The organism is Xenorhabdus budapestensis, assembly GCF_017743015.1.
GTDB classification, from domain to species: Bacteria; Pseudomonadota; Gammaproteobacteria; order Enterobacterales; family Enterobacteriaceae; genus Xenorhabdus; species Xenorhabdus budapestensis.
Map to the genome: position 1 here is coordinate 3,215,001 of NZ_CP072455.1, position 57,671 is coordinate 3,272,671.

Annotated in this window: 52 protein-coding genes, 5 tRNA genes and 1 other annotated feature (2 of these 58 cut by a window edge); of the genes, 14 read left to right on the forward strand and 43 right to left on the reverse strand. The window is 42.8% G+C overall.

The features are described from left to right. From clpB to rluD, 3 genes are all read right to left on the reverse strand, one after another. Window positions 1–1,033 carry the 5' portion of an ATP-dependent chaperone ClpB gene (gene clpB, locus HGO23_RS13955; protein WP_209027022.1) on the reverse strand. 1,541 nt of this gene lie to the left of the window's left edge, so only the first 1,033 of its 2,574 coding nucleotides appear in the window; its start codon is at window positions 1,031–1,033; its stop codon lies beyond the left edge, outside the window. 129 nt (window positions 1,034–1,162) lie between these two features. Next, entirely contained in the window at window positions 1,163–1,894 is a 732-nt protein-coding gene (gene yfiH, locus HGO23_RS13960) for a purine nucleoside phosphorylase YfiH (RefSeq protein ID WP_209027023.1), read from the reverse strand. 3 nt (window positions 1,895–1,897) lie between these two features. Beyond that, entirely contained in the window at window positions 1,898–2,875 is a 978-nt protein-coding gene (rluD, locus tag HGO23_RS13965) for a 23S rRNA pseudouridine(1911/1915/1917) synthase RluD (protein WP_209027024.1), read from the reverse strand. A 162-nt stretch (window positions 2,876–3,037) separates the two neighbouring features. Between rluD and bamD the strand changes: the two genes are divergently transcribed. Then, a complete protein-coding gene (gene bamD / locus HGO23_RS13970; protein WP_169923016.1) occupies window positions 3,038–3,760 on the forward strand; it encodes an outer membrane protein assembly factor BamD in 723 nt (240 codons plus the stop codon). On the opposite strand, the gene HGO23_RS13975 is transcribed toward bamD, so the two are convergent. Beyond that, window positions 3,757–3,909, reverse strand: a complete 153-nt coding sequence (locus tag HGO23_RS13975; protein WP_209027025.1) for a hypothetical protein — start codon at window positions 3,907–3,909, stop codon at window positions 3,757–3,759. The genes bamD and HGO23_RS13975 overlap by 4 nt on opposite strands. Before the next feature lie 165 nt (window positions 3,910–4,074). Here HGO23_RS13975 and raiA point away from each other — a divergent pair, with 165 nt between their 5' ends. Both raiA and pheA read left to right on the forward strand, forming a co-directional pair. Continuing rightward, a complete protein-coding gene (raiA, locus tag HGO23_RS13980; protein ID WP_099134368.1) occupies window positions 4,075–4,407 on the forward strand; it encodes a ribosome-associated translation inhibitor RaiA in 333 nt (110 codons plus the stop codon). A 195-nt stretch (window positions 4,408–4,602) separates the two neighbouring features. Continuing rightward, window positions 4,603–4,724 (forward strand) — a sequence feature (Phe leader region). Window positions 4,725–4,814: 90 nt separating this feature from the next. Beyond that, window positions 4,815–5,969 (forward strand): bifunctional chorismate mutase/prephenate dehydratase, encoded by a 1,155-nt coding sequence (gene pheA, locus HGO23_RS13985; RefSeq protein WP_099134369.1) that lies wholly within the window; start codon window positions 4,815–4,817, stop codon window positions 5,967–5,969. 51 nt (window positions 5,970–6,020) lie between these two features. Here the strand turns inward: pheA and tyrA are convergent, their stop codons facing one another. Beyond that, a complete protein-coding gene (tyrA, locus tag HGO23_RS13990) occupies window positions 6,021–7,142 on the reverse strand; it encodes a bifunctional chorismate mutase/prephenate dehydrogenase (protein WP_099134370.1) in 1,122 nt (373 codons plus the stop codon). Window positions 7,143–7,147: 5 nt separating this feature from the next. Beyond that, the gene (locus HGO23_RS13995) at window positions 7,148–8,242 is read right to left on the reverse strand and encodes a 3-deoxy-7-phosphoheptulonate synthase (protein ID WP_099134371.1); all 1,095 of its coding nucleotides are present in this window, start codon (window positions 8,240–8,242) and stop codon (window positions 7,148–7,150) included. 499 nt (window positions 8,243–8,741) lie between these two features. Here HGO23_RS13995 and HGO23_RS14000 point away from each other — a divergent pair, with 499 nt between their 5' ends. Continuing rightward, on the forward strand, window positions 8,742–10,085 hold the full coding sequence (locus HGO23_RS14000) for an anaerobic C4-dicarboxylate transporter (protein WP_209027026.1): 1,344 nt from the start codon (window positions 8,742–8,744) through the stop codon (window positions 10,083–10,085). 132 nt (window positions 10,086–10,217) lie between these two features. On the opposite strand, the gene rplS is transcribed toward HGO23_RS14000, so the two are convergent. The 5 genes from rplS to ffh all read right to left on the reverse strand — a co-directional run bounded on the left by rplS (window position 10,218) and on the right by ffh (window position 13,737). Beyond that, window positions 10,218–10,571, reverse strand: a complete 354-nt coding sequence (rplS, locus tag HGO23_RS14005) for a 50S ribosomal protein L19 (RefSeq protein ID WP_010845356.1) — start codon at window positions 10,569–10,571, stop codon at window positions 10,218–10,220. A 64-nt stretch (window positions 10,572–10,635) separates the two neighbouring features. Further along, window positions 10,636–11,388 (reverse strand): tRNA (guanosine(37)-N1)-methyltransferase TrmD, encoded by a 753-nt coding sequence (gene trmD, locus HGO23_RS14010; protein WP_209027027.1) that lies wholly within the window; start codon window positions 11,386–11,388, stop codon window positions 10,636–10,638. A gap of 34 nt (window positions 11,389–11,422) precedes the next feature. Beyond that, window positions 11,423–11,971 carry a ribosome maturation factor RimM gene (rimM, locus tag HGO23_RS14015; protein ID WP_209027028.1) on the reverse strand — a complete coding sequence of 183 codons (549 nt, stop codon included), beginning with the start codon at window positions 11,969–11,971 and terminating at the stop codon, window positions 11,423–11,425. Window positions 11,972–11,989: 18 nt separating this feature from the next. Beyond that, window positions 11,990–12,238: a 30S ribosomal protein S16 gene (rpsP, locus tag HGO23_RS14020; RefSeq protein ID WP_099134605.1), complete on the reverse strand. Its 249-nt coding sequence runs from the start codon at window positions 12,236–12,238 to the stop codon at window positions 11,990–11,992. 137 nt (window positions 12,239–12,375) lie between these two features. Beyond that, window positions 12,376–13,737, reverse strand: coding sequence for a signal recognition particle protein (gene ffh / locus HGO23_RS14025; protein ID WP_099134376.1), 1,362 nt, complete (start codon window positions 13,735–13,737; stop codon window positions 12,376–12,378). A gap of 216 nt (window positions 13,738–13,953) precedes the next feature. On the opposite strand from ffh, the gene HGO23_RS14030 reads away from it, so the two are divergent. Beyond that, a complete protein-coding gene (locus tag HGO23_RS14030) occupies window positions 13,954–14,745 on the forward strand; it encodes a cytochrome C assembly family protein (RefSeq protein ID WP_099134377.1) in 792 nt (263 codons plus the stop codon). Window positions 14,746–14,799: 54 nt separating this feature from the next. Next, window positions 14,800–16,098 carry an HlyC/CorC family transporter gene (locus tag HGO23_RS14035; RefSeq protein ID WP_099134378.1) on the forward strand — a complete coding sequence of 433 codons (1,299 nt, stop codon included), beginning with the start codon at window positions 14,800–14,802 and terminating at the stop codon, window positions 16,096–16,098. Window positions 16,099–16,224: 126 nt separating this feature from the next. Here the strand turns inward: HGO23_RS14035 and luxS are convergent, their stop codons facing one another. From luxS to gpt, 19 genes are all read right to left on the reverse strand, one after another. Beyond that, window positions 16,225–16,740 (reverse strand): S-ribosylhomocysteine lyase, encoded by a 516-nt coding sequence (luxS, locus tag HGO23_RS14040; protein ID WP_099134379.1) that lies wholly within the window; start codon window positions 16,738–16,740, stop codon window positions 16,225–16,227. Between the two features lie 171 nt (window positions 16,741–16,911). After that, window positions 16,912–18,471: a glutamate--cysteine ligase gene (gshA, locus tag HGO23_RS14045; protein ID WP_209027029.1), complete on the reverse strand. Its 1,560-nt coding sequence runs from the start codon at window positions 18,469–18,471 to the stop codon at window positions 16,912–16,914. 199 nt (window positions 18,472–18,670) lie between these two features. Beyond that, window positions 18,671–18,747 (reverse strand) — tRNA-Arg (locus HGO23_RS14050). Window positions 18,748–18,834: 87 nt separating this feature from the next. Then, window positions 18,835–18,911: transfer RNA gene (locus HGO23_RS14055), tRNA-Arg, on the reverse strand. 87 nt (window positions 18,912–18,998) lie between these two features. After that, a tRNA-Arg gene (locus HGO23_RS14060) sits at window positions 18,999–19,075 on the reverse strand. 87 nt (window positions 19,076–19,162) lie between these two features. Next, window positions 19,163–19,239 (reverse strand) — tRNA-Arg (locus HGO23_RS14065). Window positions 19,240–19,248: 9 nt separating this feature from the next. Continuing rightward, window positions 19,249–19,341: transfer RNA gene (locus HGO23_RS14070), tRNA-Ser, on the reverse strand. Between the two features lie 446 nt (window positions 19,342–19,787). Further along, entirely contained in the window at window positions 19,788–19,973 is a 186-nt protein-coding gene (gene csrA, locus HGO23_RS14075) for a carbon storage regulator CsrA (protein WP_010845367.1), read from the reverse strand. A 247-nt stretch (window positions 19,974–20,220) separates the two neighbouring features. After that, window positions 20,221–22,848 carry an alanine--tRNA ligase gene (alaS, locus tag HGO23_RS14080; RefSeq protein WP_209027030.1) on the reverse strand — a complete coding sequence of 876 codons (2,628 nt, stop codon included), beginning with the start codon at window positions 22,846–22,848 and terminating at the stop codon, window positions 20,221–20,223. A 314-nt stretch (window positions 22,849–23,162) separates the two neighbouring features. Continuing rightward, on the reverse strand, window positions 23,163–24,239 hold the full coding sequence (gene recA / locus HGO23_RS14085; protein ID WP_099134382.1) for a recombinase RecA: 1,077 nt from the start codon (window positions 24,237–24,239) through the stop codon (window positions 23,163–23,165). Window positions 24,240–24,363: 124 nt separating this feature from the next. Next, on the reverse strand, window positions 24,364–24,867 hold the full coding sequence (gene pncC, locus HGO23_RS14090) for a nicotinamide-nucleotide amidase (protein WP_209027031.1): 504 nt from the start codon (window positions 24,865–24,867) through the stop codon (window positions 24,364–24,366). A gap of 25 nt (window positions 24,868–24,892) precedes the next feature. Continuing rightward, on the reverse strand, window positions 24,893–26,089 hold the full coding sequence (gene lplT / locus HGO23_RS14095; protein WP_209027032.1) for a lysophospholipid transporter LplT: 1,197 nt from the start codon (window positions 26,087–26,089) through the stop codon (window positions 24,893–24,895). Between the two features lie 4 nt (window positions 26,090–26,093). Continuing rightward, window positions 26,094–28,241: a bifunctional acyl-ACP--phospholipid O-acyltransferase/long-chain-fatty-acid--ACP ligase gene (gene aas / locus HGO23_RS14100; RefSeq protein WP_099134385.1), complete on the reverse strand. Its 2,148-nt coding sequence runs from the start codon at window positions 28,239–28,241 to the stop codon at window positions 26,094–26,096. A gap of 147 nt (window positions 28,242–28,388) precedes the next feature. Then, window positions 28,389–28,904 carry a shikimate kinase AroL gene (gene aroL / locus HGO23_RS14105; RefSeq protein ID WP_099134386.1) on the reverse strand — a complete coding sequence of 172 codons (516 nt, stop codon included), beginning with the start codon at window positions 28,902–28,904 and terminating at the stop codon, window positions 28,389–28,391. Window positions 28,905–29,083: 179 nt separating this feature from the next. Beyond that, window positions 29,084–30,337, reverse strand: coding sequence for a glutamate-5-semialdehyde dehydrogenase (gene proA / locus HGO23_RS14110; RefSeq protein WP_209027033.1), 1,254 nt, complete (start codon window positions 30,335–30,337; stop codon window positions 29,084–29,086). A 10-nt stretch (window positions 30,338–30,347) separates the two neighbouring features. Continuing rightward, the gene (gene proB / locus HGO23_RS14115; RefSeq protein ID WP_099134388.1) at window positions 30,348–31,451 is read right to left on the reverse strand and encodes a glutamate 5-kinase; all 1,104 of its coding nucleotides are present in this window, start codon (window positions 31,449–31,451) and stop codon (window positions 30,348–30,350) included. A gap of 137 nt (window positions 31,452–31,588) precedes the next feature. Next, window positions 31,589–31,978 (reverse strand): sigma factor-binding protein Crl, encoded by a 390-nt coding sequence (crl, locus tag HGO23_RS14120; protein WP_099134389.1) that lies wholly within the window; start codon window positions 31,976–31,978, stop codon window positions 31,589–31,591. 73 nt (window positions 31,979–32,051) lie between these two features. Then, window positions 32,052–33,299: an esterase FrsA gene (gene frsA, locus HGO23_RS14125; RefSeq protein WP_099134390.1), complete on the reverse strand. Its 1,248-nt coding sequence runs from the start codon at window positions 33,297–33,299 to the stop codon at window positions 32,052–32,054. Window positions 33,300–33,474: 175 nt separating this feature from the next. Then, entirely contained in the window at window positions 33,475–33,930 is a 456-nt protein-coding gene (gene gpt / locus HGO23_RS14130; protein WP_099134391.1) for a xanthine phosphoribosyltransferase, read from the reverse strand. 262 nt (window positions 33,931–34,192) lie between these two features. Between gpt and pepD the strand changes: the two genes are divergently transcribed. Continuing rightward, a complete protein-coding gene (gene pepD / locus HGO23_RS14135; protein ID WP_099134392.1) occupies window positions 34,193–35,653 on the forward strand; it encodes a beta-Ala-His dipeptidase in 1,461 nt (486 codons plus the stop codon). Between the two features lie 71 nt (window positions 35,654–35,724). On the opposite strand, the gene dinB is transcribed toward pepD, so the two are convergent. Continuing rightward, window positions 35,725–36,780 (reverse strand): DNA polymerase IV, encoded by a 1,056-nt coding sequence (gene dinB, locus HGO23_RS14140; protein WP_209027034.1) that lies wholly within the window; start codon window positions 36,778–36,780, stop codon window positions 35,725–35,727. 220 nt (window positions 36,781–37,000) lie between these two features. Continuing rightward, on the reverse strand, window positions 37,001–39,043 hold the full coding sequence (locus HGO23_RS14145; RefSeq protein WP_209027035.1) for a choline transporter: 2,043 nt from the start codon (window positions 39,041–39,043) through the stop codon (window positions 37,001–37,003). A 208-nt stretch (window positions 39,044–39,251) separates the two neighbouring features. Here HGO23_RS14145 and betI point away from each other — a divergent pair, with 208 nt between their 5' ends. From betI to betA, 3 genes are read left to right on the forward strand one after another with little or no spacing between them, the layout of a single operon-like run. Further along, a complete protein-coding gene (gene betI, locus HGO23_RS14150; protein ID WP_099134395.1) occupies window positions 39,252–39,833 on the forward strand; it encodes a transcriptional regulator BetI in 582 nt (193 codons plus the stop codon). Between the two features lie 35 nt (window positions 39,834–39,868). Then, the gene (betB, locus tag HGO23_RS14155) at window positions 39,869–41,347 is read left to right on the forward strand and encodes a betaine-aldehyde dehydrogenase (RefSeq protein WP_099134396.1); all 1,479 of its coding nucleotides are present in this window, start codon (window positions 39,869–39,871) and stop codon (window positions 41,345–41,347) included. Window positions 41,348–41,374: 27 nt separating this feature from the next. Then, a complete protein-coding gene (gene betA / locus HGO23_RS14160) occupies window positions 41,375–43,069 on the forward strand; it encodes a choline dehydrogenase (protein WP_099134397.1) in 1,695 nt (564 codons plus the stop codon). Between the two features lie 76 nt (window positions 43,070–43,145). Here betA and HGO23_RS14165 read toward each other — a convergent pair whose 3' ends face one another. Beyond that, window positions 43,146–43,655 (reverse strand): YtxH domain-containing protein, encoded by a 510-nt coding sequence (locus tag HGO23_RS14165; protein ID WP_209027036.1) that lies wholly within the window; start codon window positions 43,653–43,655, stop codon window positions 43,146–43,148. Between the two features lie 37 nt (window positions 43,656–43,692). Here HGO23_RS14165 and HGO23_RS14170 point away from each other — a divergent pair, with 37 nt between their 5' ends. Continuing rightward, window positions 43,693–43,875, forward strand: coding sequence for a hypothetical protein (locus tag HGO23_RS14170; RefSeq protein WP_099134399.1), 183 nt, complete (start codon window positions 43,693–43,695; stop codon window positions 43,873–43,875). Window positions 43,876–43,924: 49 nt separating this feature from the next. Then, window positions 43,925–46,234 (forward strand): TonB-dependent hemoglobin/transferrin/lactoferrin family receptor, encoded by a 2,310-nt coding sequence (locus HGO23_RS14175; RefSeq protein ID WP_244967810.1) that lies wholly within the window; start codon window positions 43,925–43,927, stop codon window positions 46,232–46,234. A 142-nt stretch (window positions 46,235–46,376) separates the two neighbouring features. On the opposite strand, the gene nqrM is transcribed toward HGO23_RS14175, so the two are convergent. The 8 genes from nqrM to HGO23_RS14215 all read right to left on the reverse strand — a co-directional run bounded on the left by nqrM (window position 46,377) and on the right by HGO23_RS14215 (window position 53,615). Continuing rightward, window positions 46,377–46,601, reverse strand: a complete 225-nt coding sequence (nqrM, locus tag HGO23_RS14180) for a (Na+)-NQR maturation NqrM (protein WP_099134401.1) — start codon at window positions 46,599–46,601, stop codon at window positions 46,377–46,379. 12 nt (window positions 46,602–46,613) lie between these two features. Further along, window positions 46,614–47,645, reverse strand: a complete 1,032-nt coding sequence (locus HGO23_RS14185; protein WP_209027038.1) for an FAD:protein FMN transferase — start codon at window positions 47,643–47,645, stop codon at window positions 46,614–46,616. A gap of 128 nt (window positions 47,646–47,773) precedes the next feature. Then, window positions 47,774–49,000, reverse strand: a complete 1,227-nt coding sequence (gene nqrF / locus HGO23_RS14190) for an NADH:ubiquinone reductase (Na(+)-transporting) subunit F (RefSeq protein ID WP_099134403.1) — start codon at window positions 48,998–49,000, stop codon at window positions 47,774–47,776. A gap of 15 nt (window positions 49,001–49,015) precedes the next feature. Further along, window positions 49,016–49,612: an NADH:ubiquinone reductase (Na(+)-transporting) subunit E gene (gene nqrE / locus HGO23_RS14195; RefSeq protein ID WP_038263259.1), complete on the reverse strand. Its 597-nt coding sequence runs from the start codon at window positions 49,610–49,612 to the stop codon at window positions 49,016–49,018. An 8-nt stretch (window positions 49,613–49,620) separates the two neighbouring features. Next, the gene (locus tag HGO23_RS14200) at window positions 49,621–50,250 is read right to left on the reverse strand and encodes an NADH:ubiquinone reductase (Na(+)-transporting) subunit D (RefSeq protein WP_047685294.1); all 630 of its coding nucleotides are present in this window, start codon (window positions 50,248–50,250) and stop codon (window positions 49,621–49,623) included. Beyond that, window positions 50,243–51,037, reverse strand: a complete 795-nt coding sequence (locus HGO23_RS14205) for a Na(+)-translocating NADH-quinone reductase subunit C (protein ID WP_099134404.1) — start codon at window positions 51,035–51,037, stop codon at window positions 50,243–50,245. The genes HGO23_RS14200 and HGO23_RS14205 overlap by 8 nt, the downstream gene beginning before the upstream one ends. Further along, window positions 51,030–52,268 carry an NADH:ubiquinone reductase (Na(+)-transporting) subunit B gene (locus HGO23_RS14210; protein ID WP_209027039.1) on the reverse strand — a complete coding sequence of 413 codons (1,239 nt, stop codon included), beginning with the start codon at window positions 52,266–52,268 and terminating at the stop codon, window positions 51,030–51,032. The genes HGO23_RS14205 and HGO23_RS14210 overlap by 8 nt, the downstream gene beginning before the upstream one ends. Window positions 52,269–52,271: 3 nt before the next feature. Continuing rightward, window positions 52,272–53,615 (reverse strand): Na(+)-translocating NADH-quinone reductase subunit A, encoded by a 1,344-nt coding sequence (locus HGO23_RS14215; RefSeq protein ID WP_209027040.1) that lies wholly within the window; start codon window positions 53,613–53,615, stop codon window positions 52,272–52,274. A gap of 430 nt (window positions 53,616–54,045) precedes the next feature. On the opposite strand from HGO23_RS14215, the gene HGO23_RS14220 reads away from it, so the two are divergent. Beyond that, a complete protein-coding gene (locus HGO23_RS14220) occupies window positions 54,046–54,786 on the forward strand; it encodes a L,D-transpeptidase family protein (RefSeq protein WP_099134407.1) in 741 nt (246 codons plus the stop codon). On the opposite strand, the gene HGO23_RS14225 is transcribed toward HGO23_RS14220, so the two are convergent. Both HGO23_RS14225 and lpcA read right to left on the reverse strand, forming a co-directional pair. Continuing rightward, window positions 54,757–55,524 (reverse strand): class II glutamine amidotransferase, encoded by a 768-nt coding sequence (locus tag HGO23_RS14225; protein ID WP_209027041.1) that lies wholly within the window; start codon window positions 55,522–55,524, stop codon window positions 54,757–54,759. The two genes, HGO23_RS14220 and HGO23_RS14225, sit on opposite strands and share 30 nt — an antisense overlap. A gap of 34 nt (window positions 55,525–55,558) precedes the next feature. After that, entirely contained in the window at window positions 55,559–56,140 is a 582-nt protein-coding gene (lpcA, locus tag HGO23_RS14230) for a D-sedoheptulose 7-phosphate isomerase (RefSeq protein ID WP_099134409.1), read from the reverse strand. 258 nt (window positions 56,141–56,398) lie between these two features. On the opposite strand from lpcA, the gene fadE reads away from it, so the two are divergent. Then, window positions 56,399–57,671: the 5' portion of an acyl-CoA dehydrogenase FadE gene (gene fadE / locus HGO23_RS14235; RefSeq protein WP_209027042.1), read on the forward strand. 1,175 nt of this gene lie beyond the right edge of the window; 1,273 of the gene's 2,448 nt are visible here — the first part of the coding sequence; it begins with the start codon at window positions 56,399–56,401; its stop codon lies beyond the right edge, outside the window.

A 57,671-nucleotide genomic window follows, 5' to 3' on the forward strand; every position in this document is an offset into this window, starting at 1 on the left:
CCTCAACAGTAGGCTCCGCAACATAAACTTTCTGAAAGCGGCGCTCTAAAGCTGCATCTTTTTCAATGTACTGACGATATTCATCTAATGTTGTCGCACCAACACAGTGCAATTCACCACGGGCCAGTGCGGGTTTCAGCATGTTGCCAGCGTCCATAGCGCCATCAGCTTTACCTGCACCTACCATCGTATGTAATTCATCGATGAACAGAATAACCGAACCTTCCTGTTTAGCGAGGTCATTCAAAACACCTTTCAGGCGTTCTTCAAATTCGCCACGGTATTTAGCCCCCGCCAACAATGCTCCCATATCAAGAGACAGCACACGTTTGTTTTTCAGTCCTTCAGGAACTTCACCATTAACAATACGTTGTGCCAGCCCTTCAACGATAGCTGTTTTCCCAACCCCAGGTTCACCGATCAGCACAGGGTTATTCTTGGTTCGACGTTGTAATACCTGAATTGTTCGACGAATCTCTTCGTCACGTCCAATCACGGGGTCTAATTTACCTTGTTCAGCCCGTTCAGTTAGATCAATTGTGTATTTTTTCAGTGCCTGACGTTGATCTTCGGCACCTTGATCATTTACTTTTTCACCACCACGCATCTTTTCTATGGCCTTAGTGATTTTATCTTTAGTTGCTCCCGCAGCTTTCAATATGTCACCTAATGTGCCACGTTCTTCCAGCGCTGCCAGAACAAAGAGTTCAGAAGAAATGAAATTATCACCTGCTTTTTGAGCAAGCTTGTCGCACAGGTTTAAATAACGCCCTAACTCATTGGATACCTGTACATCACCGCCACTACCCTCCACTTTCGGAAATCTATCCAAAGCCAGGTTAAGCCGATCATTCAAGTTACCCGTATCAATCCCTGCGGACATCAATAAAGGACGAATTGAGCCTCCCTCCTGATTAAGCAATGCGCTCATCAAGTGGACAGGTTCGATGAATTGATTATCACGCCCTAATGCGAGAGACTGGGCATCAGCGAGAGCAAGCTGGAATTTATTGGTAAGACGATCCAGACGCATAACACCTCCAATACTGGTCAGAATTTGCTACTGGAGATTAGATAAGGTCATTCCTTAAATATTCAAGGTATTCTGAAAAGTTAATTGGAGACTTTTTGCTATGCACCAAAGATCGTCCTGTGGGATAGGTTATCTCAACCAGATTAAAGTTGCCATACGTCCGGTGATACCATCACGACGATAGGAAAAAAAGTTCTTCTCCTCCGAAACCGTACAAACAGTGCCCCCAAAAACTTTATTTATCCCAATAGACTGCAACTTTAATCTAGCCAGTAAATAGATATTTGCCAAAAATTTAACACCATAAGGTGTAAAGGCTTGTTCCAGATTTGGATCGGTTGCTATAAAGGCGTCCATTACATCGCGCCCGACTTCAAATTTTTCAGGGCCAATAGCTGGCCCCATCCATGCACAGATCATGTCAGGTTTTGCACTGAATTGAGCTACTGTATTTTCCAGCACTCCGGCACATAATCCACGCCAGCCTGCATGAGCTGCCGCAACCTCATCTCCATTACTGGAACAAAAAAGCACAGGCAAACAATCCGCTGTCATTACAGCACAAACCTGCCCAACTCTATTTGTATAAACAGCATCAGCCTGATTATCTTCCACTAATTGATCATTCAATCTGATGACACGCGTTCCATGTACCTGCTCCAACCAAATAGGTTGCTGCGGCAGATGAGCATATTCAACCAAGAGTTCTCTGTTCTTCTCCACACATTCAGGGTCATCCCCAACGTGGCCACCTAAATTCAGACTATCATAAGGAGGCAGGCTGATACCTCCCGGCCGGGTTGTACTACATGCACCAACGCTTTCAGGTTGTGCCCAGTCAGGAAAAATTAGTGGTGTCATTACCTACCAATCCATCTCGTCTTTGAAAGTTTCAGCATCTGCCTTCATTACATCAATAAGTTTAACCATGTCATCCGGTAACGCTGCGTGCCATTCCATTTCAATACCTGTTATCGGATGATAAAGACGTAACATAGTGGCATGCAATGCTTGGCGATCAAAGTTGCGCATCACTTCGCGAAATTCTTCAGAAGCCCCTTTCAAAGGACGAGGCCGACCGCCATATAACGGATCACCAACCAGTGGATGTTTAATATGGGACATATGCACACGGATTTGGTGTGTTCTGCCTGTCTCCAGACGCAAACGCAAACGGGTATGTGCCCGGAAATGCTCCATGATTCGGTAGTGAGTCACTGCTGGTTTTCCCATTGGATGAACAGCCATATGCGTCCGTTTTGTTGGGTGACGGGATATCGGCTCCTCCACTGTTCCCCCCGCAGTCATATGTCCCAAAGCGATAGCTTCGTATTCACGGGTAATTTCACGCAATTGCAGGGATTCCACCAAACGAGTCTGTGCTGGTACTGTTTTTGCGACAACCATCAGACCCGTAGTGTCTTTATCAAGACGATGCACGATGCCTGCACGGGGAACATCTGCAATTTCAGGATAACGATATAGCAGAGCATTCAATATCGTACCATCAGGATTCCCAGCACCAGGATGTACAACCAAGTCACGTGGTTTATTAATGACCAGAATATCGTCATCTTCATAAACAACATTCAATTCAATATTTTGTGGCTCCCAACGAGTATCCTCTTCAATAATAGCATCAATGGAAATTTCTTCGCCGCCCAGTACTTTTTCTTTTGGCTTATTAATCAATTTGCCGTTAACCTGAACTCTTTCATGCAAAATCCACTCTTTTATACGTGATCTTGAATAATCAGGGAACAATTCAGCCAAAGCTTGATCTAAACGTTGACCAAGCTGAGATTCAGCGACTGTTGTATTAAGTCGTATTTGTTGTGCCATATATAATTTCTATATTTTACGTTGAGTTTTGACGGCGAGGCCGTTTCATTTAAAATAGTATGCTATTGTAACTCTATCTTTTGCCGGGAGCTTCACGGGTATTCCTTTCACGGATAGTCTCCCAGAAAACAATCAGAGGGTAATCAACACGTGATGATTCGCATGAAATATCTGGTGGCATCGGCCACATTGAGCCTAATTTTATCTGGGTGCTCCAGCAACAAAGATGCTGTTCCTGATATCCCGCCATCTCAAATTTATTCAAATGGGCAGGAAAAACTACAAAACGGTAACTATAAATTGGCTATTAAGCAATTGGAATCTCTTGATAACCGCTATCCTTTCGGGCCGTATTCTCAACAGGCTCAGCTTGACTTGATCTATTCTTATTATAAATCAGCAGAATTTCCTCTTGCGCTTGCATCTGCTGAACGTTTCATGCGTCTGAATCCAACCCATCCTAATATAGACTACGTACTGTATATGCGGGCTTTGGTGTTACAAGCGATGGATGATAATCTCTTGCAGGATTTTTTAGGGATTGACCGTTCAGACCGTGATCCTGAAAATGCCCGGGCGGCTTTTCGCGATTTCAAACAGTTAGTGCGCTATTATCCTAACAGTCAATATTCTGCAGATGCTTATAAACGTTTAGTTTTCCTCAAAGAGCGTTTAGCCAAACATGAGCTTGCAGTTGTGCAATATTATACTAAACGCGGTGCTTATGTGGCAGTTGTCAATCGTGCAGAACAAATGTTACGTGATTATCCCGATACTCATTCAACCAGAGAATCTCTACCTTATATGGAGAAAGCATATAAGGCATTAGGGCTTAAAGCCGAAGCAGATAAAGTCGCAGCATTAATTGCAGCTAATCCGGTCTAGAGTTTCAAAAAAGCATCAAACACAAAAACAGCAGTTGTATGTATGTCTGCTGTTTTTTGTTTTTTAGTATCATCACCCAATGAAACCAATTTAAATTTTGGAATTGTTAACTGAGTTGATAATACCATAACTGATCGATAATGACGCATAATGCCTCTCTTAGCAACAAGTATTACCCATATCTTCATTGTGAATCACAGTTTCACCAATCCACTTCTAAATCTCCTAATAAAAGTGATTTAGATCATTCTTTTTCCACAAAAGAGCGTTATGCTGAAACCATCGAAGACGGAGTAACATAAAGAGGTAACTATATGTTAGTAAACATTACCAGCAAACAAATGGAAATTACCCCCGCAATTCGTAGCCATGTAGAAGACCGTCTAAACAAGTTGAATAAATGGCAAGTTAATCTAATCAATCCACATATTGTACTTTCAAAAGAACCCCAAGGATTCTTGGTTGATGCCACAATCGGCACACCAAATGGTACATTAGTTGCCAGTGCTAAACATGAAGATATGTATAAAGCTATCAATGAGTTGCTGACAAAATTAGAACGTCAACTCAATAAAGTTCAGCATAAAGGAGAAGCTCGCCGAGCAGATCATAGTGTGAAAGAGTCCAATCTTAATTTAGAGATATAGCTACCACTTTTATTTTCTTAGCGCGCTCAATGAGCGCGTTTTTACTGACTCTAACACCCTTCCATACCCAATAGATTTAAGATATGGCCAATGAAAGCTGCAACTTAAAAAACAACGGTTATGTTGACATACCTCACCAAATAGGTTAATTAAAGAACACTATTCACTCTGCAAAAATAAGATACAAACAGACGATATGATTGCTAACTTGTTTTTCTCCTTTTTCTTTTTTGCCTTCCCATGAGGAGGTTTTTCGTTTTAAAAATAAAAAGAAGACGAACAGAAAAGCCTCCCTACCAATGGGAGGTTTTTTGTTTTATAGGCCACAGCTTATATACCTAATAGACTTAAAACTGTAATTTAAAAGATAAAAGTTATTTCTATAATAAAAATGTCAGGAATACACTATGGAACGAGATTTAATTAACCTTCGTCAAGAAATTAGCGATATTGATGCGGATTTACTGGATCTACTCGCAAAACGCCGACAATTGGCCGGTGACATTGCACAAACCAAACTTCTCGATCATCGCCCGATACGAGATAAAAACCGAGAACGGGAATTACTGGATGCGTTAATTAATAAAGGTAAATCTCGTGGGTTAGACGGGTTTTATATTACCCGCTTGTTCCAAATGATCATTGAAGATTCTGTATTGACACAACAAGCATTGTTACAACAGTATCTGAATCAAACACCTTATGATACCGCCCGGATTACCTTTCTTGGCCCCAAAGGCTCTTATTCTCACCTTGCCGCTCGCCAATTTTCAGCACGCCATTTCAATCAATTAATTGAATGTAGCTGTCACAAATTTGCAGATATCTTTTCATTAGTGGAACTTGGTCAAGCGGATTACGGTATCCTGCCTCTCGAAAATACCAGTTCCGGAGCAATCAATGATGTTTATGACCTATTACAGCACACCCCACTGTCTTTGGTCGGGGAGATCACCCTTCCTATCAACCACTGTTTACTGGTTGCCAAAAAAAGTGATACTTCAAAAATAAAGACGGTATACAGTCATTCCCAGCCTTTCCAACAATGCAGCCAATACCTCAATCAATTTCCACACTGGAATATTGTCTATTGTGAAAGTACAGCTGCTGCCATGCAGAAAGTAACCGAATTGGATTCTCCAGAAGTGGCAGCATTGGGAAGTGAAGCTGGAGGAGCGCTTTATGGGCTACAAGTTTTAAAAAATAATCTGGCAAACCAACAAAATAACAGCACTCGGTTTATTGTTGTCGCCCAAAAATCTATCGAAGTATCAGATCAGGTTCCCGCTAAAACAACTTTTATTATGTACACAGGGCAACAGGCAGGAGCTCTGGTCGATACACTCATTATCTTGAAAAAAAACGATATTATTATGAGTAAATTGGAGTCACGCCCAATAAACGGTAAGCCGTGGGAAGAGATGTTTTATATTGATGTTCAAGCCAATTTGCGCTCGATGAAAATGCAACAAGCACTAAAAGAACTATCTGAAATTACTCGCTTCTTGAAAGTATTGGGATGCTATCCTTCAGAAAATGTGATCCCAATCGATCCATACTAAGATAAAAAACCGGATGGCAACATCCGGTCTCTTTTCTCCATATTCAAGCTATTATACTCGGCTATCATTGGCTTGCCGTAAAAGCGTTCTACTTTCTTTCATAAATCGAATAGCCTCATCACCAAACCATTCACTCACCTGATTAAAACTCGCAATAAATGCTGTTTTGTCCTGATTTTCCAGTAATTCCAAGGCTTGTCCGAAGCTCTGGTGATAACGACGGATCACCTCAATATTTTCAGGACTGGACATAATAATGTCAGCATATAACTGCGGATCTTGTGCAAATAACCGTCCAACCATGGCAAGTTCCAACCGATAAATAGGTGAAGACAGTGATAACAATTGCTGCAAATCGATATTTTCTTGCGTAAGATGTCGGCCATAAGAAAACGTCGTGAAATGACGTAATGCCTGAATAAAACTCATATTTTTGTCGTGCTGTTCCGCACTGATTTTATGTAATCGTGCACCCCACACCAACATTTGTTCCAAAAACCATTGATATGACTCCGGTTGGCTCCCATCACAATAAACAACAACCTGTTTAGCAAAACTTCCCACATCAGGCCCAAACATAGGGTGTAATCCCAAAACTGGCCCTTTATGTACGTCAAGCATAGCCTGAAGCGGCTTCTGCTTAATAGAAGACAAATCTACCAAGATGCATTGTTCTGGCAAAGGTGGTAAACGATGGATAATCGCTTCAGTTAAATGAATAGGTACGCTGACAATGACCATACCAGCATTAGCTAATATGTGTTCAGCCTGATCCCAATCATCTGCCTCAAGGATCCGGACTTCATAACCGGACAAGGTCAGCAAGCGATTAAATAACCTTCCCATCTTCCCAGAACCACCAACAATGACGATAGGCCCCATTTGAGGATTGAGCTTTTTAAACCCCTTATCATTCTCACTGGCATAGGATTCCCGCATAATACGGCGCAGAATATCTTCAATTAAGTCTGGAGAGATCCCTAATGTTTCTGCCTCTTGACGGCGAGAAGCCAACATACAGGCCTCCCGCTCAGGTACATAAATCGGTAAGCCAAGTTGACTCTTAATTTCCCCCACTTCCGCTACCAGAGCTATGCGCTTAGCTAGTAAGCTCAGTAGAGCCTTATCTACCTCATCAATTTGCTCCCGCAATTGCGATAATTCTGCTGCCATATCGATTATCCTGCCTGTTGCATCATTATGTTACGTTTTGACAAGTAAGGTTTGATTTGCCAATGTAATTTTCTTAATAGCTGTTCAGTCGTTTGCCAACTGATACAAGCATCAGTTACTGAAACTCCATATTGCATTTCAGAACGAGGTAATTCTGAAGACTGATTCCCTTCATTAATATGGCTTTCCAACATAATACCAATAATGGATTGATTTCCGGCTATAATCTGTTCAGCAACAGAGTCCACTACGACGCTTTGGCGGCGAAAATCTTTATTAGAATTCCCATGACTACAATCAATCATCAGTGATGGCACCAAACCCGCCTGAATCATTTGATTTTCGCAGTCACACACATGTTCAGGGCTGTAATTAGGCTCTACCCCACCACGCAAGATTACATGACCATTCGGATTCCCCTGAGTTTGCAACAGACAAACTTGACCTGACTGATTTATTCCCATAAAGCGATGTGACATAGCAGCGGCTTTCATGGCATTAATGGCGGTATTTAAATTACCATCAGTGCCATTTTTAAAACCTACTGATACAGATAAGCCCGATGCCATCTCACGATGAGTCTGGGATTCTGTTGTTCTTGCTCCGATTGCTGACCAGCTGAAAAGATCGCCCAAATACTGAGGGTTATTAGGATCAAGCGCTTCATTTGCCAATGGCAATCCCATTTCTACTAAGTTCAATAATAAACGGCGGGCGATATGTAACCCGGCATCCATATCAAATGATCCATCCATATAAGGATCACTAATTAAACCTTTCCAACCAACTGTAGTGCGGGGTTTTTCAAAATAGACACGCATAACAATATACAGACAATCACTTAGTTCGGCAGAAAGTGATTTCAAGCGACGAGCATAATCAAAGGCAGCATCTACATCATGGATGGAACACGGGCCGCATACTACCAACAAACGAGGATCATTGTGATGAATGATATTAGCAATAGTATTACGCGCGTTTGTGACGGCATGCAGATCGCTGCTACTCAATGGATATTTTTGCTTCAGCTCTTCTGGTGTAATAAGAATCTGTTCATCAAGAATATGAATGTTATTAAGCGCATCTTTTTGCATGATCATTTTTCATACCTGTTTTGTTTGTCTGTTTAACGTTGTTTTTAGTGTCTGGCAGATAACATACCATGCTTCGTAAAGATTACAATCCAATTGTTTATATTTTATTACGATAATGTAAACTTATTTTTACACAACATTGATTTCGTGATTAAATTTAATAAATATATTAATAATTTCAATGTATTTTAATTTTCACAATAAATATATTAGACACTATTAATATTAACAATGAGAGCATGTAATTTTACAATACCACTCACAATAGAAATATTTTATTTACCATTCATGATTTATTTATAATAAAGATAAATTACTTTAAAAATAATGTGATAAAAATAAGATCTCAATCCCATTTTTATATTTGGATTTTCATAATATTAATATGTGTTTTTTGTGTTGGATTGAAACTATGAAACAACACTTATAAAGAATAGTTGAATAACACTGCTTAAAGCGGCTGAGTTATCAACTTTTATTTCTTACTCATTTATTAAGGACAGATATGATAACGCTGCAATTTGCCATAATAATTATATGCTTATTGATAGGTACGCGTTATGCGGGCATGGGATTGGGGCTGATCAGTGGTATCGGACTTTTTATACTGACACTTGTTTTTGGATTAGAACCAGGTAAGCCCCCAGTTGATGTAATGCTCACTATTCTTGCAGTTATCGGTTGTGCATCCGTGTTGCAAACTGCCGGCGGGCTAAACGTCATGATGCAATGCGCTGAACGCCTTCTACGCCGCCATCCTCAACATATTACTATCCTGGCTCCATTGACGACATGGATGTTAACTTTCCTCTGTGGTACTGGTCATGTAGTCTATACTATGTTCCCAATCATCGGTGATATCGCCTTAAAAAAAGGGATACGTCCTGAACGCCCAATGGCTGTTGCTTCTGTTGCCTCTCAGATGGCAATCACAGCTTCTCCCGTTTCTGTTGCCGTTGTTTCTTTAGTGTCAATTATTGCTGACAGTCATGGTATTGGACGTGCTTATGGAATTTTAGAAATTCTGGCCGTTTCAATCCCTGCATCACTGGCAGGAGTAATACTTGCTGCATTATGGAGTTTGCATCGTGGCAAAAATTTGGATAAAGATGAAGAATTCCAAGAGAAAATTAAAGATCCCAAGCAACGTGAGTCTATCTATGGCAGTTCAGAAACCTTATTAGATCAGGTACTTCCTAAACAAGCTTACAGAGCAACTTGGATCTTCTTCGCCGCAATTGCAGTGGTAGTATTGTTTGGCGCATTTACAGAATTACGCCCTTCTTTTGAAATCAAAGGAGAATTAAAACCGCTTTCCATGAATCTGGTTATCCAGATGATGATGCTAATTGCTGGTTCCATTATTTTGATGACATGTAAAGTCAAAACCAATGAAATCGCCAATAGTGCCGTGTTTAAAGCAGGAATGGTTGCGATCTTCTCAGTCTTTGGCGTGGCATGGATGAGTGATACGTTTTTCCACTCCCATTTAGGCGAACTGAAGCTGATATTAGAAGAAGTCGTACAAGCAAGACCCTGGACTTATGCGTTAGTATTGTTCCTGGTATCAAAGTTGGTTAACAGCCAAGCCGCAGCTTTAACTGCAATCGCGCCAATGGGATTACAACTTGGTGTTGATCCTAAACTTTTAATCGCATTCTTCCCGGCAGCCTATGGTTATTTTGTTTTACCTACCTACCCAAGTGATCTGGCATGTATTGGGTTTGACCGCACCGGGACAACAAAGATCGGAAAATTTATCATCAACCACAGTTTCCTTGTTCCGGGCCTGATTGGTGTCAGCAGTGCTTGTGCTGTAGGGTATATTTTAGTGAGTACCTTTATGTAAGCTGCTCTGTATGCTCATAACATAAAAAAGCTCGCTGATTGCAGGCTATTTATTTTTCTGCAAAAACCAGATAGTAAAAAGGCCGGAAAATTCCGGCCTTCAACGATAACTTTCGGATGTAGCAAAAGCGTATTATTTAGCGTTCAGACGCTCTTTAATACGAGCCGCCTTACCAGAACGCTCACGCAGGTAGTACAGTTTAGCTCTGCGAACAGCACCACGACGTTTAACGTTAATGCTGTCTACGACTGGGGAGTGAGTCTGGAATACACGCTCAACACCTTCGCCGTTAGAAATCTTACGAACAGTAAATGCAGAGTGCAGACCGCGGTTACGAATCGCGATAACCACGCCCTCGAATGTCTGCAGACGCTTTTTAGAACCTTCAACGACCCATACCTTAACTTCCACGGTGTCACCCGGACGGAATGAAGGTACGTCTTGCTTCATCTGCTCTTGTTCAAGTTGTTTAATAATATTGCTCATAATAACTCTCTTACCCTAGGTAAACTGATATATCAAAGACATTCCTTCATAGGATATGTCTGGATTAATTCGTCGCCTGATCCTGATATTCCTGTTGGAATTCAGTCAGCAACATCCTTTGCTCGTCAGTCAGAGCTAGGCTTTCTAGAAGTTCGGGCCTTCTTAACCAAGTGCGGCCAAGCGATTGTTTCATACGCCAGCGATTAATTTCAGCATGGTTTCCTGATAGCAAAACAGGCGGAACTCCTATCCCATCCAACACTTCAGGGCGGGTATAATGCGGACAATCCAACAGCCCGTCAGCAAATGAGTCTTCCTCTGCCGATGACTGACGACCCAATACTCCGGGAATAAACCGGGATATAGAATCAATCATTACCATAGCCGGGATTTCTCCCCCACTGAGAACGTAATCACCGATAGACCACTCTTCGTCAATTTCGGTTTGGATGACACGCTCATCAATACCTTCATAACGGCCACAAACCAGAATTAATTTCTCGTTTGCCGCCAGTTCACAAACTCCCTGTTGATCAAGTTTGCGCCCTTGAGGTGATAGATAAATCACTTTTGCATCAACACCAGCCGCAGCTTTGGCTGCATGGATGGCTTCCCTTAATGGTTGCACCATCATCAGCATGCCTGGACCACCACCATAGGGGCGATCATCTACAGTACGATGCCTGTCGTAGGTAAAATCCCTAGGACTCCAACAATCGATACTAAGCAGGCCATTTTTCACTGCCCGACCAGTTACCCCGTAATCGGTTATTGCGCGGAACATTTCAGGAAACAGGCTAATCACCCCAATCCACATACAGCGTCCCACTCCTAAACCGTTTTACCGGAGATTAAAAACCAGGATCCCAATCTACTTCAATGGTTTTAGTAGCGAGATCGACTTTCTTGATAACCTGCCCATCAAGAAACGGAACTAACCGCTCCTTGATACCGAATGCATCTTTCAGGTTTGCCTTTATTACCATGACATCGTTAGACCCTGTTTCCATCATATCTTGGACAGTTCCAAGGTTATAACCTGCCGTATTGATTACCTGACATTCCATAAGGTCTTTCCAGTAATAATCACCGACTTCCAGTTCTGGTAATTTAGATGAATCCACCACTAATTCGCAGCTAGTGAGTAAATTCGCAGCATCCCGATCATCAATATCTTTGATTTTGATGATAATATCCTGATTGTGGTATTTCCACGTTTCCAGCTCAATGTGTTGCCATTGACCAGCACGCTGGATAAACCACGGTTGATATTCAAAAATGTCTTCGGCTTGTTCGGTGGAAGAAAAAACTCTGAGCCAACCACGTATGCCATACGCTGATCCCAGTTTCCCCAACACGATTGGATCAACAGGGTGCTCCAGGCCAGATTGTTTGCTCATTGTTACCACCGCGACAGATTAAGCTGCTTTTTTAGCGTTTTTGATCAGTGCAGCAACACGATCAGACACAGATGCACCCAGACCAATCCAGTGTTCGATACGGTCCAGATCTAAACGCAGAGCTTCAGCATTCCCTGATGCGATAGGGTTGAAGAAGCCAACGCGCTCAATAAAGCGACCATCACGCGCATTGCGGCTATCGGTCACTACTACTTGATAAAACGGACGCTTTTTAGCGCCGCCACGAGCTAAACGAATTGTTACCATAACATCCTCATTAGTTAGCAAAACAACCAGACGCCATCGAGGAATGGAGTCCGGCTGTCCATTAAAAAGCCCGAAAATTTTACTCACTTTGGCGCAAAAAGCAATCCAAAGAGCATTTTCTTTCGAAATTTTGTTGATTATCGCCCCATAAATCCAGGAGGCAACATACCTTTCATGCCACGCATCATTTTCGCCAGACCACCTTTCTTCATCTTTTTCATCATGCGCTGCATTTCATCAAACTGTTTCAGTAAACGGTTGACATCCTGTACCTGTGTACCAGAACCCATTGCGATACGACGTTTACGTGAACCTTTGATAATTTCTGGTTTTTCACGCTCTTTACGGGTCATTGAGTTGATGATGGCTTCCATCTTAACCAGAATTTTGTCATCCATTTGGGATTTAACAGCATCAGGGATCTGGGACATGCCTGGCATTTTGCTCAACATGCTTGTCATACCACCCATATTGCGCATTTGCTTAAGCTGTTCGAGAAAATCGTTTAAATCAAAACCATCCCCTTTTTTCAGTTTTGATGCCAACTTTTCCGCTTGAGTGCGGTCAACCTTACTTTCAATCTCTTCAATCAGTGAAAGCACATCCCCCATTCCCAAGATCCGGGATGCGATACGATCGGGATGGAAAGGCTCCAAGGCATCAGTCTTTTCACCGACACCAAGGAATTTAATTGGCTTACCTGTGATATGTCGAATAGAAAGAGCGGCACCACCACGAGCGTCACCATCTACTTTGGTCAGAACAACCCCTGTTAGTGGCAGAGCTTCATTAAATGCTTTTGCCGTATTCGCAGCATCCTGCCCTGTCATTGCATCGACAACAAACAACGTTTCGATAGGATTAACCGCAGCGTGAACTTCTTTAATTTCATCCATCATAGCTTCATCGACATGCAGACGTCCTGCGGTATCGATCAAAAGCACATCGTAAAATTTCAGCTTAGCGTGTTGGATTGCTTTGTTGACAATATCAACCGGTTTTTCTTGTGGGTCTGATGGGAAAAAATCAATTCCAACGGTTTCAGATAACATTTCAAGCTGTTTGATCGCTGCCGGACGGTATACGTCAGCAGAAACCACCAGGACTTTTTTCTTATTTTTTTCTTTTAGCAGTTTACCCAATTTTGCAACGCTAGTTGTTTTACCAGCACCTTGCAAACCTGCCATCAGAACCACTGCGGGAGGTTGTACAGCAAGATTTAGCTCACTGTTTACCTCTCCCATCGCCTTCACCAGTTCATTTTGAACAATTTTGACGAATTCTTGTCCAGGAGTTAGACTTTTGTTAACTTCGTGCCCTACCGCGTTTTCTTTGACTCTTGAAATGAAATCACGCACTACAGGCAATGCAACATCTGCTTCAAGTAAAGCCATGCGAACTTCACGCAGCGTATCTTTAATATTATCCTCAGTCAGCCGTCCACGACCGCTGATATTGCGCAATGTGCGCGATAGTCTGTCAGTTAAATTATCAAACATTGTCTCAGCTCAGATATCTACAAGTGGGTCTACCTGTAAGGCAAATTTAGCGGATTATAACATGATGATGATGTAATCTCTGCAAAGAGATTCCCAAGTATGGCTAACAGCGGTTGGAGGCTATCTCTGCTGACAGTATACTTGAATTTTGAGTTAACTTTAGCACTATTAACTCTAACACTTTTTTCTAACACTATTGCGAAAACGAAAAACTTTATGCAGGTATTTTCAATCATTGCCTTACTTGCTTATCTCATTAGCCTGACGCTTATCGTGCCGGGTTTATTGCGGCAACAAAACAGCTATCAAAAACTGGCTCTATTTTTCGCAGCTGTTGCACTGATCAACCATGCGATAACCTTAAAGTATCAGGTTTTTCATGTCAGCAGTGGCCAAAACCTGACTCTGTTAAATTTAGGCTCTATTGTCAGTTTGCTCGTCTGTATCATTATGACTATTGTTGCCTTTCGTGGTCATGCATGGTTTTTACTGCCCATTATTTACAGTTTTGCCATGATAAATTTGATTCTGACCAGTATGGTGCCCGGTGAATTCATTACACATCTTGAGAAGAGTATCGGGCTATTCATACATATTGGGCTGGCATTACTTGGGTATGCCACTTTACTTATTGCCGCACTTTATGCATTGCAAGTTGGCTGGCTGGATTATCGGCTGAAAAAGAAAAAACTTACTTTTTCTTCTGGCATGCCTCCATTAATGACCATTGAACGCAAAATGTTTCGCATTACCCAAGTTGGCGTAATCTTACTAACATTGACGTTATGTACAGGCATCATGTATATGGATGATATTTTCAATAAGGAAAATATCCATAAATCGGTTTTGTCTATCATTGCATGGTTTATCTACGTCATCCTACTCTGGGGGCATTATCATGAAGGATGGCGCGGCAAACGTGTCATTTGGTTCAATCTGATTGGTGCACTTATCCTGACGCTCTCTTTTTTCGGCAATCGGTTATTACAGGAATTTTTGATTTATTAAGCAGTAAACAATCGCTGTAGCCAGTTTATATAAACATTAGGAAGGAATTCTGCTTTGGAGCATGTCTCAACAGGCACATTAATTATTATTCTTGTCATCATGGTTATCATTTCTGCCTACTTTTCTGCCTCAGAAACTGGCATGATGACAATAAACCGTTATCGCTTACGCCATTTGGCAAAACAAGGTAGCAGTTCCGCGCAGAGAGTCGAATCACTACTCAACCATCCTGACAGGCTAATCAGCCTGATTCTGATCGGTAATAACCTTGTCAATATTTTGGCATCTTCATTGGCTACCATTGTTGGCATGCGCCTTTATGGTGACGCAGGAGTTGCGATTGCAACTGGTATACTGACCTTCGTGATTCTGGTTTTTGCTGAAGTTATGCCCAAGACGATTGCAGCTCTCTACCCGGAAAAAATTGCATTCCCAAGCAGCTTTCTGCTGCGACCTTTACAAAAGATCATGCTGCCTCTTGTTTGGGCATTTAACAAGATCACTTTGCTGTTTATACGTTGTCTGGGGATCAAAGTTTCCGACACTCGCAATGACGCGGTTAGTAAAGATGAGCTTCGGACGATTGTGAACGAATCAAACACCAATCTCTCACGCCGCAATCAGGATATGCTTATCTCAATACTGGATCTTGAAAAAGTCACCGTTGGCGACATCATGGTGCCCCGCAATGAGATTGTTGGTATTGATATTAACGGTGACTGGAAATCCGTTATACGACAGTTGACTCATTCACCACACGGCAGAATAGTGTTGTACCGGAATTTTCTGGATGATGCCATTGGTATGTTACGAGTGCGTGAAGCCTATCGTCTTATGATGGAGAAAAAGGAATTCACGAAAAAGAACCTGATCAGAGCAGCAGATAAAATTTACTTCATTCCCGTCAGTACGCCATTGAACACCCAGTTAGTTAACTTCCAACGTAATAAACAAAAAGCAGGCTTAATCGTTGATGAGTATGGAGATATTCAGGGATTAGTCACTGTAGAAGATATTCTGGAAGAAATTGTCGGAGAGTTTACCACTTCTATGTCTCCTACTCTGTCAGAAGAAGTCTTACCACAAAGTGATGGCACTGTTTTAGTTGATGGCACCGCCAATATCCGTGAGTTAAACAAAGCATTTGGCTGGACATTACCTGCTGACGGGCCAAGAACAATGAATGGTATGATCCTGGAAGAGTTAGGCGAAATCCCCGAGTTGAATGTTCAGGTACAAATTAATGAGTATAATTTTGAAATTCTTTCTGTGAATGACAATGTTATTAAAAAAGTACGTGTAATTCCGATGAAACAGGAAAAGAGAAAAGTATTAAAATCCAGTGAAAAATAACTCAAAATTGCAAATCTGGCCGTAAAAAAGATTTTTACGACCAGTATAGCGTATGCAATATCAGTTATAGTTTCTCAAAAAAATGCTTTTCAAAAAACAACATTACAACAAATTAGCACCATTTTACTACACTTGTAGCTCAACCAGTTTTTCTTCCGGCAAAGCCAGTTCATCATTTTGGTTAATACGAACATCTGCATCAAGAATGTGGCGAGCAATATCCTGTGCTTCTTGCAGAGAGTGCATCTGATACGTACCACATTGATAAATATTCAACTCCGGGATTTGCTTCTGATCTTGAACTTTCAGTACATCAGCCATAGCAGCTTTCCAAGCTTCCGCTACTCTTAGTTCAGCTGGCGCACCAATCAAGCTCATGTAAAAACCAGTACGGCATCCCATTGGAGAGATGTCAATAATTTCAACACTATCACCATTCAGATGGTTACGCATAAAACCGGCAAACAAATGTTCAAGTGTATGAATTCCTCTTTCCGGCATGACCTCTTTGTTAGGAATGCAAAAGCGTAAGTCAAATACCGTGATAGTATCACCATGGGGTGTTTTCATCGTCTTGGCAACTCTAACGGCAGGTGCAGACATACGGGTATGGTCAACTGTAAAACTGTCCAATAAAGGCATGATCCTACCTCCTCAGGCATCAGATTTTTTGCAAAAATTTTTTCAAATAGATGAAACCTTTTTATTTGCGGCTGGTCTTAATATATGAAGACGCGCAAAATTGTTATCATCCTTATTTTTCTAAGAGACTTTATTTAGTTTCGGCCACCAAATGGTGGCCATTTTTCTTTTTTAAAACTCGGCATGTAATTTTAGATAATCTTCAAAACTCATGCTGTCTTGTTGTTCCAGATCATGTTGCCGTTCTACCGAAACTTTACGTTCCGCAGAAAAACGCTCATCATTCAATATACTATACGGCTCTTTAACCAGTTCCAGAAAATACTTGTTCGCCAGTTCTAGTCCAAAGCCAACAATCCCTTGAGTTTTCATTCGATCTAATACACGGGCTGAAAACGTTAATGATGGATCCTCAAACATACCAACCAACTCTCTACAAACTGACTGATACTGCGTTCCAGAGCAGCTATCCAAAACCTCAGCGACACGCTCTAAATTTGCAAATAACTCTTGTCCAACTATCTTCAGTGGCTGCTGTTTCGCTCCACAGCCAATACCAATATCCAAGTTTGGTCTGCGTCCTTCCAAAATCACCTTATTCCAGTTTTTACGACAACAGTCCAATTCTTCATCGCTCATTTCAGGTGAATCCGCTACAGCACACCATATCAAGAATAGATCGAGAAAACGGAGCTGTGTTTCATCAACACCAATCGCTGTGAACGGGTTTATGTCTAGAGAACGAACTTCTATATATTCTACACCACCACGAAGTAAAGCATCGGAAGGTGATTCCCCTTCTCTAGTTACCCGTTTAGGACGTATCGGTGCATATAGTTCATTTTCTATTTGAAGAACATTGGTATTGAGCTGTAGGTATTTACCCTCTTTTTTAAGCCCCAGAGCTGCAAATTCTGCTGATGGCTTATGAATTGCTTTCTTCAAACCCGCAACATACGTATGAAGACTGTTGAAAGTAATATTCAGATCACTCTGTGATTTGTTGGTATACCCTAAATCACTCATCCTCAAAGAAGTCGCATAAGGTAAGTAACAAGTTCCTTTTTCGGTCTGTTCAAAGGATAGCGCAGTATCTCTTCCACGTAAAAATGAGGAGCAAATAGCCGGGGATGCACCAAACAAATAAGGGATTACCCAACCAAATCGGTAATAATTACGGATCAGTTTAAAATACCCGTCCGAAATTTGTTCTCTTCCACTTTCAGCATCTTTTACACCTAACCACGCCTGCCAGAAATTTATCGGCAATGAAAAATTATAGTGCACGCCAGAGATAGTTTGCATTAATGCACCATAACGATTTTTCAAGCCCTCCCTATACAGGGTTTTAAAGCGCCCTATATTGGACTTGCCATATTGCGCCAGAGTGATGTCTTCTTCCTTATCAATGAAGCATGGCATACTCAGAGGCCAGATTTTCTCATTTATCAGATTTTTCGCAGTATATCGATGTAAATCTTTAAGAAAATCAATGGTTCTTTTTATATCACTATCAACAGGAGTAATAAACTCCAATAAAGATTCAGCAAAATCGGTTGTAATCCATTTATGTGTTAAAGAAGCACCAAGTGGTTCTGGATGCTTTGTCATAGCTAAATGACCATCTGGAGTAACACGCAAAGTTTCACGTTCAACACCGCGACAAATACCATCTAAAACGGTAGGGTTTGCCTCTAACCATGACAATGCTTTTGATACATCCGGGATCAATTTGACCTCCCGTGGAGTTTTAAGAAGATTATTACTGAGCGTTTACTTTATATCAAACAAGTCAAGTTGTCGCTGATTACATAGCCCTGATGATATGTTATTGAACAAACTATAAACGTTGAATGGTAAAAAAAATATAATGTATAACAGAGTAAAAATGAAAAACCCCTGTCTTATTAAGACAGGGGTTTACTTAAAGTGGCGCATCCGGGAGGATTCGAACCTCCGACCGCTCGGTTCGTAGCCGAGTACTCTATCCAGCTGAGCTACGGATGCGTTGTCGGTTTTCCATGTTCTGTTCAGGCGCTATCGACTGCCTGACTTCTCAGAATTAAGATACCTAGTAAATCGCGGTGTTTAAAGTGGCGCATCCGGGAGGATTCGAACCTCCGACCGCTCGGTTCGTAGCCGAGTACTCTATCCAGCTGAGCTACGGATGCGTTGTCGGTTTTCCATGTTCTGTTCAGGCGCTATCGACTGCCTGACTTTTCAGAATTAAGATACCTAGTAAATCGCGGTGTTTAAAGTGGCGCATCCGGGAGGATTCGAACCTCCGACCGCTCGGTTCGTAGCCGAGTACTCTATCCAGCTGAGCTACGGATGCGTTGTCGGTTTTCTATGTTCTGTTCAGGCGCTATCGACTGCCTGATTTTTCAGAATTGAGATACCTAGTAAATCGCGGTGTTTAAAATGGCGCATCCGGGAGGATTCGAACCTCCGACCGCTCGGTTCGTAGCCGAGTACTCTATCCAGCTGAGCTACGGATGCGTAACAAAATGGCGGTGAGGGAGGGATTCGAACCCTCGATGCAGCTCTTAACCACATACTCCCTTAGCAGGGGAGCGCCTTCAGCCTCTCGGCCACCTCACCATACGCTTTAAAACTCTTGACTTAAGCTCTAGACCTGAAGCTTCCACCTCAGTACTTTTTGAACCTTTGCTTCTGGAACTTACTCAGAAGCTTTTCTTAAAGCTCGTCGTCGTTGCGATGGCGCACATATTACTTCCCCAGCCTGATAAGTCAAACAATTTTTCGCAACTTTTTTCCGTTTGAATACTTTGCGCACATAACGACGAGTTTAACATCTAAAAGTCTGTTTTATCGACAGTGAAACTCCCTAAAATGTGTAAAAATTGATGGAAAAAATTATTCACTGTTATGACATCATGAATGATGTCTTTTCAACAGATAGAAAATAAAAAGATGTGAGAAAATAGAATTAAGGTAACAAAAAAGGATAAACCATGTGGTTCAAAAAAAGGGACGAAGTAGAGTAGCGCCCAAGTTTTAAAAAAAGCATGGACGCCATTCTTGAATTAAAAAGTTGTAGGCTGAGACTTCTCTGCCTGAATCCGTTGATAAATTTCTTCACGGTGAACAGAAACTTCCTTGGGTGCATTCACACCAATTCGAACTTGGTTGCCTTTAACCCCCAGTACTGTAACTGTTACCTCATCGCCTATCATGAGCGTTTCACCAACTCGACGAGTCAGAATAAGCATTCTTTGCTCCTTGAAAATTTAAAAGAGTCGGGTCTCTAGGTTTCCCCGCTATTATCCATCAAACACCGTGAAAACGTAAAGCTATGATATCTACTTAAAGTATAAGCAGTTTTGAACACATTTCCTATATCTATAGGATAGCTAAAATATAAGTATGTGCCCAACGTTTCAACAATTTCACAACAAAAAACATTTGGCACCATAAAAAGATAGTTTCATGGTGCCACTACTATCACGGCAATATTAACTACAACCGCAATGTTACCCACTCTTCTACACTAGCTAATGCGGAAGGAAGAGCTGCTACATCTGTCCCACCAGCCTGAGCCAGATCAGGACGTCCTCCTCCTTTACCTCCAACTTGCTGGGCAACAAAAGAGATTAAATCACCCGCTTTTATTCTAGCAGTCAAATCCTTTGTTATACCAACAATTAGGGAGACTTTATCACCAGTCACAGTAGAAAGCACAATAATTGCTGGTCCTAATTGATTTTTCAGATCATCAACCATCGTTCTGAGCATTTTGGGTTCAACATCACCCAACTGTGTCACCAGTAGGCGAATACCTTGGATATCTTTCGCTTGGTTAGCCAAAGCAGAACTTTCTTGAGCTGCCTGCTGAGATTTCAACTGTTGCAACTCTTTTTCCAATTGTTTCGTTCTATCCAGCGTCGTTTTCACCTTCTCACTCAGACTGCTAATATCCCCCTTCACCAAATGAGCTATATCTTGCAATAATTCAGTCTGTTGATATATAGAATTCAGTGCAGTTTGCCCTGTAACGGCTTCGATACGGCGGATACCGGCGGCTGTGCCTGATTCACTGATAATACGGAACAGCCCGATATCACCGGTACGACTTGCATGAGTTCCACCACACAACTCAGTAGAAAAATCTCCCATGCTCAATACACGCACTTGCTCATCATACTTTTCACCAAATAGTGCCATAGCACCCTTGGCTTTTGCTGCTTCCAAGTCCATTAATTCTGTAACAATTGGTAAATTTTTGCGAATTTCTCCATTTACCAGATTTTCTACTTGGCGAATTTGTTCTGGCTGCATAGCTTCAAAATGGGAGAAGTCAAAACGCAGATACTTATCATTTACCAAAGAACCTTTCTGAGAAACATGCTCTCCCAGAATTTGACGCAATGCTGCATGTAATAAGTGAGTAGCAGAGTGGTTCAAACGAATTGTATCTCTGCGCACTACATCAACTTCGGCATCAACTATACCATTAACGTTCAGACTACCATTTGTCAATTTACCAATATGACCAATTGCCTGACCATATTTTTGGGTATCAACAACTTCAAATGTGCTTTCACCGCAGGAGAGCTTACCTGTATCCCCGACTTGTCCGCCAGATTCAGCATAGAAAGCCGTCTTATCAAGTATGATGATCGCTTCTTCACCAGCATGAAGTTGCTCAATTGGCTCCCCATGGCGGTAAATCGCGGTTACAGCCGCTTTCTGAGAGTTATGTTCATAACCAGAAAAATCGCTGTGGCTATCAACTTTGATCATTTCATTGTAATCAGTACCAAAACCACTGGATTCACGAGCACGACGACGCTGACTATCCATTGCAATCTCAAAGCCCGCTTCATCAACCTTAATATTGCGTTCACGACAAACATCCGCAGTCAAGTCAAGAGGAAAGCCATAGGTGTCATATAAGCGGAAAACAGTTTCACCATCTAAGGTATCACCAGACAGTTGCGCCAGTTCTTCATCCAGTAATTGCAGGCCACGTTCCAAAGTACGGGCAAATTGCTCTTCTTCTGTTTTTAATACCTGCTCAACCAATGACTGTTGACGTTGCAGTTCTTCACCTGCTGCCCCCATAATTTTGATCAATGGAGCAACCAACTTGTAGAAGAACGTCTCTTTAGCTTCCAACATATTGCCATGACGAATAGCACGACGAATGATACGACGAAGCACATAACCCCGGTTCTCATTTGATGGAATAACACCATCGCAAATCAGGAATGAACATGATCGGATATGGTCAGCAATAACACGTAGGGATTTGTTGGTGAGATCGGTTGCACCAGTCACTTCTGCTACAGCAGCGATCAAATCACGGAACGCATCAATTTCATAGTTGGAATTCACATGCTGCAATACCGCAGCCAGACGCTCCAAGCCCATGCCAGTATCAACGGAAGGTTTTGGCAGAGATTCCATTGTACCGTCTACATGACGGTTAAACTGCATGAAAACGATATTCCAGATTTCAATATATCTGTCACCGTCTTCTTCCGGGCTACCTGGAGGCCCACCCCAAATATGTTCACCGTGATCGTAAAAAATTTCTGTACAAGGACCACAAGGACCTGTATCCCCCATTTGCCAGAAGTTATCTGACGCATAAGGAGCACCTTTATTATCACCAATGCGAATAATCCTTTCTGCTGGAACACCGACTTCTTTGCTCCAGATATCGTAGGCTTCATCATCTGTTTCATAAACAGTCACCCACAATTTCTCTTTTGGCAGATTGAACCACTCTGCTCCCGTCAGCAATTCCCAAGCATATTTAATCGCATCTTGTTTGAAGTAATCGCCAAAACTGAAATTACCCAACATTTCAAAGAAAGTGTGATGACGAGCGGTATAACCAACATTTTCTAAATCGTTGTGCTTGCCACCAGCACGAACACAGCGCTGAGCCGTTGTTGCTCGAGTATAAGGCCTTTTATCCAACCCAAGAAAAACATCTTTGAATTGGTTCATTCCCGCGTTGGTGAACAACAATGTTGGATCATTGGTTGGCACCAACGAACTACTTGGTACTATTTGGTGCCCTTTAGTGTGAAAAAAGTCAAGAAACGCTTGACGGATCTCAGCGGTGCTTTTGCTCATAATTGTCCCGAAATCAAGCTGAAAAAACAGAATTATGGATGGTTGAGGTGGTATATCTCATCACCATTTCAACTCACGAACATATTAAAATAGGGTTAAAATAGAGTGTCTTCCATAAGAAGTAAAATCCCATATAAATCCATTCGCTTTTCAGCATTGTAATTCGTCTGGGCATTTTCTGAAAGTCTGTTTGTCAGACCAGTTTCGATGCAATCGTTTCCAATCGTATTTATTCCTACATAAAAGCAAAAACCACACCCAAATTGGGTGTGGTTTTTGACGGAAACAATTTGTGATCACAAAGTGAAAAGTGATTAGAACTCTTCGTTATTCACTTCTTCGACGTTGTCTTCATAATCAGTAGTATAATCAGAAGCAGCGCTACTGAATCCACCTGCATTATTCAACAGCAATTCACGCAGTTTTTTATCCAGTTCAGACGCAACTTCTAGATGCTCTTTCAGGTAAATTGTGGCATTAGCTTTACCCTGACCAATTTTGTCGCCGTTATAGCTGTACCATGCACCCGCTTTTTCCACCATTTTGTGTTTAACACCCAGGTCGATAAGTTCACCATAAGTATTAATGCCTTCACCATACAGGATTTGGAATTCAGCTTGTTTAAAAGGCGCTGCAACTTTGTTCTTGACTACCTTCACACGAGTTTCGCTACCGACAACCTCATCGCTGTTTTTCACAGAGCCAGTACGACGGATGTCCAGACGAACAGATGCATAGAATTTGAGTGCGTTACCACCGGTTGTGGTTTCTGGATTACCAAACATCACACCAATTTTCATACGGATCTGGTTAATAAAGATCAACAATGTATTGGAGTTTTTCAGGTTTCCTGCCAGCTTACGCATAGCTTGGCTCATCATACGAGCCGCCAGCCCCATATGTGAATCACCGATTTCACCTTCGATTTCTGCTTTTGGTGTCAACGCAGCAACAGAGTCAACCACAATAACATCAACGGCACCAGAACGTGACAAAGCATCACAGATTTCTAACGCTTGTTCACCAGTATCAGGCTGAGAACACAGTAAGTTATCAATATCCACACCCAATTTTTTGGCATAAACCGGATCAAGGGCATGCTCGGCATCAATAAAAGCACATGTTCTGCCTTCACGCTGAGCTGCGGCAATAACCTGAAGGGTTAGCGTTGTTTTACCAGAAGATTCAGGCCCGTATATTTCAACAATACGCCCCATTGGCAAACCGCCTGCACCTAAAGCAATATCCAGTGACAGTGAACCAGTAGAAATGGTTTCAACATCCATTGAGCGATTTTCGCCCAAACGCATGATAGAACCTTTGCCAAATTGTTTTTCAATTTGACCCAGTGCCGCTGCTAGTGCTTTTTGTTTGTTTTCATCGTTAGCCATGTTTACTCCTTCGTAAGCAATGAAGTGTAGGGGCTGCCCCACTGCTGATAAACTGTTTCTGATACCACATTTATATAATCAAAGTGCTGAAACCAATTATACTGTATAATCATACAGCATCAAGTTAATTTTTTATGATTTCTTCCAGCAATGTTTTTAAAGAAAAAATAGCTGACTGGAGCCGTACAGAGTAACGATCACCAGTAAAAAGCCGACGATATGACTTCGTGTATATATTTTCACCATCACGGGTAGCAAACCCAAAATAAACTGTACCTATTGGTTTCTCTTCGCTGCCACCTTCTGGCCCTGCTATGCCACTGACTGAAATAGCAAAATCCGCTTTAGCGACTTCCAACGCTCCTGAAGCCATTTCTTTAACAACCTGCTCACTGACTGCGCCAAACTGAGTCAGCGACATCTGCGATACTCCCAGCATTTCATGCTTGGCATCATTACTATAAGTCACGAAACCACGATTAAAATAGGCTGAACTGCCAGCAATATCTGTGATCGTCTTAGTGATCCATCCCCCTGTGCAGGATTCTGCACAGGTTATGGATAACTGCTTCTGGCGTAACCTTTTCCCAAGTTCAATACTAAGCTGATTCAGGATTTTTTCACCCATAGTACGCCTTTAACGCTATAAGAAATTAATTTTTCCGAAGCAGATCCCAAATCCACAACCCACCGATTGCCAAAGAAAGTAAGATACCAAAACCAATACCTATAGCAATGACGGACATTCCTGACATGATGGAAATTAAGTACAGCCCTAGCATAATCAGCATTGCGCTGTTTTCGCCAAGATTCTGTACCGCAACAGCTTTACCGGCTCCCATCTCATGCTTCCCATGTTCCTGCAACAACGCATTCAATGGCACGACGAAAAGACCACCAAGCACCCCAAGCGTAATCAGGATTAAGTATGAATTCCATATCGATTGTTGAATGGCAAAAATGATAACAATAACACCGATCAGAATTCCGGCAGGCATACAGCGACGCACAGTTTTCAATGTAATAAACCTTGCAGCCAAACCTGCTCCCACAATAATACCAATTGCAACGACTGCATTCATCAAGGTTGGCGTTGTATTACCTTCAATTCCCAGAACGATAGGGACCCATGCAACCAACAAAAAGCGAAGAGTAACACCAGCCCCCCAGAACAGACTAGTTCCAACTAAAGAGAAACGGGTTTCTGGATTTCGCCAAAGGGCAGAAGTAACAGCGATAAAATCCACCAGCATTGCTTTGGGATCCCAACCTTTCCCCTGACGGGCTGCCGCCAAGCGAGGAATATAGAAATTGGCTACCACAGCCGCACCATACATAAAGGCGCATAGCCCTAATGCAAGAAACAGACTGAAATCAGAGAGAAAGCCACCTGCTACAGAACCAATCAGAATCGCTGCAATTGTTGATGCTTCCATCATGCCATTAGCTTTGACCAAACGCCCGCCATCAGTCAATTCGCCCAAGATCCCATATTTGGCAGGTGAATAAGCTGCTGCTCCAATTCCCACAAGGGTATATCCCCAAAAAGGGTTCATATCAATGCAGATACTGACAGCACCCAGTAATTTGATGCCATTGGAAAAGAGCATAACCCGGCCTTTCGGAAACCGATCAGCAATTTGCCCCACAAAGGGGGCAAGCACAATATAAGTCAACACGAAAACAATTTGTAGGGCTGGCAGACTCCATCCCGGATAAGACTCAGCCTTCAATTGAGCTAATATAGCGAAGAATAGTGCATTATCAGCAAAAGCAGACAGAAACTGGGATAATAAAACTGCCTTCATTCCTCGACTTAACAATGGTTGTGTCTCCATAGTCCCATTCATTTCCTTACTCCTGCTCTGCCATTTCTCTTAATGTGACAAAATCAGGTTTGCCACTAACAAATAAAGGTAATTGCTGCACATAGCGAATATCGCGTGGAACTGCCAGTTCAGGCATTCCAATTTCGCGTGCAACAACTAACATCGCATTTCTGTTCAGAACCGTATCTGTCGTGAACAGCACCAGAGCTTCACCTTTACTGTGATCACTTCTTGCCGTTGCTGCATGCAGAGCATCCGGTGAGATCCTTGAAGCAATTTGCTCCACAGCTTCAAGAGAAATCATTTCACCTGCCAATTTAGCAAAACGCTTCACGCGCCCTTTAATCGTACAAAAACTCTCTTCATCAATAGAGACAATATCACCTGTATCATACCAACCAAGCTGTAGATCCCCTTCAATATCTTCTGCGGCAGGTGGCTCAAGACGATCTGGAGCCTCAACCCGCAGATAACCTTTCATGATATTCGGGCCACGTAATTGCAAACGGCCGCCATATTCAATGCCCGGTACAGGCAGTAAGCGCGCTTCCATACCCGGCAAAATCCGTCCAACTGTACCTACTTTGGCAGCCATCGGGACATTAATTGACACAACGGGAGCGCATTCTGTCACGCCGTAACCTTCCAGAATACGGATACCAAATTTATCCTGCCAAACACGTTTGGTGTTTTCTGACAATTTTTCTGCACCTGCAACCACATAACGCAAGCGGGTAAAATCATAAGGGTGGGCAAAACGGGCATAGTTACCCAGAAAAGTTGAGGTTCCAAACAAGACAGTACAGTTTTGGTCATAGACTACTTCAGGAACAACACGATAATGCAGTGGATTTGGGTAAAGGAATACACGGCTTCCCGTCATCAAAGGGGTAAATAACCCGACTGTCAGCCCAAAGGCATGAAACAGGGGCAAAGATGACATGAAACGATCCTGTGGAGTAAAGTCTGCAATTGTTTTAATTTGCTCAACGTTAGCCAATAAACTGGCATGACTATGCACAACCCCTTTTGGCACACCTTCAGAACCTGAAGTAAACAGGATCAGCGCATCATCTTCTGGTTTCTGTGAAGGCAGAATAGCTTTAGTCGGGAAAATTAAATGCCAAAATATCCACAACTTATCGTCCCGTGTAATGGTATCTTTCAGATCTTCAATATAGACCCAATTCGCTTCTGTTACCTGCTCAGGCAAATAGGTTAACTGCCCTTTTTCCAGAAATTGGCGAGAAGTCACAATGGTTTTGATTGTCGCCGCTTGTATGGCATTTTTAATACCACTACTTCCCGCCGTATAGTTCAACAAGGCAGGAACCCGCCCTCTCAGCGATGCACCGTATATAACAGCCACCATAACAGTGACATTAGGCAGCAAAAATCCTATTCTTTCATTTTCCTGAGTAAAACGTTCTAAGATCCGACTGACTCCCAATATTTTTTTCAATAATGTGTGATAACTATCTTCTTTCAGTGCAGCATCTTCAATACAGGGTTTAAAACGACCAAAACGCTTTTGAGCTGTAAGATAAGCACTGAATAACGTCTCTTTCGGACGTGTCTGCATTCTCACATCCATCATGACAGCATGCAGTTTTTCTCCCGCCAAACGACGACGCGTTGACGAATCCGGTGCATCAGGCATCGGAAAATCCATGGCAGGTAAAATCTTGATGGTAATTTTAGGAAACCAATGAAGTTTCATAACGCCTTTCAGACGCCCGAAGATACTTTGTTCTGCACCATCAATACGGATAGGCACAATTTTGGCATCTGACTTGGCTGCAATGAACGCTGCACCATCATAAACTTTCATCAAAGAGCCCGTTACTGTGATCCGGCCTTCAGGGAAAATCACGATAGGCCGCCCATTATCGATCTCTTTAACTAGTGTCCTGATTGCCATTGAGTTCGTTGGATCCAGAGGCACAACATCCGCATAGGGTTTAATAAATTTGAGAAAGCTCCGTGTCGCAATATTAGAATAAATGGCAAATACGGGTTTCACTGGCAGAAAAAGCCCAACCAAAAGACCATCCAAAAAGGAAATATGATTGGGAGTAATAATACATTTGGGGTGTTTGAGATGCTTGTCATCACCTTCTACTGTAACTCTAAAGAGCACACGCACAAGTAATCGCAGAAACTTTAAGAGCATATCCATATCTCAATATAATTAAATAAAATTAAAGTGAGTAATAAATAGAGCGATACTATAAGAGGTATAAATGATCTGAGATATAGAATTTATTACTCATATAAAAAATAAACGTAAAAATAAAAAAATATATCAAATTATCTGTTTCTATTGCCTCAAAATATAACTTTTTATATCAAGAACGGTATTTTCTATTGATAGGGTAGCATCGACGATAAAATGTGCACATTCACGATATAATGGTTCTCTTTCTGCCAACACTCCGGCTATTTCTTCTGTTATAGACTTCCCGGTCAGACTGGGGCGCTGTGAATTTTCTGGATTATGAGACAACCGCTCTATCAGAACTTCTGCCGGGGCTTGCAGATAAATCACAATGCCATTTTGCCGCATATATTGCCGATTTTCGGCTGCCAATACCATTCCACCGCCTGTAGAAATGACCCGGTTTTTCTGGCTAACAGCTTTCAATGTTTGGCTTTCCAACTTCCTAAAATAGTCCCAACCACGTTGCTCAACGAGGTCAGCAATAGTCATCCCGCATGAAATCTGAATATTTTCATCGGTGTCAACAAATTTATACGCTAACACTTCAGCCAACAAATTACCTATTGTCGTCTTCCCTGCACCACGTGCACCTACGATAAATAGAGTTTGCTTCATTGTATTGTTTTTCCTGAAGGTCTGAGCCATTAAAGTTGAATACAAAGTATAGTAACCAAATATTTACACTGATGTAAAAAATATATTTTTACCGCACTATTTTTATCACACTAAAAGCCACACTTAATGGTAAGTGTGGCTTGTTCTGATTTAAAAATTACTAAAACAGAATATTGCCATTAACGACGGGTAAGGTAATCTCCGTAACCAATCCATTTATAAGTTGTCAATGCATCCAGTCCCATTGGACCTCTGGAGTGTAGTTTCTGGGTACTGACAGCAACCTCTGCCCCTAAACCAAACTGACCGCCATCAGTAAAACGTGTACTGGCATTTACATATACAGCCGAAGAGTCTACATGACGAATAAAATAGTCTGCATGCTGTAAAGATTCTGTCAAAATAGCATCCGAATGGGCTGTACCATGAGTACGGATATGTTCAATAGCTTTATCAATATCGCTGACAATTTCTACATTCATATCCAATGACAGCCATTCATCGCAATAGTCTTCTTCTGTCACTTCAACAACTTTTGCCGGGCCATCTTTCAGTAACGCCATAGCCGACGTCCCTGCATGCAGTGTTACTCCCTGCTCTTTCATTCTGACACTTAATGCCGGCAGAAAGTCAGCAGCTATCTTCTCATGCACCAGCAGAGTTTCCAAAGCATTACAGGCACTTGGGCGTTGAACTTTTGCATTGGTGATAACGTCCAATGCTTTTTCGAAATTCACATGTTCATCGACAAACGTGTGACAAACACCTATTCCTCCAGTGATAACCGGAATAGTGGACTGTTCTCGGCAAAGTTTATGCAACCCAGCACCACCTCGCGGGATCAGCATGTCAATATAGCGATCCATTTTCAATAATTCGGCAACCAGTTCACGATCAGGTTTATTAATCGCCTGTACAGCAGTGGCAGTTAAACCACTTTGTTCCAATGCTTGTTGGATCACTTTAACCATTGCCTGATTGGTATGATGGGTTTCCTTACCACCACGTAGTATCACTGCATTCCCTGTTTTCAGGCATAATGATGCCACATCAATAGTGACATTGGGACGAGCTTCATAAATTACGCCAATTACGCCAAGAGGGACACGGCAGCGGCTCAGTTGCAACCCATTATCCAGCAGTTGTCCATCCATCACCTGCCCCACAGGATCAGCCAAGCGACAAACCTGACGCACATCATTAGCAATTGTTTTCAACCGTTCAGGAGTCAGCAATAACCGATCAAGTAATGCCTCATTCATACCCTGTTGACGGGCTTGTTCCATATCCTGCTGATTAGCAGCAAGGATCTCTTCTGTTTCCTGTTCAAGTAAATCAGCAATATGACTCAACGCCTGATTTTTCTGACTGGTGCTCAATTGAGCCAGTTGCCATGATGCTGATTTGGCTGCTTTTCCCATCTGCTCTAGCATGGTGGAATCCTTAACTTACGATCATATCATCACGGTGCACAGCAACTGCACCATACTCATAACCCAATATCTGGCAGATTTTCTGTGAATGGTGACCTGCAATCAGGCGTAAAGCGTCACTGTTGTAACGGCATACACCATGGGCTAACTTCTTGCCGGATAAGCTACAGATGCGGACAACTTCACCACGGGAAAAATCACCTGCAACACGTCTGATCCCTTTCGGCAGTAAAGAGCTGCCTTTCTCAAGAATGGCAGATTCTGCGCCATCATCAACGATGATTTCTCCCGCAGAAGGTGCACCGAAGATCCAGCGCTTACGATTTTCCATCGGACTGGTCAAGCCATGGAAACGTGTACCAACCGATTTGTCCTCAATCACATCAGCAACGACATTAGCTCTATTACCCGCAGCAATAATCACATCAATTCCGGCACGCCCTGCAACACCTGCGGCCTGAAGTTTTGTTGCCATACCACCGGTTCCAAGACCTGAAACGCTGTCCCCGGCCATCATTTTGAGTTCATCACTGATATCATGCACTTCACGAATGAGTTCCGCGTCAGGATTATTACGGGGATCGGCAGTATATAACCCTTCCATGTCTGTCAGAAGCAACAATTTATCCGCACTGCCCAGAATTGCCGCCAAAGCAGAAAGGTTATCATTATCACCCACTTTTATCTCTGCTGTTGCAACTGCATCATTCTCATTAATAATAGGGATAATCTGGTTATCAAGTAGTGCATGAAGTGTATCCCTTGCATTCAGGAAACGTTCACGATCTTCCAGATCTGCCCGTGTTAACAACATTTGGCCGACATGAATACCATAAATGGAGAAAAGCTGCTCCCATAATTGGATCAACCGGCTTTGCCCTACAGCAGCAAACAACTGTTTTGAAGCAATTGTCGCCGGCAGTTCCGGATAACCAAGATGTTCCCGACCCGCTGCAATTGCACCGGAAGTCACAATAATGATACGGTGACCTTTTTCATGTTGCTGCGCGCATTGCCGAACCAACTCCACCATATGAGCACGATTTAAACGACGGGAACCACCAGTCAGTACACTCGTCCCCAGTTTCACAACCAATGTTTGACTGTCATTCATCATATTCCTGCCATTACCATTCATTTGAAAAATAAATAAGACACAGTAAATTTAAAAAACAGAGCTCAGTTTTAGCAGGAGAGAAGCGTCATGCCAACTGGCATAACGCAAAATTCAAAAAAAATTCATGCCAAAATTTAAACCTGAGGAGTGACAGTGTTGCCGGATGGGATCAGCGTCAGTTTGAAGGTATCAAGAGAATTGGACAGACGTTTGTGAAACGCCTGCAATGTTGATTCAAGATGCTTAAGATCAACTTCTTTTTTGATACTCATTGGTTGCCACTCACCATGTTTATCAAACAGACCTATCTGATAGTTATAAACAAACCCTTTTTCCTGTAATTCCAATTCTAACCACCATCCCCAAAACTCTCGTTTTTCTGGGGCTGCTTTTGCACTCACGCAAACAGCCAGACAATCAAAAAAGAAGTAGTGATTTTGGCATTTTAATTCGCGTAAGTAGGGCCCTAATGCAGAAAAACTCTTTAACAACTTATTTCTGGAATAACTTGCGGGTACAGTCATACAAAGGTCTCCTTTATAAACAGAAGCACATTTGTATCAAATGATTAAAAAATTTCAACTATTAAATTTAAGTTTAGTCAACTTTATCTTTCAACCATACACTTGATTCGTGTAATGCCCTACTGAAACCACTGTAGACAGGCGTTGACGGAATTGCCAATAAGGAGCCATCCATTGATGATCTAGCAATAAGTTTTGAGTCTTCTCTTGGGCTGAAAATATCATCTTTCCAATATACCGAAAACATTGGCACAGAACAGCGACGCCCCAGTAGTCCTTGATTTTTCAAGGAATAACAGCTCAGTTCTGAACGCAGAGCAGCCTCATCAACATGGTAAATGCCCAGACGACTGGCAATTACATCTTTGTACATTGACGGAATTTTCTGCTGCAACTTCTCACCATGCAGTAGTTCATGAACAACCGGGCTGACCACAGCCACTCCCTTAATAAGATGAGGTTCCAGATATGCAAGACGAACAGCAATATTGGCACCAAAACGAAAACCAAAAATACCCACTCTTGTATGGTCAATCCACGGAACAGTTTTTAATTGTTGCAATACTTGTTGATGAAGAGCGCAGGTATCCTGTGTCAATGTAAACTTGGCTGAATAACCTACAGAAGGCATATCTACCGTCAACATTGCAAAACCTAACGGTGAGAAATGTTCCCGAAACAATCGCCAACAATCACTTTGCAGACTATCAAGACTGGCACAAACGAGTATTGTCGGACACGGCCCCTGAACACCTGAAGGAATATGCAGTAAACCAGTAACAGTTTTACCTTCTTCTAACCGAAATTTCAGTTTTTTCAATTGATAATCGGAGAAATGTGCTGCATTTTCATAAGCTTTATTAGCTAGGGAAACAGCCTGATCTGCCAACTCGTCACCACGCAGATGGGGATAAGCGGCAATGCTGTATAACATTGAGGCTTTTAACCAACATTCACTGGTTTTGGATCCCTGTTCAGCATGCTGTGCTTTCTGCTGCCAGAACATTGCCTGTTGTGACCATTCAAATGCCCAATTCCCTTTACGATAGCCAACCACTGTGTCCAATAAATGGTCATGACTGCGTTCAGCATTTGTCACTGCAATCCTGCTGAGAACATCTTGAATTTCCAGCGGATTTATCCCCCTCCAGATCCAAGCGAGCCAATTAATCATGCGATACCAGCGTTCCTGGCGCTCTCCACTGAGCATTTTATTACTGATGTTAGTCGCTTGTGGACAAACGTATTTTACCAGTGTGGAAGTTTCCGGATGTTTAACCTGAGGTTTAAACAGCGATTCTGAGAGGTTCTGTTTAGTCATGGCAAAAGAAATTTATCACTGCTTATTATAAAAGTACCCAATAGATTTCGAATTGCATTGCAGTAGCAAGAGAAAAATCCCCAGATGCATAGACAACTATATGACTGGGGTAGCTATGAAGAGTAGCGCAACCAATTAAAGGGCAACTTGAAAGACGAGGGGTATAGTATAATTATTATTCACAAATAGGTGGAATAAACATCACGCCCATATCCCACGGCTGTTCAATCCATATGTTTTGAGGAACATCAACTACATAATCATCCACTAACGGACGGCCAGCAGGTTTAGCAAAAATCGTCACAAAGTGCGCTTTTGGATACATCTCACGGAGTACCTGAGCAGTGCCTCCGGTATCAACCAAATCATCAACGATGATAAAGCCTTCCCCATTCCCTTCAGCTTTTTTCAATACCTTTAACTCACACTGATTATCATGGTCATAGCTGGAAATACAAACTGTATCCACATGACGGATCCCCAGTTCACGAGCCAATAATGCTCCAGGTACAAGCCCGCCACGACTTACAGCAATAATGCCTTTCCACTGCTCTACGGGAAGTAAACGTTGTGCCAGTTTACGGGCATGTATTTGCAACATATCCCACGTTACGACATATTTTTCGCTCATAAAATTTGATCCTGGAAACTAAGAAAATCTCAGAAAAGAGTTTGTTGCGGAATAAAGGTTGCGCGAGATTATAGTGATTTAGGCGAGCAAAAACCAGCAAAAACAAGGGAACATCCTGATCCTGATTGCGCATTATTTACAAGAAAATGGTATTCTCAGGCAAGAGCATAGACACTGGGCAGCTCAAGATGATAAAAGCCCCCGATATGTCAAACATTATATACTTCCCATTTCATCAAGATGCAGTTATAGGAGATCTGACGTGTCCGAATTATCAACACTATCCCCTCAGCCATTATGGGATATTTTTGCTAAAATTTGCTCCATCCCACACCCATCCTATCATGAAGAAGAACTGGCCACTCACATCGTTGAATGGGCCAAAAACAGAAATTTCCATGTTGAGCGCGATGAAGTCGGTAATATCCTGATCAGAAAACCGGCCACAAAAGGCATGGAAAACCGCAAGACGGTTGTACTTCAAGCTCATCTTGATATGGTTCCTCAAAAAAATAATGATACACAACACAATTTTACGAAAGATCCTATCCGTCCTTACATTGACGGTGACTGGATAACGGCTGAAGGTACAACATTAGGGGCAGATAATGGTATTGGTATGGCTTCCGCCTTGGCAGTGCTAGCAGATGAATCTGTCAAACACGGCCCGCTGGAAGTTTTACTGACCATGACTGAAGAAGCAGGTATGGATGGTGCATTCGGCCTTCAACCCGGCTGGTTACAAGCTGATATTCTGATAAATACTGATTCAGAAGAAGAAGGCGAAATCTATATGGGTTGTGCGGGTGGTATTGATTTTGTCTCAACGATAACACTCTCCCGCGAGTCTCTGCCAGCAAACTATCAAACTCTGCAACTAACGCTGAAAGGCTTAAAAGGCGGTCATTCCGGTGGTGATATCCACTTAGGATTAGGTAACGCTAACAAATTACTGGCTCGTTTCCTCGCTACATATACAGAAGAACTTGACCTGAAATTGATTCATTTTCAGGGAGGGACACTGCGCAATGCTATTCCTCGTGAAGGCTCTACTATCATTGCCGTGCCAGTAGAACAGTGCCAAAAGCTACATCAGTTAAAAAATAATTATCTGGAAACATTGAAAAATGAATATGCGGTTGCTGAAGCGAATTTGACTCTCTTATTAGACGAAATTGAAACTTCATCACCAGCATTGACAGCAGATTGCCAGTCTCGTTTTATCTCTATGTTAAACACCATGCCTAACGGTGTTATCCGTATGAGCGATGTCGCTAAAGGTGTCGTAGAAACATCCCTGAACGTAGGTGTTGTTAATATGGAAGCAGACAAAGTGGAAATTATCTGTCTGATCCGTTCATTAATTGAAAGTGGTAAAGCTTATGTTGTCGGAATGCTGAATTCTCTGGCAAAACTGTCCGGCGCAGAAACAACAGCAAGTGGTGGTTATCCGGGCTGGCAGCCGGATGCTAATTCTCCGGTTATGCATTTAGTCCGCGAAACTTATCACCAACTGTTCGACAACACTCCGAATATTATGGTGATCCACGCAGGTCTGGAATGTGGGTTGTTTAAAAAACCATATCCAGATATGGATATGGTCTCCATTGGCCCAACCATTCGTGGCGCGCATTCACCTGATGAAAGAGTTCACATTAAGAGTGTTGGTCAGTATTGGCAATTGCTGACTGCCATTCTGAAATCAATTCCGGTAAAAGAGTAATATCGGCACATTCCCCTGCTCATAAGCAGGGGAATATTCTTTCTTACACGCTTTCCCCATAACAGACAACATTACCATTCCAACAATAACTGCCGTTCCAGTTGTGGATTCTGTAATGTCACATGCAGGCCAACTAACCGAACACCCCGGCCTTCTCTGCGAATTTCCCAAGCCTGTCTGGCTATCCGAAGCAGATCCTGTTTATCTAATAGAGGATGAACATGTTCCTGTGTCGTCAGTTGAAAATCATCAAATTTTAATTTAATGCCCTGACGAGCAATACGGAGATCGGGCTTGACCTTTCCCAACCGCTTTTCCAGTTCAGGGTAAAGATATTCAACCAATTCGGCACAATCACGCCAATCATGAATATCCTGCGCCAGTGTTTTTTCTACACCAACAGACTTACGTAAGCGCTCAGGCTTGATTAAACGCTCATCAATACCATGACAACGCTGCCAAAGTGCCAAGCCAAATTTCCCCAATTTTTTTATTAACTCTAACTTGTCATAGCGTTGCACATCCACACAGGTTTCCAAACCCATATCTGATAATCGATTAGCAGTTACTTTCCCCACGCCAGGAATTTTGTGTAATGGTAAAGATTGTACAAACTCTTCAACTTGTTCAGGAACAATCACATATTGACCATTGGGTTTATTAATATCTGATGCAATTTTGGCCAGAAATTTAACGGGTGCAACACCTGCCGAAGCAGTTAGTTGCAACTCCTTAAAAATTACCTGACGAATCTCTTTAGCAATTAACGTAGCGGAGCCATGACAATATTGGCAATCCGTTACATCCAGATAAGCCTCATCCAGAGAAAGTGGTTCAATCAGTTCGGTATAACGGGAAAAAATTTGGCGGATATGTTGAGAAACTTCTTTATAGAACATCATTCGTCCTGAAATCACTTTCAATTGAGGACAAAGTTTCAATGCCATTGAGGTAGACATAGCGCTGTGTACGCCGAAACGGCGGGCAGGATAATTGGCTGTACTGATAACACCTCGCCTGTCAGCGCTGCCACCAACAGCAATAGGAATATCGCGAAGTGATGGATTATCCCGCATTTCAATAGCAGCAAAAAAGCAGTCCATATCAATATGAATAATCTTGCGCATCTGATCTCTCCACGACAAAGAAACTGTATAAACATACAGTTAAAAATCATAACGCGCTACTTTTTTTAACCATTTTTATCATACAAGCAAATATCAACCTGCATTTCACTCTTATTATCTCTCTTCCAGAGGTCTTTTATTCTAAAAATTAACTAATCAGGAATTAGATTATTTTTCCAACAAGACGGTCTGCAATGACATATTACAGACCGTTTCCGGTTTATACCCCACTTGGGAAAATCAAAGTCTGTCCTGGAGCTTCACGGTTCAAATGAATAAAATTCAGATGTTTTTCATAGTGATCAAGAATATCGCTGATTATTTGTTCTTTTGTGTAGCCCATTAAATCATTACCCTGCGTACCTTCCATCAGAAAGGTTTCCAACCGGAAGTAATAAGACTTACCCAATCTCGCACGATAAGTAAATCCGGGCACGGAATAGCGTTGCGGCCATACCTGATAAATAAAATTCTGTTCTTCCCCCAAATCAACAATCAGTTCAAGCGGGCTAAGGCGCTTATCCTCCTCCGAAGGCAGTGTGCTAAATTGCACTTTCGCACCGCGTAATTCCAACTCTTTTGCAACTTCCTGCATCGCAGGACGACATACCATATCCAACATACGTTGGGTACTTTTCGTTCCCGGAAAATGCATCATACGACTCAGGCGCTGCTTCCAGTTCAAAGAACCATTGTCATGCACCAATGTTGGGGATGTATTCTGCAATGCACTGGCCTTACGGAAGTCTTCCACTCGCAATGATTTATACAATCCCGCCATAATAAAGAAGATCACAAAACTAAACGGTAATCCCATAATTACTGTGGTGTTTTGTAAAGCAGAGATACCATCCGTCATCAATATGCCCAATGTCAGTACACCAATTGCCACAGACCAGAATATCCGCAGCCAGTTTGGTGCGTCATTATTAATATCACTGAGGTTAGATGTGAAATTGCCTAAAACCAACGATCCCGAATCGGCCGATGTGACATAAAATAACAGCCCGGTGATAGTGGCAACGGAAGCACTAAAAGTAAAAGCCGGATAAAGTGCCAGAAGGTTATAAAAACCTTGCTCCGGATGGAGCAATACTGTTTCAGCTAATTGCCGATTACCGTGAAGAATTTCATATAACGCACTGTTACCAAAAATCGATAACCAAAGCAGCGTAAAAACAAATGGAATAACCAGGGTTCCCATTACAAACTGGCGGATCGTTCGGCCACGGGAAATACGCGCAAGGAATAATCCAACAAACGGTGACCAGGCAACCCACCATGCCCAGAAAAATAGTGTCCAGTTATTCATCCATTCGGTCGGACGTTCAAATGCGAAACTATTGAGTGTCATGCTCATAAAACGGCTGATGTAATCACCAACATTCTGCACCAGTCCATTAAGCAAAAATTCTGTATCCCCTACAAACAAGATAAATAGAATCAACCCTAATGCCAGTAACACATTCAATTCGGACAAAAATCGAATGCCTTTGTTCACACCAGAGGTGACAGATACCGTTGCTACTATCACCGACAGCAGTATTAATCCCCCCTGAACGCCCAAGCCCTGTGGCAGCCCGAAAAGCACTTTCAAACCGTAATTTAGCTGCACCACACCGATTCCCAATGTAGTTGCGATACCGAAAATCGTGCCTATTACCGCAGCGATATCCACGGTATGACCGATAGGCCCTTTGATACGATTGCCAAAAATAGGATAGAGCGCTGAACGGATAGTTAATGGCAAGTTGTAACGATAACTGAAATAGCCCAGAGCAATCCCCATCAGAGCATACATAGACCAGCCCGTCAGGCCATAGTGGAACAATGTCCACACCATCGCCTGACGAGCTGCTTCAATCGTTTCTCCTTCCCCCGTAGGTGGACGCATATATTGCGTAACCGGTTCAGCTACTGAGAAAAACATCAAATCAATACCTATCCCGGCAGCAAACAACATTGCCGCCCAACTGAGCAAACTGAACTCAGGCTTAGATTGTTCCGGCCCTAGTTTGATAGAACCAAAACGGGAAGATGCAACAAATATGACAAAGACAATATAAAGCGTTGCAGCCAGCAGGTAGTACCAGCCAAATGTTTTAGATACCCAGTTCAGCGTACTTTTTATCCAGATACTCGTTGCATCCGTAAAGAAAAACGTGAAAAGAGAAAAGACAATAATTAACACTGCTGAGATAAAAAAAACGACAGAGTTCAGTGTATCCTTCTGAGTGTTTTTTGGACTGTCTTGTGTGTTCATAGGCAGTTCCTGAAATTAATGAAAAGAAAAAACGAAAAAGAATAATGAAAATAACCATATGAATAATAAATAAAAAATAAACTAACTCTCAATAGTTCCAATTCCATTTTGTAAAAATATTGTAATAAAACATATTTAATTTTGATTGAACATTCAATTAAAAAAAAGTTTAATAGCGCCGGATCATTGATTTTCTGAGCGTAAGGTCATGCCCAAAATTGGAATACAGTCGATAAGAAAACAACAACTCATTGATGCAACATTAGCGGTCATCAATGAAGTTGGAATGCAGGAAGCAAGTATTGCGCAGATAGCCAGAAAAGCCGGGGTTTCTAACGGTATTATCAGTCACTATTTCAAAGATAAGAACAGATTACTTGAAGCAGCTATGCGGCATCTATTGTATCAACTCAAAATGGCTGTAGCACGACGGTTAAGGCTACTCAACAATGCTACTCCGGCTCAAAGGCTAACAGCCATCGTTGAAGGAAATTTTGACGCCAGTCAAATCAATAATGCAGCCATGAAAACCTGGCTGGCTTTTTGGGCCAGCAGCATGCACCAGCCCAATTTGTACCGATTACAACAAGTGAACGAACGTCGCTTATATTCCAATATCTGTGTTGAATTCAGAAGGACTCTACCCAAAAGAGAAGCGCAACTGGCAGCACAAGGGCTGGCAGCTCTGATTGACGGTATCTGGCTGAGAAGTGCCTTGAGCAGCAAGCCCTTTGATATAGAAAGTGCCTTCACTATCACCATCGATTATATCGAGCAGAAACTCAGATAACCTGTGTACCCTGAATTCTGATCTAAGGAGACTCTATGACCCGTTTTGGTTTACAGAAGCTTTATATCCACGGTGCTTATGTTGATAGTGCCAACCCTGATAGAAACACTTTTGATGCAATCAATCCAGCCAATGGTGAAGTCATTGCTCAATTGCAGGCTGCAACTGAACAAGATGTTGAGCTGGCTGTGGAAAGTGCCCAAAAAGGACAAAAAATCTGGGCAGCAATGACTGCGGTAGAGCGTTCACGGATCTTACTTAAAGCAGCAGATATTCTCCGTGAGCGCAATGATGAATTGTCCGAACTGGAAACACTGGATACCGGCAAACCGCTCTCCGAAACTCAACTAATTGATATCCTTACCGGTGCCGACGTTATGGAATATTATGCCGGTCTGATCCCTGCGATTGAAGGCCAGCAAATTCCATTGCGTGAATCCTCTTTCATCTATACGCGTCGTGAACCACTAGGCGTCGTGGCAGGCATTGGGGCATGGAACTATCCAATCCAAATTGCCTTGTGGAAATCAGCACCAGCGCTGGCGGCTGGTAATGCCATGATTTTCAAACCCAGTGAAGTGACTTCCCTCACCGCCCTGAAGCTCGCTGAAATTTATACTGAAGCGGGTTTACCTGATGGCGTATTTAACGTCCTGACAGGCATGGGGCATGAAGTGGGCCATTATCTGGCTGTCCATCCGAAAATCGCCAAAATGTCTTTTACCGGCGGTATTGTCACCGGCAAGAAAGTGATGGCTAACGCATCCGGCTCAACATTGAAAGAAGTCACAATGGAACTGGGTGGTAAATCTCCGTTGATCATTTTCGATGATGCCAATCTGGATCGGGCTGCCGATATCGCCATGATGGCAAACTTTTTCAGTTCAGGTCAGGTCTGTACCAACGGTACACGCGTTTTTATCCCGAAGGCACTGGCTCCCCATTTTGAAAATAAAATCATGGAGCGTATCAAACGGATCCGCATTGGCTCACCGCTTGATCCGAATACCAATTTTGGCCCATTGGTAAGCTTCCAGCATATGGAATCTGTCTTACGCTACATAGAAAGCGGCAAAAATTCAGGTGCCCGTTTGCTATATGGTGGTAAACGCTTAATGGACGGTGATCTGGCGAAAGGGGCATTTATTGCACCAACCGTATTTACCGACTGTACCGATGACATGCTGATTACCCAGGAAGAAATTTTCGGCCCGGTAATGTGTATTCTGACCTACGAAACAGAAGATGAGGTCATTGCTCGCGCTAATAACACAGATTATGGCCTTGCCGCAGGAGTAGTGACGAAAGATTTATCCCGTGCTCACCGTGTTATCCACCAATTAGAAGCCGGGATTTGTTGGATCAACACATGGGGAGAATCACCGGCAGTTATGCCAGTCGGTGGCTACAAACATTCTGGTGTCGGACGCGAAAATGGGCTGGTTACTCTACAACACTATACACAGATTAAATCAATACAGGTTGAACTAGGAAATTTCGAATCCCTATTTTAACCCACGACTGAAACAGAGGAGATAACAATGGCATTTGACTACATTATTATCGGTGCTGGTTCAGCGGGTAATGTGCTTGCAACTCGTTTAACGGAAGATCCGAATGTTACTGTCCTGTTGCTGGAAGCAGGTGGGCCAGATTACCGATTCGACTTTCGTACTCAAATGCCAGCAGCGCTGGCATATCCCTTGCAGGGAACCCGTTACAACTGGGCGTATGAAACCGATCCCGAACCCTACATGAATAACCGTCGTATGGAATGTGGACGGGGTAAGGGAGTAGGGGGATCGTCATTGATCAATGGCATGTGCTATATCCGTGGCAATGCGATGGACTTTGATAATTGGGCAAAACAACCCGGTCTGGAAGATTGGGGGTATCTCGATTGCCTGCCTTATTTCCGTAAAGCAGAGTCACGGGATATTGGCCCGAATGACTACCATGGCGGCGATGGCCCTGTCAGTGTTACCACACCCAAGGCCGATAATAATGAGCTTTTTCATGCGATGGTAGAAGCCGGTATTCAGGCTGGCTATCCAAGTACTGACGACCTGAATGGCTACCAGCAAGAAGGCTTTGGCCCGATGGATCGTACTGTCACACCAAAAGGCCGTCGCTCCAGCACTGCTCGCGGTTATCTGGATCAAGCCAAATCTAGATCTAACCTAGCCATTATGACTCATGCACTAACAGACACCATCAAATTTAAGGGTAAAACTGCCGTTGGTGTCGATTTCTACCAAGGTAATAGTTCAACACTGACGCAGGCCAAAGCACGCAAAGAAGTTTTGCTCTGTGCCGGAGCCATCGCTTCCCCGCAGATTTTGCAGCGTTCAGGCATTGGCCCTGAAGATGTATTGCATGAATTTGGTATTCCTGCGATACATATTTTGCCCGGTGTAGGGCAAAATCTTCAGGATCATCTTGAAATGTACCTGCAATATGAGTGCCTCGAACCTGTTTCTCTCTATCCTTCTTTGAAATGGTATAACCAACCAATGATTGGGGCTGAATGGTTATTTAAAGGCACTGGTATTGGTGCCAGTAATCATTTTGAAGCCGGTGGTTTTATCCGCACCAGTGAAAAATTTGCCTGGCCCAATATTCAGTATCACTTCTTACCCGTTGCCATTAACTACAATGGCAGTAATGCAGTCAATAAACACGGCTTTCAGGCTCACGTCGGTTCGATGCGTTCCCCAAGTCGGGGGCGTGTGAAAATCAAGTCACGTGACCCACACCAGCATCCAAGCATTTTGTTCAACTATATGTCTACAGAACAGGACTGGCAGGAATTCCGCGATGCCATTCGCATTACACGGGAAATTATGGCACAACCCGCACTTGCTCCTTATTGTGGCCAGGAAATAAGCCCCGGATCTGGTATCCAGACAGATGAGCAGTTGGATGCCTTTATTCGGGAGCGTGCCGAAACAGCGTTTCATCCATCCTGTAGTTGTAAAATGGGATTTGATGAAATGGCTGTTGTTGATAGTCAAGGGCGAGTGCATGGTGTTGAAAACCTGCGTGTCATTGATGCGTCTATAATGCCGGAAATTATTACCGGTAATTTGAATGCCACCACTATCATGATGGCAGAGAAAATTGCCGATAAAATCCGGGGACATCCCCCTCTGCCCCGCAGTCAGGCAAAATATTATGTCGCCAATGGTGCCCCGGTACGCAAATCGCCAGTAAACACATCATCAGAGAGTTCCTGAAAAAAAGGGTGATCATGTTCAGATCACCCTTCCTATATGAATAAATTATCAGAATGATAAATTCTGATACGTTGAATTAACCTTCCTCTTTTTTGCTATTATCACCTTTAAGACTGTTGATTAAATCATCCGTCTTTTTATCGGCATCCGATTTTATTTCTTTCGTCTTCGACTTTACTGCATCTGCAAACTGATTAATTTTATCCGTGGCCTGTTGTTGTATCTCCCCCGCTTTGGCTGTCATCTTATCCGCTGCGTCATTTAGAGATTTTGTAACATCACCCGTCTTGGAAGACTGCGTTTGACTTACCGCATCATGAGTGGAATGGTTTATATTACCCTGTTTTTCCTTGGATTTATCTACCGATTCACGCTCTCCACCCGCAGCATTGTCTTTCATGTCCTGTGATTTTTCTTTTTCATTGTCCGTCATTTCTGAGTTTTTCTGCTCAGTATCCGTTTTCATTTGAGATGCACTATCTTCGGTTTGATGGGTTGAATCCTCCGCTTTTTTGGAAGCATCATCACAGCCTGCAATAAATGCCACAATTCCTACCAAGAACAGCGTACTAAGAATCTTCTTCATTGACTAACCCCTTGCACTTACGGAAATGACCTTGCGAATGAGTGTTTTGGTTTTTATACCACAACATCCCATAAGCACTTTGCAGCAAACCATACCTATAAAAGCTATGTCTATAAAAAGCTATGCCGATAAAAAAACTGTACTGATAAAAAACTGTGCCGATAAAAAACATGCAGATAAAAATAATTCTCATTTTTATCTGCCCGACTTGCTTTCTTAGATGACTTATAACAATGCAATATTTCACACAAACACATTTTAGGAAATTTATGGCAAATAATAGTCAAAATTTAGAAAAACGCCCAATCACAACTTTTATTCGAAAAATCTTAAACGGAACATTTTCGGGAACACTGGTATTAGGTATTGTATTTTCCAATGCCGTTTTAGCGGCAGAAAATCCTGCTGAGAAGGGTGCCGAAAAGAAAAATAAGGTTATACAACTATCAACGCTTTCGGTAATAGGAAGTGTCCACAACAGCACCAGCGCAGGTAGTTCTTCGCTCAAAAAGGAAGATATCGACCGGACTCAGGCTGATAACGTTGCCCAATTACTCGAACAGCTTCCCGGTGTTTCTATGTCCGGCTCGCCGCGCTCCGGTGGGCAAACCTTAAATATCTGGGGAATGGGAGAATCAGAAGACATCAAAATCACACTGGATGATGCACCCAAAGGATTCGAGAAATATCGTCAGGGTTCCATTTTTATAGAACCAGAATTAATCAAACGTATTGATGTTGATAAAGGGCCACACAATTTATTGAATGGCAACGGTGGATTTGGCGGTTCTGTCAAAATTGTGACAAAAGATACCAGCGACTTGTTACGCCCGGATGAAGATTGGGGCGGCTTTATCAAACAAAGCTACCACACCAATGACAGGCAATGGATCAACAGTATTGCGTTATACGGCAGAGATCCTAATGGCTATGCTGATGGATTGCTGTATGCCAACAAACGTGATGGTCATAATATCAAGCGCCCTGATGGTACACGTTTTGAATATTCACAAAACAACCAAACGTCTTATTTATTGAAAACCAATTTCTACCCCAATGACACGCATACTATAAGTTTGTCCGCTATGCGCTCTGAATCAGATGGTTGGCAGCCGTGGGCAGCTAAACGGGATGGAATGGTAGTTCCATCTGATGCTGACATCAAAAGATATGGCTGGGATGGTGCCTGGAAAAGAAAATTGGTCTTCCGTGATCAAATCGATCAAAACTATTCTGCCAAATGGAGTATCGCACCGGAAGATAATCCATGGATAAATTTAACACTTACCTATGCCTATTCCAAAACCAAGCAAAACGATAGTCGCCCTGAGAATGCTGCATCTTCTTTCAGTGGGTTAATGGGTAATAAAAGCTGGGTTGATTACACTGACAATTTGGTTGATATCAATAATAACAGCGTGTTCTCAACAGGTATAATCGAACATGAATTAATAGCAGGAGCCCGTTGGCATAAGAACCAACGCAACGTTTTAATGTTCGATAAAGGCAATAAAAATAATGCTGAATATAATTACGGCTATTACCAGCCTCACTATATGCCAGCAGGCGATCAGCATACTTACAGCGTATATATGCAAGATTCTTTGAAACTAGGGAATATTACAATCACGCCAGGGATTCGCTATGACCATGTTAAAAACATTGGTGAAGAAAATAAGGCACCTCGCTTTAACAACAAATCACCTGAAATCAACCATGACTATAGCAGTGTGACTTATACTGGTTGGACACCTCATTTGGGAGTAATGTGGAAAACCAACCAACATCTTTCACTATTTGCAGATATCAGCCGCACATGGAGAGCACCACTGGTAGATGAACAGTATGAAGTTCAGTCAGCAAAAACCAATCTTCCCGGCTCCAGCCGTAATCTTAAGGTTGAAAGAATGACAGGGATACGACTTGGTGCCATTCTCGATTTCGATGATCTGATGCTTGAAAATGACAGCTTGCAAATTCGTACAACCTTATTCCGTAACCGTGGTAAGGATGAAATCTTCAAAAGACGTGGAATTTATTGTACAGAACAAATTGAAAGTGGTTCGAGTAGCTCATGTGAAAAGCCATTAGCGAATTATCGCAACCTGCCGAGTTATACTATAGAAGGCTTGGAAATAGAGACCTTCTATGACAGCAGAACACTATTCGGAAAATTTTCTTTCTCTACCATTCGCGGCCAGCGTGATGCTTCGATGCGCGATCCGTGGATAGGACATAAGACCTGGATTGCTGAAATTCCGCCAAGATCTGCACATGCTATGCTTGGGTTCAAAATCCCACGCTGGCAGATGGCGATGGGCTGGAAAGGTGATTTTATCCGCAAACAAGATCGTTCATCTGTAGATGGCGATCCAGAAGCATGGCATTGGTCATTACCAAAAACCAGAGGCTATGCCCTGCATGGTCTGTTTGCAAGCTGGCGCCCGCCTCTTATGAAAGGCTTTGAAGCACGGATCACTGTAGATAACCTGTTCAACCGTGATTACTATCCATATTTAGGAGAAGCCGTTTCAGGTATTGGTCGTAATTACAAATTCAGTATTTCACAGCAATTCTAACTGACACGTAACCACTCAACTGATAATCCTTTTAATATCCTGTAAGAAGCCGATAAAAACCCGCTGTTTTGTCTCACAGCGGGCTATCCTTCCAACGTTATTTTTTTAACTGGTGATAGATTTTCTCACAAGAAAAACATCATCAAAGAATGCGGTTTTTCTCCAGTTGCGCATAACGAGCAGCTTCCCTTGCCATACGTTTTTTACGCGCATCACAAGGTTCAGGACAATCGCAGACTTTTTCAACACCTATACTTCCCAAGCCTCCACAACTTCCCTGAATACTTTTGCGCTTAAAGATATAGCCTAATGCCATCCCCACAAAAGCCAGCAGGAAAAAGATAAAGGCTGCGATAAAAACTTCCATAACCTTTCCCTCTTATTTTTTCTGTTGTAAATATTGCTTAAAGGCCGGGCTATAACGTTCTTCAAAACCATCTTTAGTTTTGACTATCATAAAAACCGGAATGTTCAGTTTTTCAGCTAATTCCATTCCCTTAACTGGCCCTAACACATCTATCCCGGTAGAAAAACCATCTGCGCTCATGCAGGTCGGTGCAATAACCGTAATCGAAACCAGATTATGTCTGATGGGGTTCCCTGTTTTGGGATCAATGGTGTGAGAATAACGCACGCCATTCTGTTCAAAATAGTTGCGGTAATCACCCGATGTCGCGACAGCCATCTCACCCGGTTCAATAATTTCCTGAGCACTTTGCGTCATTCCACTATCGGATGGCTTTTCAATCGCAATTCGCCACGGAGTACCCTTACCGTTGTTTCCTGATGTGCGAACTTCACCACCAATATCAACCATGTAATTCCTGATATTCTGAGAAGCCAGATATTCCGCGACCACATCAACACCGTAGCCTTTAGCAATAGAGGAAAGATCAACATATAATTCAGGAATGGACTTAATCAGATTATTACCTTCAACAGATAATTTATCGATCCCAATCCACGCACGGCGTGTTGCCAATTCTTCATCTGTTGGCGCTTTAGTCACTCGTCCTTCCGGCCCAAATCCCCACAAATTCACTAATGGCCCAACAGTCACATCTAAAGCACCATCCGTCAATTGATTAATACGGGTAGCTTCCTTAACCACTTTCGCTGTAGCTGCGGATACCGGAAAGGGTTTATTCACTTCACGACTTTGATTAAAACGACTCAATTCAGAATTTGGCCGATAAGTGGACATCTGGTCGTTTACTTCTTCTAATAAACGATCAATCTCTTTTTGCAGTTTTTCCGGGGAAGGTCCTGATAAATCAGTGATATACTTGATGGAGTAATAAGTTCCCATCGTTTGCCCACTCAGGTTCTGTTGTTCTGGACCACCACATGCTGATAACAGCACGGCCATGAACATCAATACACCCCAGTTGATAATTTTTTTACTCAACATAACTTACTCTTTCTGAATCATCAGCGCCCACGAAATGTGGGCGCTTATCGTTAAATCAAAGTGTTATATACCCGGCGTTTTTCAATCTTAAAATCCATAGGGTATAGATCATGATCTGATTCAGATCATCAGCCACCGAAATCATCCAGCATGATGTTTTCATCTTCTACACCAAGGTCTTTCAGCATCTTAATGACCGCAGCATTCATGACCGGAGGCCCACACATGTAGAATTCACAATCTTCTGGTGCCGGATGGTCTTTCAGATAATTTTCATACAGGACGTTGTGAATAAAGCCTGTATAGCCATCCCAGTTATCTTCCGGCAAGGCATCAGACAGCGCAACATGCCAGGTAAAGTTTTCATTTTCTGCCGCCAGCTGATCGAAATCTTCGGTATAGAACATTTCACGCTTGGAACGGGCACCATACCAGAAAGAGATCTTACGATTGGAACTCAAACGATTGAGCTGATCGAAAATGTGAGAACGCATTGGTGCCATACCTGCACCACCGCCGATGAATACCATTTCAGCATCAGTATCCTTCGCGAAGAATTCACCGAATGGGCCGGAAATCGTCACTTTATCACCGGCTTTTAATGACCAGATGTAAGAAGACATGATACCCGGTGTCACATCAGGGTTTCTTGGCGGAGGTGTGGCAATACGCACGTTCAGCATAATGATGCCATGCTCTTCCGGATAGTTCGCCATTGAGTATGCACGAACTGTCGGCTCATTGACTTCAGAAACATAGCGGAACAAATTAAATTTATCCCAATCTTCGCGGTATTCCTGCGGTACATCAAAATCAACATAACGGGCAATATGTGGAGGACATTCAATCTGAATGTAACCACCTGCACGGAATGGTACGACTTCCCCATCAGGTACTTTCAGTTTCAATTCTTTAATGAAAGTTGCTTTGTTATCGTTAGAGATAACTTCACATTCCCATTTCTTAACGCCGAAGATCTCTTCCGGCAATTCAATTTTCAGGTCTTGCTTAACATTAACCTGACATGCCAGACGGCAGCCTTCTTTTGCTTCACGCTTGTTAATGTGAGACAGCTCTGTAGGCAGGATATCACCACCGCCTTCTCTGATCTTCACACGACACTGACCACAAGAGCCGCCACCACCACATGCTGAAGAAACGAAAATACCCTGATTGGCAAGCATACCCAACAACTTATCACCAGCGGGAGCAGTAAAACTTTTCTCCTCATCGCCGTTGACTTCAACTTTAATATCCCCGGTGTTCACTAACTTCGATTTTGCGAACAAAATCATTGCCGTCAGCGCCAACACAATCAGGGTAAACATTACTACGCCTAGAATGATTATATCCATGAATTCTTCTCTCCTTTAGAGCTGCACGCCGGAGAAGGACATAAAGCCCAATGCCATCAATCCGGTGGTAATAAAGGTGATCCCCAATCCTTTCAAACCTGCCGGAACATCCGCATATTTCATTTTTTCACGAATAGCGGCCATCAGGACAATTGCCAGCATCCAGCCCATACCTGAACCAAAACCATATACGATGGATTCACCAAAGTTATAGTCACGCTGTGCCATGAAAGAAACACCACCGAAAATCGCACAGTTCACCGTAATCAACGGCAGGAAAATCCCCAACGCGTTGTAAAGTGCAGGAACGTAACGATCAAGGATCATTTCCAGAATCTGCACCAGTGCAGCGATCACACCGATAAAGGTAATGAAGTTCAGGAAACTCAGATCAACCCCATCAATCAAGGCTCCATCACGGAGTACCAGATTGTAAACAAGGTTATTGGCAGGAACAGAAATTCCCAAAACAACCGTTACGGCAACGCCCAGACCAAAAGCAGTTTTGACGTTTTTAGACACCGCCAGAAAAGTACACATACCGAGAAAGAAGGATAACGCCATATTCTCGATAAAGACGGCACGGACAAATAAACTGATATAATGTTCCATGTTGTCTGTTACTCCTTATCAACCTGCTCAGGTTTCAGAGTCCGCAGACCCCAAATCAGCATACCAATGATGAAAAATGCACTTGGTGCCAGCAGGAACAGACCGTTAGGCTGATACCAACCACCATTTTTGATGGATTCCATCACAGTAATACCCAACAGCTTTCCTGAGCCAAACAGTTCGCGCAAAAAGCCCACCAGTAACAAAATGACACCATAGCCTAAACCGTTACCGATACCATCCATGAAACTTTCTACTGGAGGAGATTTCATGGCATAGGCTTCTGCACGTCCCATTACGATACAGTTAGTGATGATAAGGCCAACAAACACAGATAGCTGTTTTGAGATTTCATAGGCATATGCCCGCAAAATCTGGTCTACCACAATAACCAACGAGGCAATAATTGCCATCTGCACAATGATTCGCACACTGCCCGGAATGTAATTACGAATCAACGAAATGAAAAAGTTAGAAAATGCTGTTACCAGTGTCACAGCAAGCGTCATCACCAATGCAGTTTCTAGTTTGGTTGTTACCGCTAATGCTGAACACACACCCAAAACCTGCAATGCAATTGGGTTATTATCAAACAGCGGCCCAAGAAGGACGCGTTTTATCTCTTTACTATCAGCCATCTTTCAAGACTCCCTCGCGTACTTTTTTCAGGAACGGGCCAAAACCATTATCACCCAACCAGAAATCAAACATATGCTGAACACCGTTGGAAGTCAGAGTCGCGCCAGACAAACCATCTACACCATAAGGATTATCACCCGCGCCACCACGAACGATTTTGAGCACCGGAGCACCTTCCGGGTTATAAAGTTTTTTGCCAACCCATTGCTTACGCCATTGTGGGTTATCAACTTCACCACCCAATCCCGGTGTTTCGCCGTGAGAGTAGTAAGTAATGCCGCGAGATGTTACGCCATCCACGTCAATGGAAATAAAGGCATACATCATTGACCACAGACCTGAACCATATATCGGCAATACCAGCTCAGTAGTTTTGCCGTGTTCATCTTTAACCAGATAGATTTCTGTCATATCAGCCCGACGACGGATTTTCGCCAGATCCTGTTCTGGGGATAAAGCTATGCTGGTTTCATCACGGCGCAGGGCATTATTCAGGTCAAAATTGCCATCACTTTTTTCGAGTATTGCTGTTTTCAAATCAAGCAATCTTGGCTGGATATGGCTGTCATAAGCTGCTTTGATTTCTGCTGTTGTCATGTCTGGTTTCAGCAAACCAGCAACATCCAGAATATTACGCTGTTTATCCAACAGTTTTTGTTCTTGTTGCTGTGCCCTCAAACCTACGGCTGAACCAGCAACGACAATCGAACATACAAGGCACAACACAAAAACAACAAGAAACGTTCTGCCGATGCTGTCATTATTTTTTGGTTTATCATTAGCCACGGGCTTTTCTCCGCTTAATATTGGCCTGTACGACCAAATAATCGAACAGTGGCGCGAACAGGTTAGCGAATAGAATCGCCAACATCATCCCTTCTGGGTAAGCTGGGTTTACAACACGGATCAGGATACACATCACCCCAATCAGAATGCCGTATGCCCATTTCCCTTTATCCGTAAATGCAGCAGATACGGGATCTGTTGCCATAAAGATCATACCGAAAGCAAAGCCCCCCAGAACCATGTGCCAATACCATGGCATGGTGAACATTGGGTTAGTGTCTGAACCAATCGCATTAAACAGATAGGACATTGCAATCATACCGATCATGACACCAGCAACAATGCGCCATGAAGCGATACGGGCAAACAGAATGATGGCACCACCGATGAAAATCATCAGAGTGGAAACTTCACCAACTGAACCTGGGATGTTACCAAGGAAAGCATCCATCCATGTTACAGGCTGACCTGTGATGGTGTTCATCAGAGCATGCTGGCCCGCATTCGCCCATTGAGACAGTGGGGTTGCCCCGGAAAAACCGTCAGCCGCAGTCCAGACTAAATCACCTGAAATTTGGGCAGGATAAGCAAAAAACAAGAAAGCACGACCCGCCAGAGCCGGGTTAAGGAAGTTACGACCTGTACCACCAAAGATTTCTTTTGCAACTACGACACCAAAAGTAATCCCCAGTGCCGCCTGCCACAATGGCAGTGTTGGCGGAACAATCAGTGCGAACAGAATAGAACTGACAAAGAAGCCTTCGTTGATTTCATGTTTGCGGATAATGGCAAATAAGATTTCCCAAAAGCCACCAACCACAAAAACGACAGCATAAATTGGCAGGAAGTAGGTTGCCCCCAGCAGCATTTTGCTGCCCCACCCTGCATCCGGTGTCAGTGACGCACCAAGATACTGGGCCAATATATAATGCCAGTCAGAAGCCAGAACCTGCTGTAGTACTTCTCCACTGTATAGATGGGTTAATGCAGGTATCGCCTGATTCCCTACATTATACATTCCCCAGAACATGGCCGGAAAAACAGACATCCATACCAGAATCATCATACGCTTGAGGTCGATGGCATCACGGACGTGGGCGGTTCCCTTTGTCACTGTTCCCGGAGTGTAAAAAACGGTGCTTACTGCCTCATAGAGAGGATAATATTTTTCCAGCTTGCCACCGGCCTCAAAATGGTGTTCTACTTTCTCAAATAAATTTTTCAGGCCCATGAATTACCCTTCCTGCTCAATCTTAGTCAGCACTTCACGCAGTACCAGACCATACTCATATTTACCCGGGCAAACATAAGTACACAGTGCCAAATCTTCTTCATCCAACTCCAGACAACCCAGTGCCTGAGCGCTGTCAGTGTCTCCCGCCAGCAAGTCACGCAGCAGATGAGTAGCCATAATGTCCAACGGCATCACCCGCTCATAGTTACCAATTGGCACCATAGAGCGCTCTCCGCCATTTGTAGTGGTTGAGAAAGCAAAACGTTTCTTTTTCAGGAAGTGACCGATGGTAGTACGGGTAATGGAGAATTTATTAATTCCCGGAGCAATCCAGCCAAACAGCTCTTTTTCACGCCCTTCAGCCAGAACAGAGACCAAAGTGTGGAAACGTCCCAGATAATGATGAACTTCATCTGATTTCATACCACACAATACAGAACCGGAAATGATACGGTTCTCACCTGCTTTCAACTGACCTTGCGTCAACTCCAGCAAATCAACGCCCAGACGGGAACGAACTAAACGTGGTGATTTAACCTGCGGCCCTGCCAAAGAGATTATGCGATCAGTATACAGTTCACCGGTTGTGAATAACTTACCGATAGCGATAACATCCTGATATCCCAAGTGCCATACTGTTTTTTGGGCACTGACTGATTCAATGAAATGAATATGCGTTCCAACCAGCCCTGCCGGATGTGGACCGACAAATTGGTTGTACGTAATTTGAGAATTGTTCCCTGCATTTGGAATATTTCCAGCGCCATGGCAGACGTGGATTTTTCCTACTGTCAGCTTTGACAGAATATTCAGACCATCAACAAAGGCCTCTTCCTGTGTCGCAATAACGACAGATGGATCAGCAGCCAGTGGCTGTGTATCTATTGCCGTGACAAAGATTGCCTTTGGTGTGGAACCGGGGACAGGTGAACGACTGAAAGGACGTGTACGCAACGCCGTCCACAGCCCTGATGCAAGCAGGTTTTTTTCTACCTGTTCACGAGTCAGACCAGCAAGCTCGGCACGATCATAACGATCAAATGTGATTTGTTCATCACCACTAACTTCAATCACAACAGATTGCAGTACACGACGTTCTCCGCGTCCAATGGTAACGACTTTCCCACTTGCGGGACTGGTAAAAACTACCCCTGGATTCTTTTTATCTTCAAAAAGAATTTGCCCTTTTTTAACATGCTCACCTTCCTTAACCAGCATAGAAGGACGCATTCCAACATATTCCTCGCCCAATAAGGCGACATAGCGAATTGTCGGACCATCTTCTATAACTTGGGCAGGCGCTCCTGCTATCGGGAGGTCGAGTCCTTTTTTAATTTTAATCATAAGATTTGCACAAGTTTATCAGTTAAATCATATGCTACAGATCATCCTGCGGAATTCCCCTGGGATAATGCAGCGACTTCAGTAATAAAAAACACGTTGAGTGGCATATGTCTCAAATTATTCATGCCGATAATCGTTACAATATTTTCTTAAGTTTCGCCGACAGCAATTCTAACATTTCCCCCAAACGCTGTCTGATTAATCAAGTGATTTAGCTCAAGCAAATAAAAATAATTTCTCTGCTGAACTGTAAACTACTCGATAAAGCCGAACCTAAGCCTCATTTTTCCCGACAAAGGAGTGCTTTTTGCGCAAGCGATTATTTTATGGGAACCAAATATTGCGGTTATATTTACTCAGCATATTGCCATGACCTGATAACCTTAAACTCAGTATTTCATTAATTTATTAACTTTTAGGTAGCAATGTTATGAAAGAAAAATTTATTTATTTCTCACTTATCTTACTTCTTACCAATATGCCAATTTTTACTCTGGCTAAAGGCGCATTATCAAGGAATAATTCATTAAGTGGACACTTACCATTAAAACAGCTCGGCTCTGAGATCTTCATTCAAATATTCAAAGAAGACAAAGTTCTTGAACTCTATACCAAAAGCAACACCGGACAATATCAATTAACCCAACGATATCCTGTTTGCAATTACTCCGGTGGTCTTGGCCCCAAGACATTGACCGGTGATTTCAAAAGCCCGGAAGGTTTTTACCTCGTCAACCTTAAACAGTTAAAGCCGGATAGCAGCTATTATCGGGCCATTAATTTGGGCTTTCCTAACAAATTTGATAAATACCGAGGTTATTCTGGTAAGAATTTAATGATCCATGGTGAATGTAAATCCATTGGCTGCTATGCCATGACTAATCGTTATATGGATGAGATATATCGATATGCGGAAAGTGCACTCCATCATGGGCAACGTGAAATCAAGATTAATATTTACCCTTTCAGGATGACGCCATCAAATATGAGACGTCATCACAATAACGCTAATTACTCATTTTGGGAACAGTTACAGCCTGCCTATGAATATTTTGTCAAAAACAGCACACCCGCTACAGTCAATATCATCAGAGGACAATATATTGTTAGCGTGGCACCTCCACCTGCTCGGCAAAATCAATCAGAATATGCGTTCACCAAGGTGAAATAAAACATAGCTCCCCGACTCAATTTTATTCCAGGTTTCGTTATGCGTTAAAGGCTGAGTTGCGATCACTGATACCACATCATCAGGGTGGGTATGTTGCTGAAAATCAATTTCAATATCCTGATCAAGTAATGTCGCCTTACCGAAAGGTGACCGACGGGTAATCCAATGCAATTGTGTCGAACAATAGGCCATCATAAATTTCCCGTCAGATAACAGCATATTGAACACCCCCTTTTCCCTGAGTGCATCTGCCAATGATGCAATAAAACGGAACACCGTAGACCAGTTAGCAGGTCGCTTAGGATATTTGATTGATAATTGGTGCAATATCCAACAAAATGCCCGCTCACTGTCAGTTTCACCAACCGGACGATAATTTCCCGTTTTCAGGTTACGGTATCCTTTCAATTGACCATTGTGAGCGTAAGTCCAGTGTCTGCCCCACAACTCACGTGTAAACGGATGGGTATTGACCAGAGATACATTGCCGCGGTTGGCCTGACGAATATGGGCAATAATGGCCTCTGATTTGATCGGATAACCCTGAATAAAGCGGGCAACAGGTGAATGACAACAGGGTTGATGATCTTTGAAAGTTCGGTAGCCCAACCCTTGATAGAAAGTAATTCCCCAACCGTCCCTATGAGGGCCGGTATTCCCGCCACGCTGGATCAGGCCACTCAAACTGAAAACAATATCCGTTGGTACATTGGCATTCATGCCAAGTAATTCACACATTGCCTACCTCTAACCTGCTCCTGACAATCTGTAATCAGACTCTTATCATTTCTTTCTCAATTAACTGAATCAAAATATGGATCACTTTGATGTGAATTTCCTGGATGCGATCTGCATAACCGAAATGCGGTACACGAATTTCAACATCTGCGGTTCCTGCCATTTTGCCGCCATCTTTACCAGTCAGCGTAATGACTTTCATCCCTTTTACGCGGGCAGCTTCAATTGCCTTAATAATATTACCGGAATTGCCTGAAGTCGAAATTCCGAGCAAAACATCACCCTTCTGACCAACGGCCTCAATATAACGGGAAAACACATAATCATAGCCAAAATCATTGCTAACACAGGATAAATGACTGGGATCAGAAATAGCGATACCAGGATATCCCGGACGATTTTCGCGATAACGGCCTGTCAATTCTTCCGCAAAATGCATAGCATCACAATGTGAACCGCCATTACCGCACGAAAGCACTTTTCCTCCCGCCTTAAATGAATCAGCCAACAAAACGGCTGCTTTTTGAATGGCCTCAATATTTGTATTATCGTTGAGGAAATTAGCCAGCGTCTCTGCGGCTTCGGATAGCTCACTGCGGATCAGATCTTGATACATGGGACTCATACTCCTGAAAGGAAAGGTCTTCGGGATTAATAACAACAGTTACCCAGTGTAACGGATTCCCCCCCCTGAAAGAAGATACCATCACATCTCTAAAAAATTCCCCTACCAAAAACTTCAATGACTTTGTGAGCTAGATTGTAATTAAGATGTAAATGTATTGATAAATGTCTTTTCCTCAACTAAAAAAGAAGGACATCACAACAGGTCAGACCTCTGACGACTCAACCTGAGATTTACAGGAGTTTTACTATGACCCTCCTCAGCATTATTTTGTTTTTAGTCTTGATTGGTGGGCTTTGTTACCGCAAAGTCAGCCTGACTGTCAGCAGCTTACTGCTTATTGCCTATACATTCATCATGGGTGTTACGGGTCTTTGGAGCTACTGGTTGCTGTTACCACTCGCTATTATCCTGTTCCCTCTTGTCTTCACTCCAACTCGTATCTCTCTATTCTCTGCTCTTGGTTTGAAAGCATTCCGCAAAGTTATGCCAAGTATGTCCAGTACAGAGAAAGAAGCAATTGATGCTGGTACAACATGGTGGGAAGGTGATCTGTTCCGCGGTAACCCTGACTGGAATAAATTGCATAACTATCCAAAACCACAGTTAACCGCTGAAGAACAAGCATTCATTGATGGCCCTGTGGAAGAAGCCTGCCGTATGGCAAATGATTTCCAAATCAGCCATGAATTAGCTGATTTACCTCCAGAGCTTTGGGCCTATCTGAAAGAACACCGTTTCTTTGCCATGATCATCAAAAAAGAATACGGCGGTCTGGAATTCTCAGCTTATGCTCAATCACAAGTGCTGCAAAAACTGGCAGGTGTCTCCGGTATTCTGGCGATAACTGTTGGTGTGCCTAATTCATTGGGGCCTGGTGAATTGTTGCAACACTATGGTACAGATGAGCAGAAAAAACATTACCTTCCCGGCCTCGCCCGTGGTGAAGAGATCCCTTGTTTTGCTTTGACCAGCCCGGAAGCAGGCTCAGATGCAGGGGCAATTCCTGATACTGGTGTCGTCTGTATGGGCGAATGGCAAGGCGAACAAGTGCTCGGTATGCGCCTGAACTGGAACAAGCGTTATATTACCCTTGCTCCTATCGCAACTGTATTGGGCCTGGCATTCAAACTGTATGACCCGGATCACTTATTGGGTGAGACTGAATCATTGGGTATAACCTGTGCCCTGATCCCAACAAACACCCCTGGTGTTGAAATCGGTCATCGTCATTTCCCTCTGAATATTCCATTCCAGAATGGGCCAACCCGCGGTAAAGATATTTTCGTTCCTATCGATTACATCATTGGTGGGCCGAAAATGGCAGGACAAGGCTGGCGTATGTTGGTTGAATGTCTGTCTGTTGGTCGTGGTATTACCCTGCCATCCAATGCAACCGGCGGACTGAAAAGCGCAGCTATGGCTATCGGTGCTTACTCTTATATTCGCCGTCAATTCAAACTGCCTATCGGCAAAATGGAAGGTATTGAAGAGCCACTGGCCCGCATCGCAGGTAACTCTT

Bases quoted from the DNA above. Each gene is read 5' to 3' on its own strand.
- trmD (WP_209027027.1), bottom strand. From the start codon at position 11,388: ATGTGGATTGGGGTGATTAGCCTGTTTCCTGAAATGTTCCGCGCAATA.
- HGO23_RS14175 (WP_244967810.1), top strand. From the start codon at position 43,925: ATGGCAAATAATAGTCAAAATTTAGAAAAACGCCCAATCACAACTTTT.
- rpsP (WP_099134605.1), bottom strand. From the start codon at position 12,238: ATGGTAACAATTCGTTTAGCTCGTGGCGGCGCTAAAAAGCGTCCGTTT.
- HGO23_RS13995 (WP_099134371.1), bottom strand. From the start codon at position 8,242: ATGATCATGCAAAAAGATGCGCTTAATAACATTCATATTCTTGATGAA.
- proA (WP_209027033.1), bottom strand. From the start codon at position 30,337: ATGCTAGAGCAGATGGGAAAAGCAGCCAAATCAGCATCATGGCAACTG.
- HGO23_RS14170 (WP_099134399.1), top strand. From the start codon at position 43,693: ATGAGTGTTTTGGTTTTTATACCACAACATCCCATAAGCACTTTGCAG.
- recA (WP_099134382.1), bottom strand. From the start codon at position 24,239: ATGGCTAACGATGAAAACAAACAAAAAGCACTAGCAGCGGCACTGGGT.
- tyrA (WP_099134370.1), bottom strand. From the start codon at position 7,142: ATGGCAGCAGAATTATCGCAATTGCGGGAGCAAATTGATGAGGTAGAT.
- HGO23_RS14030 (WP_099134377.1), top strand. From the start codon at position 13,954: ATGCAGGTATTTTCAATCATTGCCTTACTTGCTTATCTCATTAGCCTG.
- HGO23_RS13975 (WP_209027025.1), bottom strand. From the start codon at position 3,909: ATGCGTCATTATCGATCAGTTATGGTATTATCAACTCAGTTAACAATT.
- luxS (WP_099134379.1), bottom strand. From the start codon at position 16,740: ATGCCTTTATTGGACAGTTTTACAGTTGACCATACCCGTATGTCTGCA.
- nqrM (WP_099134401.1), bottom strand. From the start codon at position 46,601: ATGGAAGTTTTTATCGCAGCCTTTATCTTTTTCCTGCTGGCTTTTGTG.
- raiA (WP_099134368.1), top strand. From the start codon at position 4,075: ATGTTAGTAAACATTACCAGCAAACAAATGGAAATTACCCCCGCAATT.
- HGO23_RS14200 (WP_047685294.1), bottom strand. From the start codon at position 50,250: ATGGCTGATAGTAAAGAGATAAAACGCGTCCTTCTTGGGCCGCTGTTT.
- betA (WP_099134397.1), top strand. From the start codon at position 41,375: ATGGCATTTGACTACATTATTATCGGTGCTGGTTCAGCGGGTAATGTG.
- lplT (WP_209027032.1), bottom strand. From the start codon at position 26,089: ATGAATGGGACTATGGAGACACAACCATTGTTAAGTCGAGGAATGAAG.
- gpt (WP_099134391.1), bottom strand. From the start codon at position 33,930: ATGAGCGAAAAATATGTCGTAACGTGGGATATGTTGCAAATACATGCC.
- nqrF (WP_099134403.1), bottom strand. From the start codon at position 49,000: ATGGATATAATCATTCTAGGCGTAGTAATGTTTACCCTGATTGTGTTG.
- pheA (WP_099134369.1), top strand. From the start codon at position 4,815: ATGGAACGAGATTTAATTAACCTTCGTCAAGAAATTAGCGATATTGAT.
- HGO23_RS14210 (WP_209027039.1), bottom strand. From the start codon at position 52,268: ATGGGCCTGAAAAATTTATTTGAGAAAGTAGAACACCATTTTGAGGCC.
- proB (WP_099134388.1), bottom strand. From the start codon at position 31,451: ATGAATGACAGTCAAACATTGGTTGTGAAACTGGGGACGAGTGTACTG.
- rluD (WP_209027024.1), bottom strand. From the start codon at position 2,875: ATGGCACAACAAATACGACTTAATACAACAGTCGCTGAATCTCAGCTT.
- crl (WP_099134389.1), bottom strand. From the start codon at position 31,978: ATGACTGTACCCGCAAGTTATTCCAGAAATAAGTTGTTAAAGAGTTTT.
- aas (WP_099134385.1), bottom strand. From the start codon at position 28,241: ATGCTCTTAAAGTTTCTGCGATTACTTGTGCGTGTGCTCTTTAGAGTT.
- lpcA (WP_099134409.1), bottom strand. From the start codon at position 56,140: ATGTATCAAGATCTGATCCGCAGTGAGCTATCCGAAGCCGCAGAGACG.
- aroL (WP_099134386.1), bottom strand. From the start codon at position 28,904: ATGAAGCAAACTCTATTTATCGTAGGTGCACGTGGTGCAGGGAAGACG.
- alaS (WP_209027030.1), bottom strand. From the start codon at position 22,848: ATGAGCAAAAGCACCGCTGAGATCCGTCAAGCGTTTCTTGACTTTTTT.
- frsA (WP_099134390.1), bottom strand. From the start codon at position 33,299: ATGACTAAACAGAACCTCTCAGAATCGCTGTTTAAACCTCAGGTTAAA.
- HGO23_RS14215 (WP_209027040.1), bottom strand. From the start codon at position 53,615: ATGATTAAAATTAAAAAAGGACTCGACCTCCCGATAGCAGGAGCGCCT.
- HGO23_RS14225 (WP_209027041.1), bottom strand. From the start codon at position 55,524: ATGTGTGAATTACTTGGCATGAATGCCAATGTACCAACGGATATTGTT.
- HGO23_RS14165 (WP_209027036.1), bottom strand. From the start codon at position 43,655: ATGAAGAAGATTCTTAGTACGCTGTTCTTGGTAGGAATTGTGGCATTT.
- pncC (WP_209027031.1), bottom strand. From the start codon at position 24,867: ATGGGTGAAAAAATCCTGAATCAGCTTAGTATTGAACTTGGGAAAAGG.
- HGO23_RS14185 (WP_209027038.1), bottom strand. From the start codon at position 47,645: ATGTTGAGTAAAAAAATTATCAACTGGGGTGTATTGATGTTCATGGCC.
- rimM (WP_209027028.1), bottom strand. From the start codon at position 11,971: ATGAGCAAACAATCTGGCCTGGAGCACCCTGTTGATCCAATCGTGTTG.
- yfiH (WP_209027023.1), bottom strand. From the start codon at position 1,894: ATGACACCACTAATTTTTCCTGACTGGGCACAACCTGAAAGCGTTGGT.
- HGO23_RS14000 (WP_209027026.1), top strand. From the start codon at position 8,742: ATGATAACGCTGCAATTTGCCATAATAATTATATGCTTATTGATAGGT.
- rplS (WP_010845356.1), bottom strand. From the start codon at position 10,571: ATGAGCAATATTATTAAACAACTTGAACAAGAGCAGATGAAGCAAGAC.
- betI (WP_099134395.1), top strand. From the start codon at position 39,252: ATGCCCAAAATTGGAATACAGTCGATAAGAAAACAACAACTCATTGAT.
- csrA (WP_010845367.1), bottom strand. From the start codon at position 19,973: ATGCTTATTCTGACTCGTCGAGTTGGTGAAACGCTCATGATAGGCGAT.
- nqrE (WP_038263259.1), bottom strand. From the start codon at position 49,612: ATGGAACATTATATCAGTTTATTTGTCCGTGCCGTCTTTATCGAGAAT.
- betB (WP_099134396.1), top strand. From the start codon at position 39,869: ATGACCCGTTTTGGTTTACAGAAGCTTTATATCCACGGTGCTTATGTT.
- ffh (WP_099134376.1), bottom strand. From the start codon at position 13,737: ATGTTTGATAATTTAACTGACAGACTATCGCGCACATTGCGCAATATC.
- HGO23_RS14145 (WP_209027035.1), bottom strand. From the start codon at position 39,043: ATGAACACACAAGACAGTCCAAAAAACACTCAGAAGGATACACTGAAC.
- HGO23_RS14220 (WP_099134407.1), top strand. From the start codon at position 54,046: ATGAAAGAAAAATTTATTTATTTCTCACTTATCTTACTTCTTACCAAT.
- dinB (WP_209027034.1), bottom strand. From the start codon at position 36,780: ATGCGCAAGATTATTCATATTGATATGGACTGCTTTTTTGCTGCTATT.
- bamD (WP_169923016.1), top strand. From the start codon at position 3,038: ATGAAATATCTGGTGGCATCGGCCACATTGAGCCTAATTTTATCTGGG.